The 55,821-nt window shown below is 64.5% G+C and carries 52 protein-coding genes (1 of these 52 only partly in view); 26 read left to right on the forward strand and 26 right to left on the reverse strand.

Translation table 11 applies throughout. From position 1 onward, the window contains the following. Nucleotides 1–153: 153 nt before the first annotated feature. Both AC0L2F_RS26025 and AC0L2F_RS26030 read right to left on the reverse strand, forming a co-directional pair. Entirely contained in the window at nucleotides 154–603 is a 450-nt protein-coding gene (locus tag AC0L2F_RS26025; protein ID WP_063996844.1) for a DsrE family protein, read from the reverse strand. A 31-nt stretch (nucleotides 604–634) separates the two neighbouring features. Continuing rightward, entirely contained in the window at nucleotides 635–1,255 is a 621-nt protein-coding gene (locus AC0L2F_RS26030) for a hypothetical protein (RefSeq protein WP_473250343.1), read from the reverse strand. Between the two features lie 304 nt (nucleotides 1,256–1,559). Between AC0L2F_RS26030 and AC0L2F_RS26035 the strand changes: the two genes are divergently transcribed. Both AC0L2F_RS26035 and AC0L2F_RS26040 read left to right on the forward strand, forming a co-directional pair. Beyond that, nucleotides 1,560–3,122: an SUMF1/EgtB/PvdO family nonheme iron enzyme gene (locus tag AC0L2F_RS26035; protein WP_473250344.1), complete on the forward strand. Its 1,563-nt coding sequence runs from the start codon at nucleotides 1,560–1,562 to the stop codon at nucleotides 3,120–3,122. A gap of 17 nt (nucleotides 3,123–3,139) precedes the next feature. Then, on the forward strand, nucleotides 3,140–3,583 hold the full coding sequence (locus AC0L2F_RS26040; protein WP_063995128.1) for a DUF4399 domain-containing protein: 444 nt from the start codon (nucleotides 3,140–3,142) through the stop codon (nucleotides 3,581–3,583). A gap of 4 nt (nucleotides 3,584–3,587) precedes the next feature. Here AC0L2F_RS26040 and AC0L2F_RS26045 read toward each other — a convergent pair whose 3' ends face one another. The 10 genes from AC0L2F_RS26045 to pqqA form a co-directional block, all read right to left on the reverse strand. After that, the gene (locus AC0L2F_RS26045) at nucleotides 3,588–4,643 is read right to left on the reverse strand and encodes a 2-oxoacid:ferredoxin oxidoreductase subunit beta (RefSeq protein WP_018454076.1); all 1,056 of its coding nucleotides are present in this window, start codon (nucleotides 4,641–4,643) and stop codon (nucleotides 3,588–3,590) included. A 130-nt stretch (nucleotides 4,644–4,773) separates the two neighbouring features. After that, nucleotides 4,774–6,621 carry a 2-oxoacid:acceptor oxidoreductase subunit alpha gene (locus AC0L2F_RS26050; protein WP_007613775.1) on the reverse strand — a complete coding sequence of 616 codons (1,848 nt, stop codon included), beginning with the start codon at nucleotides 6,619–6,621 and terminating at the stop codon, nucleotides 4,774–4,776. Beyond that, nucleotides 6,591–8,390 (reverse strand): FAD-dependent oxidoreductase, encoded by a 1,800-nt coding sequence (locus AC0L2F_RS26055; protein WP_473250345.1) that lies wholly within the window; start codon nucleotides 8,388–8,390, stop codon nucleotides 6,591–6,593. The genes AC0L2F_RS26050 and AC0L2F_RS26055 overlap by 31 nt, the downstream gene beginning before the upstream one ends. 234 nt (nucleotides 8,391–8,624) lie before the next feature. Beyond that, complete coding sequence (locus tag AC0L2F_RS26060; RefSeq protein WP_473250346.1) at nucleotides 8,625–9,302, reverse strand: hypothetical protein; 678 nt, start codon at nucleotides 9,300–9,302, stop codon at nucleotides 8,625–8,627. Between the two features lie 148 nt (nucleotides 9,303–9,450). Next, nucleotides 9,451–10,437, reverse strand: a complete 987-nt coding sequence (pip, locus tag AC0L2F_RS26065; protein ID WP_473250347.1) for a prolyl aminopeptidase — start codon at nucleotides 10,435–10,437, stop codon at nucleotides 9,451–9,453. After that, on the reverse strand, nucleotides 10,427–11,626 hold the full coding sequence (gene pqqE / locus AC0L2F_RS26070) for a pyrroloquinoline quinone biosynthesis protein PqqE (RefSeq protein WP_473250348.1): 1,200 nt from the start codon (nucleotides 11,624–11,626) through the stop codon (nucleotides 10,427–10,429). The genes pip and pqqE overlap by 11 nt, the downstream gene beginning before the upstream one ends. Further along, entirely contained in the window at nucleotides 11,623–11,934 is a 312-nt protein-coding gene (gene pqqD / locus AC0L2F_RS26075; protein WP_007613770.1) for a pyrroloquinoline quinone biosynthesis peptide chaperone PqqD, read from the reverse strand. Before pqqD ends, pqqE begins: the two co-directional genes overlap by 4 nt. 9 nt (nucleotides 11,935–11,943) lie before the next feature. Continuing rightward, complete coding sequence (gene pqqC, locus AC0L2F_RS26080) at nucleotides 11,944–12,711, reverse strand: pyrroloquinoline-quinone synthase PqqC (protein ID WP_371258333.1); 768 nt, start codon at nucleotides 12,709–12,711, stop codon at nucleotides 11,944–11,946. A 20-nt stretch (nucleotides 12,712–12,731) separates the two neighbouring features. Further along, a complete protein-coding gene (gene pqqB, locus AC0L2F_RS26085) occupies nucleotides 12,732–13,661 on the reverse strand; it encodes a pyrroloquinoline quinone biosynthesis protein PqqB (RefSeq protein ID WP_473250349.1) in 930 nt (309 codons plus the stop codon). Nucleotides 13,662–13,775: 114 nt separating this feature from the next. Continuing rightward, the gene (pqqA, locus tag AC0L2F_RS26090; protein ID WP_007595659.1) at nucleotides 13,776–13,856 is read right to left on the reverse strand and encodes a pyrroloquinoline quinone precursor peptide PqqA; all 81 of its coding nucleotides are present in this window, start codon (nucleotides 13,854–13,856) and stop codon (nucleotides 13,776–13,778) included. Between the two features lie 250 nt (nucleotides 13,857–14,106). Between pqqA and AC0L2F_RS26095 the strand changes: the two genes are divergently transcribed. From AC0L2F_RS26095 to tarD, 5 genes are all read left to right on the forward strand, one after another. Next, on the forward strand, nucleotides 14,107–14,364 hold the full coding sequence (locus AC0L2F_RS26095) for a DUF6894 family protein (protein WP_007613759.1): 258 nt from the start codon (nucleotides 14,107–14,109) through the stop codon (nucleotides 14,362–14,364). Between the two features lie 209 nt (nucleotides 14,365–14,573). After that, nucleotides 14,574–15,974 carry an amidase family protein gene (locus AC0L2F_RS26100; protein WP_473250350.1) on the forward strand — a complete coding sequence of 467 codons (1,401 nt, stop codon included), beginning with the start codon at nucleotides 14,574–14,576 and terminating at the stop codon, nucleotides 15,972–15,974. 2 nt (nucleotides 15,975–15,976) lie between these two features. Next, nucleotides 15,977–16,453 (forward strand): glutathione peroxidase, encoded by a 477-nt coding sequence (locus AC0L2F_RS26105; RefSeq protein WP_473250351.1) that lies wholly within the window; start codon nucleotides 15,977–15,979, stop codon nucleotides 16,451–16,453. After that, nucleotides 16,450–16,707 (forward strand): DUF3297 family protein, encoded by a 258-nt coding sequence (locus tag AC0L2F_RS26110; protein WP_007613756.1) that lies wholly within the window; start codon nucleotides 16,450–16,452, stop codon nucleotides 16,705–16,707. Before AC0L2F_RS26105 ends, AC0L2F_RS26110 begins: the two co-directional genes overlap by 4 nt. A gap of 123 nt (nucleotides 16,708–16,830) precedes the next feature. Beyond that, nucleotides 16,831–18,000: a D(-)-tartrate dehydratase gene (gene tarD, locus AC0L2F_RS26115; protein WP_473250352.1), complete on the forward strand. Its 1,170-nt coding sequence runs from the start codon at nucleotides 16,831–16,833 to the stop codon at nucleotides 17,998–18,000. A gap of 104 nt (nucleotides 18,001–18,104) precedes the next feature. Here tarD and AC0L2F_RS26120 read toward each other — a convergent pair whose 3' ends face one another. Next, nucleotides 18,105–19,457, reverse strand: coding sequence for a malonyl-CoA decarboxylase (locus tag AC0L2F_RS26120; RefSeq protein ID WP_473250353.1), 1,353 nt, complete (start codon nucleotides 19,455–19,457; stop codon nucleotides 18,105–18,107). A gap of 180 nt (nucleotides 19,458–19,637) precedes the next feature. Then, the gene (locus AC0L2F_RS26125; protein ID WP_473250354.1) at nucleotides 19,638–20,489 is read right to left on the reverse strand and encodes an AraC family transcriptional regulator; all 852 of its coding nucleotides are present in this window, start codon (nucleotides 20,487–20,489) and stop codon (nucleotides 19,638–19,640) included. A 60-nt stretch (nucleotides 20,490–20,549) separates the two neighbouring features. Between AC0L2F_RS26125 and AC0L2F_RS26130 the strand changes: the two genes are divergently transcribed. From AC0L2F_RS26130 to AC0L2F_RS26140, 3 genes are all read left to right on the forward strand, one after another. Beyond that, a complete protein-coding gene (locus AC0L2F_RS26130) occupies nucleotides 20,550–21,722 on the forward strand; it encodes an MFS transporter (RefSeq protein ID WP_473250355.1) in 1,173 nt (390 codons plus the stop codon). A gap of 257 nt (nucleotides 21,723–21,979) precedes the next feature. Continuing rightward, a complete protein-coding gene (locus AC0L2F_RS26135; RefSeq protein ID WP_473250356.1) occupies nucleotides 21,980–22,204 on the forward strand; it encodes a hypothetical protein in 225 nt (74 codons plus the stop codon). Nucleotides 22,205–22,221: 17 nt separating this feature from the next. Further along, nucleotides 22,222–24,489 carry a cation:proton antiporter domain-containing protein gene (locus AC0L2F_RS26140; protein WP_473250357.1) on the forward strand — a complete coding sequence of 756 codons (2,268 nt, stop codon included), beginning with the start codon at nucleotides 22,222–22,224 and terminating at the stop codon, nucleotides 24,487–24,489. A gap of 124 nt (nucleotides 24,490–24,613) precedes the next feature. Here AC0L2F_RS26140 and AC0L2F_RS26145 read toward each other — a convergent pair whose 3' ends face one another. Both AC0L2F_RS26145 and AC0L2F_RS26150 read right to left on the reverse strand, forming a co-directional pair. Continuing rightward, nucleotides 24,614–27,769 carry an efflux RND transporter permease subunit gene (locus tag AC0L2F_RS26145; protein ID WP_473250358.1) on the reverse strand — a complete coding sequence of 1,052 codons (3,156 nt, stop codon included), beginning with the start codon at nucleotides 27,767–27,769 and terminating at the stop codon, nucleotides 24,614–24,616. Between the two features lie 12 nt (nucleotides 27,770–27,781). Further along, nucleotides 27,782–28,975, reverse strand: a complete 1,194-nt coding sequence (locus AC0L2F_RS26150; protein ID WP_473250359.1) for an efflux RND transporter periplasmic adaptor subunit — start codon at nucleotides 28,973–28,975, stop codon at nucleotides 27,782–27,784. 73 nt (nucleotides 28,976–29,048) lie between these two features. Between AC0L2F_RS26150 and AC0L2F_RS26155 the strand changes: the two genes are divergently transcribed. Beyond that, entirely contained in the window at nucleotides 29,049–29,234 is a 186-nt protein-coding gene (locus AC0L2F_RS26155; protein ID WP_473250360.1) for a hypothetical protein, read from the forward strand. A 22-nt stretch (nucleotides 29,235–29,256) separates the two neighbouring features. On the opposite strand, the gene AC0L2F_RS26160 is transcribed toward AC0L2F_RS26155, so the two are convergent. From AC0L2F_RS26160 to AC0L2F_RS26175, 4 genes are all read right to left on the reverse strand, one after another. Then, nucleotides 29,257–30,330, reverse strand: coding sequence for a hypothetical protein (locus AC0L2F_RS26160; protein ID WP_473250361.1), 1,074 nt, complete (start codon nucleotides 30,328–30,330; stop codon nucleotides 29,257–29,259). Nucleotides 30,331–30,371: 41 nt separating this feature from the next. After that, complete coding sequence (locus AC0L2F_RS26165) at nucleotides 30,372–30,821, reverse strand: cupin domain-containing protein (protein WP_007595617.1); 450 nt, start codon at nucleotides 30,819–30,821, stop codon at nucleotides 30,372–30,374. Between the two features lie 77 nt (nucleotides 30,822–30,898). After that, nucleotides 30,899–32,740: an ATP-binding protein gene (locus AC0L2F_RS26170; protein WP_473250362.1), complete on the reverse strand. Its 1,842-nt coding sequence runs from the start codon at nucleotides 32,738–32,740 to the stop codon at nucleotides 30,899–30,901. A 140-nt stretch (nucleotides 32,741–32,880) separates the two neighbouring features. Next, nucleotides 32,881–33,513 (reverse strand): cupin domain-containing protein, encoded by a 633-nt coding sequence (locus AC0L2F_RS26175; RefSeq protein ID WP_473250363.1) that lies wholly within the window; start codon nucleotides 33,511–33,513, stop codon nucleotides 32,881–32,883. Nucleotides 33,514–33,732: 219 nt separating this feature from the next. Here AC0L2F_RS26175 and AC0L2F_RS26180 point away from each other — a divergent pair, with 219 nt between their 5' ends. From AC0L2F_RS26180 to AC0L2F_RS26205, 6 genes are all read left to right on the forward strand, one after another. Then, a complete protein-coding gene (locus AC0L2F_RS26180; RefSeq protein ID WP_473250364.1) occupies nucleotides 33,733–35,421 on the forward strand; it encodes a peptide ABC transporter substrate-binding protein in 1,689 nt (562 codons plus the stop codon). Nucleotides 35,422–35,448: 27 nt separating this feature from the next. Next, on the forward strand, nucleotides 35,449–36,399 hold the full coding sequence (locus tag AC0L2F_RS26185) for an ABC transporter permease (protein WP_063995150.1): 951 nt from the start codon (nucleotides 35,449–35,451) through the stop codon (nucleotides 36,397–36,399). Nucleotides 36,400–36,401: 2 nt separating this feature from the next. Continuing rightward, nucleotides 36,402–37,277, forward strand: coding sequence for an ABC transporter permease (locus AC0L2F_RS26190; RefSeq protein WP_473250365.1), 876 nt, complete (start codon nucleotides 36,402–36,404; stop codon nucleotides 37,275–37,277). A 58-nt stretch (nucleotides 37,278–37,335) separates the two neighbouring features. Further along, nucleotides 37,336–38,664, forward strand: coding sequence for an NAD(P)/FAD-dependent oxidoreductase (locus AC0L2F_RS26195; protein WP_473250366.1), 1,329 nt, complete (start codon nucleotides 37,336–37,338; stop codon nucleotides 38,662–38,664). Between the two features lie 12 nt (nucleotides 38,665–38,676). Next, entirely contained in the window at nucleotides 38,677–39,603 is a 927-nt protein-coding gene (locus tag AC0L2F_RS26200; protein WP_473250367.1) for a 2-hydroxyacid dehydrogenase, read from the forward strand. Nucleotides 39,604–39,804: 201 nt separating this feature from the next. Continuing rightward, on the forward strand, nucleotides 39,805–41,673 hold the full coding sequence (locus tag AC0L2F_RS26205) for an ABC transporter ATP-binding protein (protein ID WP_473250368.1): 1,869 nt from the start codon (nucleotides 39,805–39,807) through the stop codon (nucleotides 41,671–41,673). Between the two features lie 10 nt (nucleotides 41,674–41,683). Here AC0L2F_RS26205 and AC0L2F_RS26210 read toward each other — a convergent pair whose 3' ends face one another. After that, nucleotides 41,684–42,907, reverse strand: a complete 1,224-nt coding sequence (locus AC0L2F_RS26210; protein WP_473250369.1) for a polyhydroxyalkanoate depolymerase — start codon at nucleotides 42,905–42,907, stop codon at nucleotides 41,684–41,686. A gap of 169 nt (nucleotides 42,908–43,076) precedes the next feature. Here AC0L2F_RS26210 and AC0L2F_RS26215 point away from each other — a divergent pair, with 169 nt between their 5' ends. Continuing rightward, entirely contained in the window at nucleotides 43,077–43,733 is a 657-nt protein-coding gene (locus tag AC0L2F_RS26215) for a glutathione S-transferase family protein (protein ID WP_007613727.1), read from the forward strand. A 276-nt stretch (nucleotides 43,734–44,009) separates the two neighbouring features. Here AC0L2F_RS26215 and AC0L2F_RS26220 read toward each other — a convergent pair whose 3' ends face one another. Further along, nucleotides 44,010–44,234 (reverse strand): hypothetical protein, encoded by a 225-nt coding sequence (locus AC0L2F_RS26220; protein ID WP_007595594.1) that lies wholly within the window; start codon nucleotides 44,232–44,234, stop codon nucleotides 44,010–44,012. A 181-nt stretch (nucleotides 44,235–44,415) separates the two neighbouring features. On the opposite strand from AC0L2F_RS26220, the gene AC0L2F_RS26225 reads away from it, so the two are divergent. Further along, nucleotides 44,416–44,772 (forward strand): hypothetical protein, encoded by a 357-nt coding sequence (locus AC0L2F_RS26225; RefSeq protein WP_063995155.1) that lies wholly within the window; start codon nucleotides 44,416–44,418, stop codon nucleotides 44,770–44,772. A 9-nt stretch (nucleotides 44,773–44,781) separates the two neighbouring features. Here the strand turns inward: AC0L2F_RS26225 and AC0L2F_RS26230 are convergent, their stop codons facing one another. Then, a complete protein-coding gene (locus tag AC0L2F_RS26230; protein WP_473250370.1) occupies nucleotides 44,782–45,885 on the reverse strand; it encodes a mandelate racemase/muconate lactonizing enzyme family protein in 1,104 nt (367 codons plus the stop codon). Nucleotides 45,886–46,062: 177 nt separating this feature from the next. On the opposite strand from AC0L2F_RS26230, the gene AC0L2F_RS26235 reads away from it, so the two are divergent. The 4 genes from AC0L2F_RS26235 to AC0L2F_RS26250 all read left to right on the forward strand — a co-directional run bounded on the left by AC0L2F_RS26235 (nucleotide 46,063) and on the right by AC0L2F_RS26250 (nucleotide 50,428). Beyond that, nucleotides 46,063–46,896, forward strand: coding sequence for a GyrI-like domain-containing protein (locus AC0L2F_RS26235; protein ID WP_473250371.1), 834 nt, complete (start codon nucleotides 46,063–46,065; stop codon nucleotides 46,894–46,896). A gap of 146 nt (nucleotides 46,897–47,042) precedes the next feature. Further along, nucleotides 47,043–47,969: an SMP-30/gluconolactonase/LRE family protein gene (locus AC0L2F_RS26240; RefSeq protein WP_473250372.1), complete on the forward strand. Its 927-nt coding sequence runs from the start codon at nucleotides 47,043–47,045 to the stop codon at nucleotides 47,967–47,969. A gap of 202 nt (nucleotides 47,970–48,171) precedes the next feature. Next, entirely contained in the window at nucleotides 48,172–48,765 is a 594-nt protein-coding gene (locus AC0L2F_RS26245) for a GNAT family N-acetyltransferase (RefSeq protein WP_063995159.1), read from the forward strand. 16 nt (nucleotides 48,766–48,781) lie between these two features. Then, nucleotides 48,782–50,428 carry a GMC family oxidoreductase gene (locus AC0L2F_RS26250; RefSeq protein ID WP_473250373.1) on the forward strand — a complete coding sequence of 549 codons (1,647 nt, stop codon included), beginning with the start codon at nucleotides 48,782–48,784 and terminating at the stop codon, nucleotides 50,426–50,428. 941 nt (nucleotides 50,429–51,369) lie between these two features. Here the strand turns inward: AC0L2F_RS26250 and AC0L2F_RS26255 are convergent. Continuing rightward, nucleotides 51,370–52,212, reverse strand: coding sequence for an AAA family ATPase (locus AC0L2F_RS26255; protein ID WP_063995161.1), 843 nt, complete (start codon nucleotides 52,210–52,212; stop codon nucleotides 51,370–51,372). A 92-nt stretch (nucleotides 52,213–52,304) separates the two neighbouring features. Further along, nucleotides 52,305–52,550: a GlsB/YeaQ/YmgE family stress response membrane protein gene (locus AC0L2F_RS26260; protein WP_007613712.1), complete on the reverse strand. Its 246-nt coding sequence runs from the start codon at nucleotides 52,548–52,550 to the stop codon at nucleotides 52,305–52,307. Between the two features lie 123 nt (nucleotides 52,551–52,673). On the opposite strand from AC0L2F_RS26260, the gene AC0L2F_RS26265 reads away from it, so the two are divergent. The 3 genes from AC0L2F_RS26265 (at nucleotide 52,674) to sseA (ending at nucleotide 55,412) form a co-directional block, all read left to right on the forward strand. After that, complete coding sequence (locus AC0L2F_RS26265; RefSeq protein WP_063995163.1) at nucleotides 52,674–53,849, forward strand: vWA domain-containing protein; 1,176 nt, start codon at nucleotides 52,674–52,676, stop codon at nucleotides 53,847–53,849. 131 nt (nucleotides 53,850–53,980) lie between these two features. After that, nucleotides 53,981–54,394, forward strand: a complete 414-nt coding sequence (locus AC0L2F_RS26270; protein WP_473250374.1) for a rhodanese-like domain-containing protein — start codon at nucleotides 53,981–53,983, stop codon at nucleotides 54,392–54,394. A 163-nt stretch (nucleotides 54,395–54,557) separates the two neighbouring features. After that, a complete protein-coding gene (gene sseA, locus AC0L2F_RS26275) occupies nucleotides 54,558–55,412 on the forward strand; it encodes a 3-mercaptopyruvate sulfurtransferase (protein WP_473250375.1) in 855 nt (284 codons plus the stop codon). Nucleotides 55,413–55,414: 2 nt separating this feature from the next. Here the strand turns inward: sseA and AC0L2F_RS26280 are convergent, their stop codons facing one another. Further along, nucleotides 55,415–55,821, reverse strand: partial view of a hypothetical protein gene (locus AC0L2F_RS26280; RefSeq protein ID WP_473250452.1) — the final stretch only. It continues 436 nt past the right edge of the window; 407 of the gene's 843 nt are visible here — the last part of the coding sequence; its start codon lies off the right edge, out of view — the gene reads right to left on this strand; its stop codon occupies nucleotides 55,415–55,417.

Below are 55,821 nucleotides of genomic sequence, written 5' to 3' on the forward strand. Positions count from 1 at the left end.
GCCATCGGCTATATCAGCCCGGTCGAGATGGAGCTAAAATCGGCTTGATCCATGTCTACTTTTTTGGGGGAAGATCAGTCTGCCTCCGTGGAGGGACTGGATTGCTTCGCTGCGCTGGCAATGACGGACGATGTAGCGGCGCCTCCCGCGCCCCTACGGCCGCAGATAGAGATAGCCCTGCGACTGGAGCTCGGCCAAACGGACCACACCGCCCTTCTCCGCGCTGACGAAGCCCGGCAGGAGATCCGCGAGCGTGACGTTTTGCGCCTTCATCGTGTTGCCGCAGGCGGCGAGTTCGACGCCGTCCTTGGAGAAATCGCCGACGCGCTTGCTGATGTCAGGATTGGCCTGCGCCGAATGAAACGCCTTCAGCGCCGGCCCGTGGATCACCAGCGCGATCGTCACATGGTCGGGGCCGCCGACGCCCTCGATGTGGTTCTGGATGTTGCCGAGCACGAAGTTGACCTTCTCGGCATCGCTCAAATGATACACCACCTTCAGCTTGTTACCCGTGCCGGCGTCCGTCGCGGCCTTCGCGCTGGAGGCGCCAAGCGCCGCGCCCAGGCCCGAGACGGCGCTCCACAACATGTTCCGGCGGTTCATGACGATCTCCGTCGATTGCGCCGGACACATATCATTTGTGGCGGAGCGCGGCGAGTTCCTTGCGGTCGGTCACGAGCGAGGCGCATTCCTTATTGTCCGTTCGATCTAGGCGGAAAATCCCGTCATCGGCCCCGGCGACCAGTGACAGTTCGGCATCCTCATCCGGCTTGTTGTTCTGCCAGACCCTGACCCGCGCGAGCCGCACGATCGCCGATTTGTCGTCCTTTGAGAGCGCGACGCCGATGCCGCCGCCCTCGCAGTCGACGCCGCAACCGAGGCGGATTTCGGTGCCGTCCTTGGTGAACACGGCGTGATGACAGGAGCCGCTGGAGTCGAAATCGCCGGAACGGTGACGATATCTGAAGCCGAGGCGGAAGGAGTTGTGGAGCTGCTTGTCTTCGGTGTCCATCTCCGCCGAGATCAGCAGCTTCATCGCGGCGACCTTCTGCTTCGGATGACGTGCCAGGTGCTCGGCATCGTAGCGCCGCACGAAGCAGGCATAGGCCTTGTTGCCGGGTGCGCCGGCATACATGCGCGCGTTAAAGGTCTCGGCTTCGGCCTTGCTGGCTTCGCGGATATCGTCGGCCTCCTCGGCGTGAGCGGCGCCGCCAAGCGCGGCAAACAAGATGGCAGCAACGAGAGAAAGCTTCATGATGGCCTCGAATGCAGCAGCTGAGCTGTACGCTGTAGACGCGGCCCAGGTGCGACGCGTTCAACGTTCGCACATCTGACATGATCTTAGCTGGGTGGAGGGAGGATGAGGTTCCACGCCGGGCATTAGTCATCGGTGGGGTCATGAAGGTTCATTCGATGTGGCGCCTTCGACTACCGGAACTGGACGCCCTCCGTTCGCTCCGAGATTGCCCGATTTCATCGATGTGATAGCCTTCACAGACGATCGCCTTTGGCAGTCGTAGGCTGGGGTCTGCCTTCGTGAGTGTGTGGAGTCCCCCGCAATGGGCGAAATTCGCAACTTCAGATCCGGGAATGACGAGCCGCCTTCACACGGCCCTATGCCTCGTCGTCTCGCGGCCATCATTGTCGGTGACATCGCTTCCTACAGCCGCCTGATGCAGGCCGACGAGGAGGGCACGCACGTCCGCGTCAAGCGGATCGAGCGGGATCTCATCCAGCCCAGCATCGTCGAGCACCACGGAAGTCTGGTGAAGACGACGGGCGATGGCTTCATCGCGATTTTCGACAGCCCGGTCGAGGCCGTCCGCTGCAGCATCGTCATCCAGCAGAATCTCATCGGCCGCAACGCCTCGCTTCCGAAGGAGACCCGGATCGAGTACCGGATTGGCGTCAATCTCGGTGACGTCATCGTGGAGCCTGATGACGTCTACGGCGATGGTGTCAACATCGCGACGCGCATCGAGGGCATCGCCGAGCCAGGCCAGGTCTTTATCTCCGGCGCGATCTACGAGCAGATCAAGCACAAGGTCGTGTGCGGCTACGAGTCGCTCGGGGACCGCAAAGTCAAGAACATCACCGATCCCGTGCGCGTCTATAAAGTGCTGCCGGATGCAGACGCGGTCGGCAGGACGCGGGGGCGGCGCGAGAATGCCCTGATCTTTCTGCTGGGGATCACGCTGTCGGTGATGGCCGCCGGCGTGCTGTGGTATCTGCTGGCTCAGGCGCCGGGCAGGGTGGGCGAGCAGGCTGCCGTCACTACCGTTTCTCCTAACGCTTCTCCTGCCGCATCACCGAGCCCGCAGCCCTCGCCGCGCGAAGCGGCGCCGCAGACGCCGCAGCCATCTCCCACCTCGGCTTCGTCATCTCCGTCGCCCGCTCCCGCGCCAAGTCAGTCGACAAGTCAATCGACAAGTCAATCGGCCCCCCCCGTCCGCGAACCCGAGATGGTCGCCATTCGCGGCGGCAGCTTTGCGATGGGAAGCAATGACGACCCGACCGAGCGTCCTGTCCATCAGGTGACGGTCAAGCCGTTCTCGATCGGCAAATATCCGGTGACCGTGCAGGAATGGAACGAGTGCGCCGCTGCAAAGGCGTGCGGCTTCACGGCTATCGGCAAGGACGATGCGCCGGTCGGCAATGTGAGCTGGACCGACGCGCAGCAATATGCCGCTTATCTCGCCCAGGCGACCAAGAAGACTTATCGGCTTCCGAGCGAAGCCGAATGGGAATATGCCGCGCGGGGCGGAACGCAGACCAAATATTGGTGGGGCGACAAGCTGCAGCCGGGCATGGCAGGTTGCAAGGATTGCGGTGATCTCGCCGCCGAGCAGCCGGCGAAGGTCGGTAGCTTCAGGCCGAATCCGTTCGGGCTCCACGACATGGGCGGCGGTGTCGATCAGTGGGTCGAGGACTGCTGGCACAAGACCTATCAGGGCGCGCCCACCGACGGCTCGGCATGGAGCAGCGGGGACTGCAGCGCTCATGTCCTGCGCTCGGGCTCCTGGAAGAACGATTCGAGATATGTGCGGCCGTCCAACCGCGATGGCTACGACACCAACGTTCGCTATCCCACGCACGGGTTCCGCGTGGCGCTCAGCCCTTAAGTGGAGGAGTTGGTTTGATGCAGATCCTTCGTTGCGTCGCGCTGGCAGCGGCGCTCGCATTGCTCCCGGGGGCAGCCTTTTCGCAAGGCAAGACGGCGCCCAAGGACGCAAAGCTCTATTTCATCACCCCGCATGACGGGCAGAAGGTCCGCGGCGGATTCTGGGTCCGGTTCGGCTTGCGCAACATGGGAGTGACCCATGCCGGAGACGAGTACCAGAACGCCGGCCACCATCATCTGCTGATCGACGTCAACGACCCCATCGATCCCAAGGAGCCGATCCTGCAGGACAAGTCGCATCTGCATTTCGGGGCAGGGCAGACCGAAACGCTGCTCGAGCTTCCGCCCGGGACGCATACGCTTCAACTCGTGCTGGGCGATGCCAGGCACTATCCGTTCGAGCCGCCCATCGTGTCGGAGAAGATCACCATACGTGTCAGGCAGCCCGCCACGGCGCGGTAGGCGATCACCGCAGGCTGGCGTTGAACTTGTCCAGCGCCGCCGAGCCCGGGCAGAGCGTGTCCGCTTCCAGCGTGTTGAGCGGCGTCTCCACCGTGTTGAGATGCTCGTGCAGATCTTCCGCGTCGGGATCGACGTAGAGCAGGCCGGTGACGATCTGTCCCTTGGCGGCGTGCTTTTGCAGGAAGGTCTGGGCGCCGAGCCGGTCGTGCGGATCGTAGTCGGCGTCGATCTTGCGCAGCGCGATCCTGCTGCCGTCATGCTGCTCGACCATTTGCACCGTGCCCGGTGCGTAATCCACCGCAATCGGATCGCGGCCGACCAACACGTCGAGCCGGTTCACCGCATCATTGTGCTCGCGGACATAGTCGAAGCTCTTGGTAGAGCCGGCGTGGTTGTTGAAGGCGATGCAGGGGCTGATGACGTCGATGAACGACGCGCCCTTGTGGCGGATCGCGGCGGCGATCAGCGGCACGAGCTGGGTCTTGTCGCCGGAGAACGAGCGCGCGACGAAAGTCGCGCCCAACTGCAGCGCGATAGCGACGAGGTCGATGGCGTTGTCGGTGTTGGTGACGCCCTTCTTGGACTTCGAGCCGCGGTCGGCGGTCGCCGAGAACTGGCCCTTGGTCAGGCCGTAGACGCCGTTGTTCTCGACGATATAGGTCATGTTGACGCCGCGCCGGATCGAATGCGCGAACTGGCCGAAGCCGATCGAGGCGGAATCGCCGTCGCCGGAGACGCCGAGATAGATCAGGTCGCGATTGGCGAGATTGGCGCCGGTCAGGACTGACGGCATGCGGCCGTGCACGGAGTTGAAGCCGTGCGAATTGCCGAGGAAATAGTCCGGCGTCTTCGACGAGCAGCCGATGCCCGAGATCTTGGCGACCCGGTGCGGCTCGATCGAGAGCTCATAGCAGGCCTCGATGATCGAGGCCGTGATCGAGTCATGGCCGCAGCCGGCGCACAGCGTCGAGATCTTGCCCTCGTAGTCGCGATGGGTGTAGCCGAGCTCGTTCTTCTTCAGCCCGGGATGGTGGAATTTCGGCTTTGCAATGTAGGTCATGCGAGCACCTGCGATCCCAAGCCCGTCATGGCCGGGCTTGACCCGGCCATCCACGTCTTGGCCAGGAAGAAGAAAGGCGCGGATGCCCGGGTCAAGCCCGGGCATGACGACGGAGAGAATGACGCGTAAATCATGACACGGCCTTGCGGAGCGGGGTCACCTTGAGGTGATCCTGGTGGTCGCCAATGGCTTTAGCGATGAAGCGGGCGGTGATCGGCGAACCGTCGTAGTGCACGATCGGCACCAGCCGCACCGGGTCGATGCCGTTTTCGTTGACGATGAGCTGGCGCAGCTGGCTGTCGCGGTTCTGTTCGACAACGTAGACGAAATCGTGCTCCGCGAGGAAGCTCGCCACGCTGGAGTGGAACGGGAAGGCGCGGATGCGCAGGCGATCGAGCTGATGGCCTCGTGCCTCCAACAATCCGATCGCCTCGTCCATCGCCGGCGTGGTCGAGCCGAAATAGATCACGCCGTATTTGGTCGGCCGTTCCGCATTGGCCTGGAGCGGCCGCGGCACCAGATCCTGCGCGGTCTCGAACTTGCGCATGAGCCGCTGCATGTTGTCGGCGTAGACTGAGCCTTCTTCGGAGTAACGCGCATAGCGGTCACGCGACGTGCCGCGGGTAAAAAAGGAGCCCTTGGTCGGATGCGTGCCGGGATAGGTTCGGTACGGGATGCCGTCGCCGTCGACGTCGAGATAGCGGCCGAAGTCGCGGCCTTCGTCCAGCATCTCCGCGGTCATCACCTTGCCGCGGTCATATTGCCTGGAATCGTCCCATTTCAGGGGACGGCAGAGCCGGTGGTTCATGCCGATGTCGAGGTCGAGCATCAGGAAGATGGTGGTCTGGAGCCGCTCGGCGAGATCGAAAGCCGCGGCCGCGAACTCGAACGCCTCGGCGGGATCCTCAGGAAACAGCAGCACATGCTTGGTGTCGCCATGCGAGGCATAGGCGCAGGCGATGATGTCGCATTGCTGGGTGCGGGTCGGCATGCCGGTCGAGGGACCGGCGCGCTGGATGTTCATGATCACGGCCGGGATTTCGGCGAAGTATGACAGGCCGATGAACTCGGTCATCAACGAGATGCCGGGGCCGGAGGTCGCGGTGAAGGCGCGCGCGCCGTTCCAGGAGGCGCCGATCACGATGCCGATCGAAGCCAGCTCGTCCTCGCCCTGCACGATCGCGTATTTCGCCTTGCCGGTTTCCGGGTCGTGCCGGTACTTCTTGCAGTGCGCGGTGAAGGCCTCCGCCACCGACGAGGACGGCGTGATCGGATACCAGGCGCACACCGTGGCACCGCCATAGACGGCGCCGAGCGCGGCGGCGCTGTTGCCTTCGATGAAGATGCGGTCGCCGACCTTGTCGGACTTTTTCACCCGCAGCCCGGTCGGGCATTTCAGGTTTTGCAGCGCCCAGTCGCGGCCGAGATGCAGCGCGTGCACGTTGGACGAGAGCAGCTTCTCCTTGCCCTTGTACTGCTCGCCGATCAGCTGCTCGATCAGTTTCGGGTCCATGTCGAGCAGCGCCGAAAGCGCGCCGAGGTAGATGATGTTCTTGAACAGCTGGCGCTGGCGCGGATCGGTGTAGGTCGAGTTGGTGATCGCGGTCAGAGGGACGCCGATCACGGTGATGTCGTCGCGGAATTTGGTCGACGGCATCGGCTTGGTGGAATCGTAGAACAGATAGCCGCCGGGCTCGATGCCGGAGACGTCCTTGTCCCAGGTCTGCGGGTTCATCGCGACCATCATGTCGACGCCGCCGCGGGCGCCGAGATGGCCGTCTTCCGTCACCCGCACCTCGTACCAGGTCGGCAGGCCCTGGATGTTGGAGGGGAAGATGTTACGGGGGCTCACCGGAACGCCATGGCGCAGGATCGCGCGCGCAAACATCTCGTTGGCGCTGGCCGAGCCCGAGCCGTTGACGTTGGCGAAGCGGACGACGAAGTCGTTTACGCTGCTGATCGGCTTTTTGTCGGACATGTCGAACCCGCTTGAGTCATCTCGATCAAATATTTCTGCATGTCCCAGGCGCCGGTGGGACAACGCTCGGCGCACAGCCCGCAATGCAGGCAGACGTCCTCGTCCTTGACCATCACGCGCCCGGTCTTGAGATCGCTGGACACATAGAGATCCTGGTCCGGATGCAACGAGGGCGCTTTCAGCCGCTGACGGAGATCGCCTTCCTCGCCATTGTCCGTGAAGGTGATGCAATCCATCGGACAGATGTCGACGCAGGCATCGCACTCGATGCAGAGCGAGGTCGAGAACACGGTCTGGACGTCGCAGTTCAGGCACCGATGGGCCTCGCCCAGCGCCAGCTTGACGTCGTAGCCGAGTTCGACCTCGGTGCGGATGTCCTTTAGCGCGATCACCTTGTCGCGATGCGGCACCTTGTAGCGCTTGTCGTTGGAGATGTCGTTGTCATAGCTCCATTCGTGGATGCCCATCTTCTGCGAGGAGATGTGCACCTCGGGCAATGGACGCTCGGTGACGTCCTCGCCCGAGAGCATTTTGTGGATCGACAGCGCGGCGTCATGGCCCTGCGCCACCGCCCAGATGATATTCTTCGGCCCGAACGCGGCGTCGCCGCCGAAAAACACCTTCGGGTTGGTCGAGATGAAGGTTTGCGGATCGACCTTGGGCATGTGCCATTTGTCGAACTCGATGCCGCAGTCCTGCTCGATCCAGGGGAAGGCGTTCTCCTGGCCGACCGCGACCAGCACGTCGTCGCATTCGATGGTCTGGTCCGGCTCGCCCGAGGGCACGAGGTTGCGCCGGCCCTTGGCGTCGTATTCGGCCTTCACCTTCTGGAAGGTGATGCCGGTGAGCTTGCCGTTGTCGTGGACGAAAGCTGTGGGCACGAGGAAGTTGAGGATCGGAATGTCCTCGTGCAGCGCGTCTTCCTTCTCCCAGGGCGAGGCCTTCATTTCGTCGAAGCCGGAGCGCACGACGACCTTCACCTCTTCGCCGCCGAGGCGGCGCGCGGTGCGGCAGCAATCCATCGCGGTATTGCCGCCGCCGAGCACGATGACGCGCTTGCCGATCTTGTCGGTATGACCGAACGAGACCGAGGACAGCCAATCGATGCCGATATGGACGTTGGCGGCGGCTTCCTTGCGTCCGGGAATGTCGAGCTCGCGGCCGCGCGGTGCTCCGGAGCCGACGAAGATCGCGTCGTACTTCTCCGCGAGCAGCGCCTTCATGCTCTCGATGCGGTGGCCGCCCTTGAAGTCGACGCCGAGATTCAGGATGTAGCCGGTCTCCTCGTCGATGACCGAGTCGGGCAGGCGGAATTTCGGGATCTGCGAGCGCATCATGCCGCCGGCTTGGGCATCGGCGTCGAACACGGTGCAGTGATAGCCGAGCGGCGCGAGATCACGGGCCACCGTCAGCGAAGCGGGACCGCCGCCGACGAATGCAACGCGCTTGCCGTTCTTGGCCGAGGGGCGCGGCAGGCGTTGCGTGATGTCGTCCTTGAAGTCGGCGGCGACGCGCTTGAGGCGGCAGATCGCGACCGGGGTCTCCTCGACGCGTCCGCGGCGGCACGCCGGCTCGCATGGACGATCGCAGGTGCGGCCCAGAATTCCGGGAAACACGTTCGATTTCCAATTGATCATATAGGCGTCGCTGTAGCGGCCTTGGGCGATCAGTCGGATGTATTCGGGAACGGGAGTGTGCGCAGGACAGGCCCATTGGCAATCGACCACTTTGTGAAAGTAGTCGGGGGCCGCAATATCGGTCGGTTTCATTCCTACCCTGTCCGCGCAGGCTCAAAGACCCCGCGGCCTTTTCTTGAGCTTGCGAACGCTAACGCGCGGCGATCTGGTTTCTGAATGACGTCATTGGGTTAGCTTATTAGAACCGGTCCGAAGTACAACGGCAAATTTGGGGGATCACCGGCTTTCATAGGAGCCCAGCGCGCACATCATTAATGGCCGTGGGCAATATGTGGCGGTGCAGCATGTTGCGATGCGTCCGACGGCTTAGTTGCGCGCGATGTCGCTCTTCGCGAGATCCCACATCAGCGCATACGCGCCGACCGACACGGGAAGCGGGAATGGCGCGGCGGCAGGGCCGGTGAAGCGCGCGGCGATCACGGCCGAGACCGCGCCGACATGCGTGCCGTCGATCAGCGCGAACCAGTCGCGCGCCCCTTCGTTGCGGGCTGCCGGAATATCCGCCGTTGCGCCCGACAATTCCGGTTCGCTTTCGAGCAGATGCATCGAGATGATGCCGTCGTGCTTTTCCGGCGCCAGCCTCTCTTGCAGTGCATCACGCCAAGCGGGTGCATTGTCCGGCGTCGGCCGCAGCCGCACGAGCCCGAGCGCCGCGCCGCGGCCAGTGCCGTTGCTGATCGTGATGCGGGCGACCACGCGCAGCATGTCCTTGAAATGCGCCATGCTCCGCCGCGACCATTCGGTCTGATTGGCGAGCCGCGCCCGGTAGGCGGGACTGTCGAGCACGTCGAGCGTCGCGGTCGAATACAGCGAGAGATATTTGGGATTGGCGGCGTGCGCGACATAGCGCCGCGCCTCCAGAAAGCCCTCGATCGCAACGCGCTCTTCCAGATGCTCGCGATCGTACCAGCGATTGAAATCGGCTTCATCTGAAACGTCGATGTTCATCGACGTCAGCAGCATGCCTTTTCCAGCGAGTGGCATTTTCTTGTGTCCTTCCAACTATCCCCTCATGGTGAGGAGCCACGAAGTGGCGTCTCGAACCATGAAGGCCCGGCTCCCGCGTCTCGGCCTTTCATCCTTCGAGACGCGCTCCGTCGGAGCGCTCCTCAGGATGAGGAGATAGATCGATCTAGCGCGAGATCTTCGAAGCGATGTCCGCGATCGACTTCATGACCGCGTCCCGCACGCCGGTATCATAGAGCGAATGGCCGGCTTCTTCCACGATGCGAATCTCGGAACCCGGCCACGCTTTCGCGAGCGCTTGCGATGTCTCGGGAGGGCACAGCAGATCGTAGCGGCCCTGGACGATGATGCCGGGAATGCCGTCGAGCTTGCCGGCGTTCCGCATCAACTGGTTCTCCGACATGAAGCTGTCCTGGACGAAATAATGCGCCTCCATGAACGGTGTCGCCGGCAATGTGCGCCATACATTCAGCGACGCCAGGTCCAGCCGTGTCTTTGCCGCCTTGTGTTCCGACAAGGCGCGCTCGGTGTCGTGCCAGGCGCGCGAGGCCGGGCCATGCACGGCCGGATCGGCATCAAGGATGCGGCGATAGTAGGCTTCCACCGGCCGCGCGCGTTCCTCGACCGGCAGCACGCTGAGAAAATCCTCGTAGAGCGCGGGGTAGAATTGCGACAGGCGCGAGGTGAAGGCGATCTCGACTTCAGCACGTGTGCCGAGAAACGTCGCGCGGAGCGCAATCCCGGAGACGCGCGCGGGATGCGCCTGCGCATAAGCCAGCGCCAGCGTCGCGCCCCAGGAGCCGCCGACCACCATCCAGCGCTCGACGCCGAATTTCTCGCGGATCTTTTCCATGTCCGCGATCAGATGCTGCGTGGTGTTGTGCTGGCGCGATCCCTTCGGCCGGCTGCGACCGCAGCCGCGCTGGTCGAACAGCACGGCATGGAAACGGTCGGGATCAAACAGCCGGCGGTGGTCGGGCTGGCAGCCGCTGCCGGGGCCGCCATGCAGGTAGACCGCGGGGATTCCATCGGTGCGGCCGACGCTCTCGACATAGAGCTCGTGGCCGTCGCCAACGTCGAGCATTTCGGAGGTCAGCGGCGCAAAGGGATCGGCGCGCTTGACTGAGCTGGCCGCGTCGGCGTCAGGCATCATTCCCGGATTCCAGAGTGCCGCCGGCGAAATTGCGGTAGACGAAGCGGTTGGTTTCGCCCTCGGCCTCGCGCTCGGCCTGCTTGAAGATGGTCTCGTGCAGCGGCGACAGCGCACAGGCAGGATCGGTGTTGGCGGCGTCACCGGTCAGCGCAAACGCCTGGCAGCGGCAGCCGCCGAAATCGATCTCGCGGAATTCGCAACTCTTGCACGGCTCCTTCATCCAGCCGGTGCCGCGGTAGCGGTTGAAGGCCTCCGAGTTCTGCCAGATCCAGGCGATCGAATGGTTGGAGCGCACCGATTCGAAGTCGAGCCCGGTGATGCTCTCGGCGGCATGGCAAGGCAGCACCTTGCCGGCCGGCGAAATGTTGAAGAACTGCCGGCCCCAGCCGCCCATGCACTTCTTCGGCCGCAGCGCATAATAGTCGGGCACGACATAGTCGATCGTCAGCCGGCCCTTCAGCCGCTCGCGCGCCTCCTCGACGATGCGGGTGCACTCGTCGAGCTGCGTCACCGTCGGCATCAGCGCGGCGCGGTTCTTCAGCGCCCAGCCGTAATATTGCACGTTGGCAACCTCAAGCCGGTCGGCGTCGAGATCGATCGACATCTGGATGATATCGGGCAGCTGGTGCAGGTTCTGCCGGTGCATCACCGCATTCACGGTGAGCGGCAAATCGAGCTCGCGCGTCCATTTTGCCACTTCGAGCTTCTTGCGGTGCCCATTTTTGTAACCGCCAACGCGATCGGCGAGGGCTTCTTCAACGCCCTGGAAGCTGATCTGCACATGGCAGAGCCCGGCATCCGCAAGCTCGCTCAGTCGCTCGCGCGTCAGCAGCACGGCCGAGGTGATGAGGTTGGTGTAGAGGCCGACGTCGCTCGCATGCTTGACCAGCTCGACGAGGTCCTTGCGCGCGGTTGGCTCGCCGCCGGAGAAATGCACCTGGAGCACGCCGATCTCGGCGAGCTCGCTTAATACCTTCTTCCATTCCTCGGTGGTCAGCTCCTTGCCCGAGCGGTCGAGCTCGACCGGGTTGGAGCAATAGGGGCATTGCAGCGGGCAGCGATGGGTGATCTCGAGCAGCACGGCGAGCGGAATGCCGAACGTCTCCGCCATCGAGCGGCTCTTCTCCAGCACCGCGAGGCTGTCGCTGGCGTCGGGCGGGATGGTGGGATTGCCGAGCACATCGCTCATGACGTCTTCTCCCGGGCCTCCGTGAGAAAGCCCTTGTCGGCGAGATCCTGCAGCATGACGATGACGTCGGCCAGGATCGCCTCGCGCGGCGCGGCGTATTTTGCCGCGAGCTGGTCGGACATTTCGCCGACATTGCGCTCGCCATCGCAGAGCTGCAAGACCTCGACCGCGATCTCGTCAGGCGCCAGCACGCGTTCGGGCGCCAGGATCACCCAGACCTTTCGCGTCTCGTCATATTTCAGCTTGGCGTGCCGCGGCAGCACCGGCCGGCTGGTCTCGCTGACGCTGATGTGACGCGGCCCGGCCATCGGTGTTCCTCAGCTCGCCTTTGAGTGTTCTTGGGGCACGAACGCGCCCGGCGGAATGTGGCCCTCGACATAGGCGTGTTGGAGCGCGTCGAGCTGCACCCATAGCACGTTGGTCTTGAAGATCAGCGCGTTGCAGACGGACGCGCGTTGCTCGGGCGTGGTGGCATGCGCCTTGACATAGTCGAGCGCAAAGCCGGCATCGCGCGGTGCCTGGGTCAGGCGCCGCTTGAAGTAGCTCATGATATCGGGATTGACGAAGTCATAGTGCTCCAGCATCCCGGCAATGCGCTCTTCGTGCAGGTTCGGCGCGAACAATTCGGTGAGCGAGGAGGCGATCGCCTCCAGGGGCGACTTCTCACGGCAATAATGCACATAGGCTTCCACGGCAAAGCGCGTCGCCGGGAGGATGCCTTCGGTCGATTCCACGTAAGCCGTGTCCAGCCCGAGGCCGTCGGTCAGCTTCAGCCAGCGTTCGATGCCGCCTTCGGAGCCAATGTCGCCGTCATGGTCCTCGATGCGGTGGCGCCATTCCACGCGCGTGGCACGATCGCGGAAGCGCGAGATCACCACCGCGTCCTTGATCGGGATGGTGCTCTGGTAATAGTAACGGTTCAGCGCCCAGGCCTGGACCTGGCCCTTGTTGAGCTTGCCGCCGTGCAGCAGCTTGTGGAACGGATGCAGGCTGTGATAGCGCGTCGCGCCGATATGGCGCAGCGTCGCCTCCAGCTCCTCGGCCGAGTTGAGCCTGATGTCCTTGCCGATTGAGAGCGCGGTCATTCCAGTCAGTGACGCGGCATTCACAGTTCGATCTCCGTTCCGTCAGCGGGTATCTGCCAGCCCGCCGCTTCAGCGGCCTTGCGCTCGGGGGACGCGGGCAGCAGCGCGGGGTTCGAGTTATTGATATGCAGAAATATCTTCCTGTCGAGTGCGAGGCCGGCGAGCCGCGCGATGGCGCCGTGGTCGCCGGACATCGCGACATGGCCCATGCTCTTGCCGGTCTTGTGGCCGAGCCCGGCCTTGATCATCTCGTCGTCCTGCCACACCGTGCCGTCGAAGAACACCAGCGAAGCGCCGTCGATCTCGGCCTTGAGCGCGTCGGTGACCTCGGCGCAGGCGGCAATGAAGTAGAAGCATTTGCCGGTCGCTTTGTCGGTGATCTTCAGCCCCAGCGTATCGCCCTCGCCGGTGTCGCCGCCGGGATGCGCCTTGCCTTCCAGGTACCAGGCCGATTTGCCCGAGACCGCGAAGGGCAGCACCTCAAGCCCTGAGCGCGCCCCGTCCGGCAGCCGCGGCTCGAACGGCTCATTGATGCCGATCGGCAGGCGCTGCACGTTCTTCTCGTTCAGCACGTTGAAGATGCTGTTGGCCTTCAGGATCGCCAGCACCTTCTCATGCGCATAGACCGTGAAGGGCGAGCCCTCGCGCATCGACAGCAGGCCTGCCACTGCGTCAACTTCGCTGTTGGTCAGGATCACGCCTGCGATCGGTGTATGGCGCAGCGCGCCTGTCTTCGGATGCAGCTGCGGCGTGGCATTCAATTGCTGGCGGAGGTCGGGGGAGGCGTTGATCAGAAACCAGTGCTCGCCGTCGCCAGTGAAGGCGACCGAGGCTTGGGTCCGTTGCAGCTCTTGGCCGTTTTCACGGGCCGTCCGGCAGCCCTCGCAGCCGCAATTCCATTGCGGCACTCCGCCGCCGGCTGCGGCGCCCAGGACGACGACGCGAAGCATGATCCGTCTCCTGGAGACAATGTCGCGAGGTGGACCTCACGCCAACACAAATCCTGTCTTCCGGACATGCATCGTGACCGAAAGATCCACCTGCGCAGAACGCGAACCAACCGCTTACTTGCGGGTGGCGCTCACATACATGTTGATTTCCATGCCACAGGGCACTTCGACGATCTTCGGGGCTTTCCAGGCCATTTCGGCTCTCCATTTTCGAGATTTCGGACGTATCCGCCCGGAGCTAAGTTACTGCGAGCACAAAAGTTCGCCAGTGAAATTTTCCCGAGCAAGGGCATATTGCGCCGCGAAAAAAGCGTCGGGAACAGTACTTTCTGGTGATGCGGCTCTGCGCTTGGGCGTATTCGGTCGCGAACCCTGTCCTGATAAAGCAGTTGTGAGTGCAGTGCAGCTTTCAATCCGGTACAGGCGACCCAACTGGAACTTCGTGATGCCCAGATATTTCTTCAACACCCGTATCGGCGACGAACTGATCGTGGATCCTGAGGGAGAGGATTTGCGCAATCCCGACCGTGCCTGGGAGGTTGCCCGCCAGATGATTCTGGAGGTGCTGCGATCGGAAGGCACCCAGCCGGCCCTGCTCGAGGCCGTCATCGAGGTCACCGACCGCGAAGGCGAGATCGTGCTCGAATTCCCCTTCACCGAGGCACTGCTGGACATCCCGGACCAGTCCGCGACGCGGCATTGAGGCCCCGACTTTCTCCTCGTCATTGTGAGCGTAGCGAAGCAATCCAGTCTGCCTCCGCGGAGGCAGACTGGATTGCTTCGTCGCAAGCGCTCCTCGCAATGACGGAGAATGAGCCTCACCCGGCATCCCCCCGCCCTTCGCCCCTGCGAAATCCGCATGGCTTTACCGCGTTCCCGGGGCTAAAAGACGCCGGTTAAACGGAGCAAGCCATGCAAGATCTCTGGCGCCTGTCGGCGGCCGACCTCGCCAACCTCATCAAAACCAAAAAGGTCTCCGCCAGGGAGGCCGCGCAGGCCGGCCTGGCCCGGCTCGACGCCGTCAATCCCAGCCTCAACGCCGTGATCGACCACCGCCCGGAGGACGTGCTCAAGCAGGCCGACGCCGTCGATGCCGCCCTCGCCAGGGGCGAGGACCCCGGCGTGCTGGCCGGCGTGCCCGTCACCATCAAGGCCAATGTCGACCAGGAGGGCTTTGCCACCACCAACGGCCTCAAGCTCCAGCGCGACCTGATCGCGCGCGAGGACAATCCGGTGGTCGCCAATTTCCGCAAGGCTGGCGCCGTTCTGCTTGGGCGCACCAATTGTCCGGCCTTCTCCTATCGCTGGTTCACCACCAATTTGGTCCACGGCGACACCAAGAACCCCCGCGACGCCTCGCTGACGCCGGGCGGATCGTCCGGCGGCGCGGGTTCGGCGGTCGCGGCCGGCATCGGCCATGTCGCCCATGGCACCGACATCGCCGGCTCGATCCGCTATCCCGCCTATGCCTGTGGCGTGCATGGCTTGCGCCCGACGCTCGGCCGCATCCCGGCCTTCAATCCGGCCCTGCCGGAGCGTCCGATCGGGCCGCAGATCATGGCGGTGTCGGGACCGCTGGCGCGCACCGTCAACGACATCAGGATTTCGCTCGCGGCGATGTCGGCCCGCGACATCCGCGATCCCTGGTTCGTGCCCGTGCCGCTGGAAGGCCCCGCGCGGCCCAAGCGCGCCGCGCTCTGCCTCAACCCGGATGGCCTTGCGACCGCGCCCGAGGTGAAGGCCGCGGTCATCGATGCCGGCAAACGGCTCGAGCGTGCCGGCTGGACCGTCGAGACAATCGAGAACACCCCGCCGATGCGCGAAGCCGTCGAGTGGCAGATCAAGCTCTGGCTCGGCGACGGCTACGAGGCGCAGCTCGAGATGGCCGAGCGTGAAGGCGATCCCGGCGCGCTGGCGTGCCTGCACGGCAACCGCGGCAGGGTCACGCCAATGGACCAGGCCAATTACGCCAAGGCATTGACCCGCCGCGCCACGCTGACCCGTGACTGGATGCTGTTCTTCGAGACATATGCGGTGCTGCTGACGCCGGTGTCCGGCGAGCTGCCGTTCCCGGATCATCTCGACCGCAAGGACGACGAATCGTTCAAGCGGGTCTGGGAAGCGCAACTGCCGCAGATCGCGATTCCCTTCATGGGGCTGCCGGGCCTGGTGGTCTCCACCGGTCTCGTCGGCAAGGCGCCGGTCGGCGTGCACATCGTGTCCGGCCGCTATCGCGAGGATCTCTGCCTGCTCGCAGGCGAGGCGATCGAGGCGGGCGGCGTGCCGCCGTCGCCGATCGACCCCGTGGGTTAGCGATGTCGGTGATCTACGACTTCAAGGCCAACTCGCTTCTCGGTGAAGAAGTCGCCCTGCGCAGCTTCGAGGGACAGGTGCTGCTGATCGTCAACACCGCGAGCAAATGCGGCTTCACGCCGCAATATCGCGGGCTGGAGGATCTGCATCGCGACCTGTCCCCGCGCGGCTTCTCGGTGCTCGGCTTTCCCTGCAACCAGTTCGGTGCGCAGGAGCCGGGACCGGCGAGCGAAATCCAGGCGTTCTGCTCGACCAATTACGACGTCACCTTTCCCCTGTTCGAGAAGATCGACGTCAACGGCAGCAATGCGCATCCGTTGTATGAGTACCTGAAACGCCAGCAATCCGGGCTGCTGGGTGCCTCCATCAAATGGAATTTCACGAAATTCCTGGTGGACCGTACCGGCAAGGTGGTCGCGCGCCACGCGCCGACCGCCCGGCCCGAAGGATTGCGGCAGCAAATCGAGACCCTGTTATGAGCGAGACAATCATGAGCGACGAATTTCCGGACCGCCTCTCGGTCGATCCGAACAGCCCCTTTTACAATGCGGACATCCTGGCGCGCGACGTCGGCATCCGCTTCAAGGGTGTCGAGAAGACCAATGTCGAGGAATACTGCATCAGCGAAGGCTGGGTCCGCGTCACCGCCGGCAACGCCAAGGACCGCCACGGCAACCCGCTGACCATCAAGGTGCACGGCCCGGTCGAGCCGTATTTCAGGGATAAGAAGTGACGGCGAAGCCGTCATTCCGGGGCGCGCGATAGCGCGAACTATGGTGCGCAGTTGCGCACCTGAGAATCTCGAGATTCCGGGTTCGATGCTGCGCATCGCCCCGGAATGACAGGAGCCAACACCATGTCCGTCCGCATCGTCGACGTCCGCGAGATCACGAAACAGATCTCTTCGCCGATCCGCAACGCCTATATCGATTTCACCAAGATGACGACGAGCCTGGTGGCCGTCGTCACCGATTTCGTGCGCGACGGCAAGCGCGTCGTCGGCTACGGCTTCAACTCCAATGGCCGCTACGGCCAAGGCGGCTTGATCCGCGAGCGTTTTGCCTCGCGCATCCTGGAGGCCGATTCGAAATCGCTGCTGAACGCGGCCGGCGACAATCTCGACCCCGACAAGGTCTGGGGCGCGATGATGACCAACGAGAAGCCGGGCGGCCACGGCGAGCGTTCGGTCGCGGTCGGCACCATCGACATGGCGGTGTGGGATGCGGTGGCGAAGATCGCAGGCCAACCGCTGTTTCGGCTGCTCGCTGAGCGTCATGGCGTCAAAGCCAATCCGCGCGTGTTCGTCTACGCCGCCGGCGGCTATTATTATCCGGGCAAGGACCTCTCGATGCTGCGCGGCGAGATGCGCGGCTATCTCGATCGCGGCTACAACGTCGTGAAGATGAAGATCGGCGGCGCCGCTATCGAGGACGACCGCACCCGTATCGAGGCGGTGCTGAAGGAGATCGGCAACGACGCGCAGCTCGCCGTCGACGCCAACGGCCGCTTCGACCTCGAGACCGGCATCGCCTATGCCAAGATGCTGCGGGATTATCCCTTGTTCTGGTACGAGGAAGTCGGCGATCCCCTCGACTACGCGCTGCAGGCAGCCCTGGCCGAATTCTATCCGGGACCGATGGCGACAGGCGAAAACCTGTTCAGCCACCAGGACGCCCGCAATTTGATCCGCTACGGCGGCATGCGGCCCGACCGCGACTGGCTGCAATTCGATTGCGCGCTGTCCTACGGCCTGTGCGAATACCAGCGCACGCTGGAGGTGCTGAAGACCCACGGCTGGTCGCCGAGCCGCTGCATCCCGCACGGCGGCCACCAGATGTCGCTCAACATCGCAGCCGGCTTAGGCCTTGGCGGCAATGAGAGCTACCCCGACTTGTTCCAGCCCTATGGCGGCTTCCCCGACGGTATCCGCGTCGAGAATGGCCACATCACCATGCCGGAGCTGTCAGGCATCGGCTTCGAAGGCAAGTCGGATCTCTACAAGGAGATGAAGGCGCTGGCGGAGTAATTCACGCGGCTGCGGCGGCATGCGCCGTTGCGATAGTCGCGCGCCCCCTCAACGTCGTCCTGGCTTTCGCCAGGACGACGATGGAATACGAAGCGAGTGCGTCTCTACGACAGCCGCATATCCAGCAGTCGCCGTCCTTCGCCCTTCAGCAGCTTCTTCACCGCGCTCGAGGCCACGACCTCGCCGTCGTTGGCGTAGGCTTCGTGGTTCCTCTCGATGTCGTCGAGGCGGTAGAGGTAGTTGACCATCACGCCGGCGGACTCGCGCACGCCCTTCGGCGAGAGATCGCCTAACCAATTGATGCGCTCGAGGCGCGCGCCGTTGCCGAGATGGAAGCGCGCGACCGAATCGATCAGCTTGCCCTTCGGCGTGCGCGCCTTGAGGAAGTAGTGCGCCGCGAGCGGTTCGATCACGCCGCGTAGCAGCGTCGTCGTCTCGGGGTTCTCGAACCATTTGGGATCGTCGAGCCGCTTCAGCACCTCGCGGTCCTCGTCCGACAGCGGCAAATCCTTGTCCTGCTTCACCCATTGCATGAAGCCCGGCACCGGCGACAGCGTCACGAAATTGTCGAGCTTGGGCAATTCGCGGCGCAGCTCCTCGACCACCTGCTTGATCAGGAAGCTGCCGAAGGAGATGCCGCCGAGACCGCGCTGGGTGTTGGAGATCGAGTAGAACACGGCGGTGCGGGCGCGCTCGATCGGGACGGAGGGGCGATCGACCGCGAGCAGCGGCGCGATCGCGCCGGGGATCGTCTCGGTCAGTGCCACCTCGACGAAGATCAGGGGCTCGTCGACCATTGCGGGATGGAAGAAGGCGTAGCAGCGGCGGTCGACCGGATCGATGCGGCGGCGCAGATCGTCCCAGTCGCTGATCTCGTGTACGGCTTCGTAACGGATGATCTTTTCGAGGATGTTGGCCGGGGTCGACCAGTCGATCCTGCGCAGCACGAGAAACCCCCTGTTGAACCATGACGAGAGAAGATGCGAGACGTCGCGATCGAGTGCGGCGAGATCGGCGTGCCCGTTCATCAGGTCGAGCAGGTCGGCGCGCATCTTGACGAGATCGCCGGTGCCGCCGGGCGCGCGGTTGAGGCGACGGATCAGCTCCTGCCGGCGCGGCTCGGAGGCGAAATGCAGGGCGCTGGCATCCTCGTCGGCCGGCTTGGCGCGCCATGTCTCGATCGCCTTGGACAGGCGTTCCCGATCCGGGCCGAAATCGCGCACCAGGGCTTCGAAAAAGGCGCGACGTCCCGCCGCATCCAGGTCCTGGTATATGTCGAGCACCTCACGCGCCATGGCGGTGCCCGAAGCTTCGCCCCGGCCCGACAGCAGCGCGCCGCAGAGCTCGATCAGCCCATCGGCGTCCGGCTTGGTGTCGGCAGAATCCCCGCGGCGAAGCAGCGTGCGGCCGCGCTCGGAGATGGTGGTGAGCAGGTCGGAGAAGAAGGCGTTGGCCATCGGGGCTTTCGTCTCAGGTTTGTGCGGTGCGGGAATCTTACACGGGATTTGGGCGGAAGCCGATCACAATCAAGCGGGGGAATTTGGCAAGTTTAGCGGCGGCGTGCGTTTCCAAAACCCAAAGAAAGCTGTCATGCCCCGGCTTGACCGGGGCATCCAGTACGCCGCAGCTTTTCGGTTCTAGCCGCGCCGTCCCGGAGTACTGGATCGCCCGGTCAAGCCGGGCGATGACACCGAGTGTGTGGCAAACTCCGTCGGCGTCCGCCCCGTCACCTGGCGGAACGCCGCCGAAAACGCCGGCACGCTGGCATAGCCGAGCTGGGTCGCGAGCTGCTTCACCGAGACATTGGCATCCGTCGACAGTCGCTGGATCGCCGCCGCAATTCTCGCGCGCTGGCACCAGCTCTTGAAGCTCAGCTGCGTCTCTGTCGAAAACAGCCGCGACAACGTGCGCGCGGAGGTTCCGACCTCGCGCGCCAGCGCATCGATCTCGTGCAGGCCGGTGGGATCGTCGAGCACGATCATGGCCGCGCGCCGGCAGCGCGGCTCGTGTGGCAGCGGCACGAAGGTCGCGGAATCCTCGGCCTGGACCAGTTCCAGCATCACCAGGCGAACCAGCAGATCGGTCCGCTCCTCGGTATTGCGCGCGTCGAACAGCGCGAGGATCGCCTGGTTCAGCAGCGGCGACACCCGCACCACGAATTCCTTGGTCAGTCCCTCATGGCGCTGCTCGCGCTTCAGCCAGGCAAGGTCGAAATACAGCGTGCGCATCTCGATATCGGCGAGCAGATCGATGGCGTGCTGGAGCCCGGCGGGGACCCAGACCGCGCGGTCCGGCGGCACCAGCCAGCGTCCCCCGGGCGTCGTCACCTGCATGGTGCCCCTGGCGGCATAGATCAGCTGAGCCTCGCGGTGCATGTGCGGATCGATCCGCATGCCCTTCGGGTAGTCGCGCGCGACCAGATGCACGCCCGCGGGCGAGCGATGGTTGCTCCGGACCTCCCGAAGGATTGGCGTTTCCAAGACAGTCATTGGCGGCATCCCGTCATGCCCAAGACATATAACTCATTTCGGAGCAGGAGAGGATTCGGAATGAACAGCCCCAGCCGGGTGATCAGTTTCGTCAATGCGGGCCATTTCATCGACCATTACGCGATGCTGATTTTCGCCGCCGCGGTGATCATCATGGGACCGGCGCTCGGCATGGCCTATTCGGAACTCCTGCCTTATGCGACGCCGGGCTTCGTCGCCTTCGGGGCGGGCTCGCTGCTCACCGGCTGGCTCGGCGACCGCTGGAGCCGCCGCCACATGATGCTGATCTTCTTCGTCGGCATCGGCGCCTCCATGATCTCCGTCGGCTTCGTGCAGACGCAGGCGCAGCTCGGCGCGGCGCTGTTCGCGATCGGCATTTTTGCCTCGATCTATCATCCCGTCGGCACTGCGATGATCGTCTCCTACGCCGACAGGCTCGGCCGCGAGATGGGCATCAACGGCGTCTGGGGCAATCTCGGCGTCGCATCGTCGGCGCTGGTCACCGGCGTGATCGGCCAGTATCTCGGCTGGCGGTTCGCCTTCATCGTCCCGGGCATCGTCACGATCCTGATCGGCATCGCGTTTGCGATGATGATCGTGCACGAGGACCGCAAGGGCTCGAAGCAGGCGGCAGCGCAGGCGCGGGTCGCCAAGCAGGACATGTGGCGCGTGATCCTGTCGCTGCTGATCGTGGTGATCGCGATTTCCACCACGTTCAACGCCGTCACCGTGGCGCTGCCAAAGCTGTTCGCCGAGCGGCTCGCCGATCTCACCAAAAGCCCGGCGCTGCTCGGCGTCATCGCCGCCTGCGTCTACGTGTTCGGCGCGATGACGCAGTACACGATCGGCCGGCTGCTCGACCGCTATTCGCTGAAGACGGTGGCGCTGCCGCTGTCCTTCATGCTGGCGCCGTTTTTGTACCTGGCCGCGAGCCTGTCCAATCTGCCGCTGATCCTCGTCTCGATCGGCATCGTCATGGGCGCGTTCGGACAGGTCACGGTCAACGACGCCATGGTCGGCAAATACACCAGCGAGGAATGGCGCTCGCGCGCCTATGCGGTGCGCTATTTCATCGGCTTCACCGCCGCCGGCGCGTCCGTCGGCCTGGTCGCCTGGCTCTACGAGCAGGGCGGCTTCGTCACCATGCTGCATGCCTTCGCCGCACTCTGCCTGCTCGCGATCGCAGCCGCGATCATTCTCCCGCGCGAGATCAGGACACCGCGGGCAGTGTGAGGGGAGTGCTCTCGTGTCCCGGACGCGCTGCAGCGTGCAACGCTGCTGCGCAGAGCCGGGACCCAGACGCTGCGAATTCCGGTGCCGCATGGGCCCCGGCTCTGCAGCGCACCGCCGAAGAGGCGCTGCGCTGCGTCCGGGGCACGAGCGGGGCATAAGGCCGGCACTCTCTCCACGCGTCATTGCGAGGAGCGTAGCGACGAAGCAATGACGGGGGGATGTGGCGGCGGCTTGCTTAGTCTGCCGATGATGCCATCATGCCAGTGTTTTGCCCGACGGAGCAAGCATTTTCGGCAAAGACGAAACTTGATTTCGGCAAAGACAAAATTTTATCCAGCCTTTTCAACCTCATCCCTACTGTGCATGGGGTTGTTTTCGCGTTTTTTGGTGTTGCCCCCTTAACCGGCCGCGAACTCAAGGAACTCCGGTTGCCTGCCGCGGGTTCTATCCCCGTCATCCCGGCACCTCGCCGGGCCAGATGAAGGGGGAACATTCCTGCATGCAGTGGAGCCTGCTCCGACCGGTCGGCCTTGTCCCCGCGGCGCTTGTCCTCACCACCATTGCAGCCAGTGCCGAGGGCGGCAAATCGGCCGGTCCCTCGGAATTCCTGCTGGTGGCGCAGATCGTGCTGTTGATCGCGGTCGGCCGCGGTCTCGGCGAGATCATGCAGCGCCTCGGCCAGCCCTCGGTGATCGGCGAATTGCTTGCCGGCATCCTGCTCGGGCCGTCGCTGTTCGGTTGGGTCTGGCCCGACGCGCAGCACGCGATCTTCCCAAGCACGCCCGAGCAGAAGGCGATGATCGACGGCATCGCGCAGTTCGGCATCCTGCTTCTGCTGCTTCTGACCGGCATGGAGACCGACCTGAAGCTGGTCAGGAAGGTCGGCAAGGCCGCGATCGCGATCTCGATCGCCGGCATTCTCGTGCCCTTCGCCTGCGGTTTTGCGCTCGGCGAGTTCCTGCCGGACGCGCTGTTGCCGAATCCGCAAGCCCGCCTGGTGGCGTCGCTGTTCATGGGCACGGCGCTGTCGATCTCCTCGGTAAAGATCGTCGCGGTGGTCGTCCGTGAGATGAACTTCATGCGCCGCAATGTCGGCCAGATCATCGTCGCGACCGCCGTCATCGACGACACCATCGGCTGGATCATCATCGCCGTCATCTTCAGCCTGGCCTCGCACGGCACGCTGGATATCGCCTCGGTGGCAAAAGCCGTGCTTGGCACGCTGGCCTTTCTCGCCATCAGCTTCACCATCGGCCGCCGCCTCGCATTTCAGTTGATCCGCTGGGCCAACGACAATCTCGTCAGCACCGCGCCCGTCATCACGGTGATCTTGCTGCTGATGAGCGTGATGGCGCTGATCACGCATCTGATCGGCGTCCACACCGTGCTCGGCGCCTTCGTCGCCGGCATTCTGGTCGGCGAGTCCCCGATCCTGACGCGGCAGATCGACGAGCGCCTGCGCGGGCTGATCTCGAGCTTCTTCATGCCGGTGTTCTTCGGTCTCGCCGGCTTGAGCGCCGACCTCACGGTGCTGCGCGATCCCCATCTGTTGATGCTCACCGGCCTGCTGGTCGTGATCGCCAGCGTCGGCAAGTTCGGTGGCGCTTTCGTCGGCGGAACCGTGGGCGGGCTGAACACACGGGAGTCGCTGGCGCTCGCAAGCGGGATGAACGCGCGCGGCTCGACCGAGGTGATTATCGCGAGCATCGGTCTTTCGATCGGCGTGCTCAGCCAGAACCTGTTCACGATGATCGTGACCATGGCGATCGTGACCACGATGGCAATGCCGCCGATGCTGCGCGCGGCGCTGGCGAAGCTGCCGATGAACAAGGACGAGAAGGAGCGCCTGGAGCGTGAAGAGTTCGAGAAGCGCGGCTTCGTCGCCAATCTCGAACGTCCCTTGCTCGCGATCGACGAGAGCGTCAACGCCAGCTTCGCCGCCCACATCGCCGGCCTGATCGCCGGCATGCGCGGCCTGCCGATCACGGTGCTGCACATCGGCAAGCGCGCCAAGGAGCAGGAGAAGGGCCGCGACGAAGAGGAAAGCCCGGAAGCGGTGGTGAAGAAGGCGGCTGAAGCGGTATCAGCGAGCGGTGACCAGGATGTCCGCAACGTCGATGTCACGACGCGGGTCCGCAAATCCGGGCTCGGTGAGGCGATAGGAGACGAAGCGAAGAAGGGCTTCGATCTCCTTGTCGTCGGCATCGACAAGGTCGCGGCTACCAAGGATCGATTCGACCGCAAGATCGAGGACATCGCAGCGAAGTTCGAAGGACCGCTCGCGATCGTGGCGGCCAAGGGCAAGCACCTGAAGCAGCCGATACCCGAGGCGCTCAACATCCTCGTTCCAGTCTCCGGCAGCGGCGTCTCCAAGCGCGGCGCCGAGGTCGCGGTCGCGCTGGCGCAGGCGGGATCAGGCTCGCTCCGGGTGATCTATGTCGCGACGACCCGCGACAAGGGCGCTCAGCGCGGCGCCTCGCGTGGTCTGAACCAGGAGGCCGGCATCCTGAAGGACGCCAGCGATCTCGCCGCCCGCTACGAGGTCGACATCACCACGACCTTGCGCGCGAACCGGGCGCCTGAAGCGGCGATCCTGCGCGAGATCGAGACCACCGACGTCGATCTCGTGGTGATGGGCGTCGATCGCATCCAGGCCGATCACCTCTCCTTCGGCGGCGTCGCCGACGCCGTGCTCAGGCAGGCAAAGGTCTCGGTGCTCCTGGTCTCGAGCGGCGAGGCGCGGCAGGTGGCGGCGGATAAGGCGTGACGGGGTCTCCTTGCCGTCATTGCGAGGAGCCCTTGCGACGAAGCAATCCAGAGTTTCTCCGTGGAAAGAGTCTGGATTGCTTCGCTGCGCTCGCAATGACGGCTGTGGTAGATAGCCGTGTCGTTTACTTCACCCCGGCCACAGCCACCGCCTTCGGCGTCTTCTTCGACGCACGCCAGTTCTCGAAGCGCTGCACCACCACGAAGAACGCCGGCACGAACAGCACCGCGAGGCAGGTCGAGGCCAGCATGCCCGAGAACACCGTGATGCCGATCGACTTGCGCGCGCTGGCGCCGGCGCCGGTCGCGATCACCAGCGGCACCACGCCGAGGATGAAGGCGAACGACGTCATCAGGATCGGGCGGAAGCGGGCGCGCGCAGCTTCAATCGCGGATTCCAGCACCGGCTTGCCGTCGCGGCCGTGCAGCTCGAGCCCGACCTCGACGATCAGGATGGCGTTCTTGGCCGACAGCGCGATCAGGAGGATCAGGCCGATCTGGCAATAGAGGTTGTTGTCGATCTTCAGGCCGTTGAGGATCAGCATGGGGCCGAGCAACGACAGCGGCACCGCCAGGATCACCGAGATCGGTGCGTACCAGCTCTCGTACTGGCCGGCGAGCACCAGATAGACCAGCAGCATGGCAAGCCCGAACACCCAGTAGATCTGGTTGGAGACGGCCTTCTCCTGATAGGACATCGCAGTCCATTCGTAGCCGGTGCCCGGCGGCAGCGTCTTGTCGGCGATCTCCTCCATCAGCTTGAGCGACTGGCCGGAGGAGTAGCCCTGTGCGGGCAGGCCGATGACGGTCGAGGACGGATAGAGATTGTAGAGGCTGATCAGCGAGGGGCCGGTGGCCGGCGTGATCGTGGCGACGGTGCCGATCGGGATCATGTCGCCGTTCGAGTTTCGCACCATCATGTTGGCGATATCGCGCTCGGTGACGCGGAAGGCGGGATCGGCTTGGGTGTAGACCTGGAACACGCGGCCGAACTTGTTGAACTGGTTGACATACGACGAGCCGAGATAGGTCGACAGCGCCGCGAACACCTGGTCCGTCGTGACGTGCAGCGTCTGGGTCTTGATGCGGTCGATCTCGACGTTGAACTGCGGCACCGAGGAGCGGAACGAGGACTGGACGCGCTGCAGCGCGCTCTGGCTCTGGCCGTTGGAGACCATCGCGCCCGTGATGGCCTGGAGCTTGGCGAAATCGCTGTTACCGTCGCGCAGCTCGACCTGCATCGAGAATCCGGCCGCGTTGCCGATGCCCTGGATCGGCGGCGGCGGCAGCACCAGCGTACGCGCCTCCATGATCACCGCAAGCTTGTCGTTCAGCCCGTAGACCAGCGAGCGCAGATCCTCGCCCGGTCCTTTGCGCGCGTCCCAGTCCTTCAGGATGATGTAGGCGACGCCGGCATTGGCAAGGCTGGCGCTATTGTCGAGCGCGGAGATGCCGGCGATGGTGATGACCTGTTGGACTCCAGGCGTGTCCTTGATGAGCTCGCTCGCTCTATCGAGCACCTTCTGGGTCCGTTCCAGCGCGGCGCCGTCGGGCAATTGCACGGCGGCGATCAGATAGCCCTGGTCCTCGATCGGCAGGAAGCCGGTCGGCACCCGCGACAGTCCATAGCCGCCGATCCCGATCAGCACCAGCGCGAATGCGACCGAGATCGTGGCATGCCTGCACAGGAAGCCGATCAGCCTCGTGTAGCCGCGCTCGACGCGGTCATAGACGGCGTTGAAACCCCTGTAGAAGAAATTGCGCTGCGCGGGCGGCACGGTCGGCCGCAGCCAGAGCGCACATTGCGTCGGCTTCAGCGTCGCCGCGTTGATGGCGGACAAGAGCGCGGTTGCCGCGATCACCAGTGCGAATTGCGAATAGATCCGGCCCGTGAGGCCCGCGAGGAACGAGGCCGGCAGGAACACCGAGATCAGCACCAGCGTGATGCCGACGATCGGCGCGAACAGCTGGTCCATCGCCTTGATCGCGGCGTCGTGGCCGTTCATCCCCTGCTCGATGTTGTGGGCAGCGCCTTCCACCACGACGATGGCGTCGTCGACGACGATGCCGATCGCGAGCACGATCGCGAACAGGGTCGACATGTTGATGGTGAAGCCGAGCGCGGCCATGGCGGCGAAAGCGCCGATGATGGTGACGGGTACCGTGGTCGCCGGCACCAGCATCGCGCGCCAGTCCTGCAGGAACACCAGGATGACGACCAGCACCAGAAGGCCTGCCTCGATCAGCGTCATGTAGACTTCGTGGACCGAGGCCTGCACGAATTTGGTTGTGTCGAACGGTGTGTCGTACTTCATGCCCTGCGGGAAGGCCTTCGCAAGCTCCGCCATCTTCTTTTCGACGGCCTGCTCGACCTGCAGTGCATTGGCGCCCGGCGACTGGAACACGCCGATGCCGGTGGCCGGCTGCTTGTTCAGGGAGAAGATCTGGCTGTAGGTCTGCGCGCCGAGCTCGACCCAGCCGACGTCGCGCACCCGCGTGACGTCGCCGCTGGTGCCCGATTTGACGATGATGTTCTCGAACTCGGTGGTATCGTCGAGCCTGCCGTTGACGTTGAGGGTGTACTGGAACGCCTGTCCCGACGGTGTCGGCGGCGCGCCGACCTGCCCGGCGGAGACCTGCTGGCTCTGCTGCTGGATCGCCTGGATGACGTCTTGCGGCACCAGGCCACGGACCTGCAGCTTGTTCGGATCGAGCCACACCCGCATCGAATACTGACCGGCGCCGAACACGGTGACGTTGCCGACGCCGGGCAGGCGCGAGAGTTCGTCGCGCAGGTTGATGGTGGCGTAGTTGCTCAGATAAAGGCTGTCGAACGTCTTGTCGGGCGAGGTCAGCGTCACGAACAGCAGGATCGACGTCGATCGCTTCTGCACGGTGACGCCCTGGTTCTGCACCGACTGCGGCAATTGCGACAGCGCGCTGGAGACGCGGTTCTGCACCAGCACCTGCGCGAAGTTGAGGTCGGTGCCGATCTTGAAGGTCACGGTCAGCGTATAGGTGCCGTCCGAACCGCTGTAGGACTGCATGTAGAGCATGTCCTCGACGCCGTTGACCTGTTGTTCGATCGGCAAGGCAACGGTGTCGATCACGGTCTTGGCGCTGGCGCCGGGATAGCGCGTCGTGACCTGCACCGTCGGCGGCACCACGTCGGGATATTGCGCGATCGCGAGGTTGAACAGCGCGACGCCGCCGATCAGGATCATCAGCAGCGCGATGACGTTCGAGAGGACCGGCCGCTCGATGAAGAACTTTGAGATCATGGCAGGCGCTCCTTACTTGGCAGACGCCTGCGGCTGCTCGATCTTCGTCACCTGCGGATCGATCTTCTGGCCCGGAATCACCCGCAGCAGACCCGCGGTCACCACGCGGTCCTCCGGCTTCAACCCGCTTTCGATCACGCGCAGGCCGTTGTCGACGGGACCGATCTGCACCTTGCGCTGCTCGACGACGTTGTCGCCGTTGACGACAAGGAGATAGCGGCCGCCCTGATCGCTGCCGAGCGCGGTGTCGGGCACGAGCAGGGCGTCCTTCTCCTGGGTGAAGGGCACGCGTACGCGGACGAAATAGCCGGGCAGCAGGACGCGCTTGTCGTTGGGGACGAGGCCGCGCACCGCGAGCGTGCCGGTCGACTGGGTGAGGGTCGGGGCGACATAGTCGAGCTTGCCCTCATGCGGATAGCCGGCCTCGGTCTGCAGGCCGACTTGAATAGGAAATTGCTTCATGTCGGCGGCGGTCAGCCCCCGGCGGGCGGCCTCGGCGCGGATGCGCAGCACGTCCTGCTCGTTGACGGTGAAGTTCACATAGATCGGGTCCATCGCAACGATGGAGGCGAGTTGAGTCGGCGAGGAGACCCCGACGAGTTCGCCGATCGAGACCATATGCGCGCTGACGACGCCGTCGAATGGTGCGCTCACCTTGGTGTAGCCGTAGTTGACTTCGGCGAGACGGGTGTTGGCCTGGGCCTGCTGGAGGTTCGCCTGTGCGTTGTCGCGATTCGATGTCGAACTATCGAGCGTGGCCTGCGAGACGGCCTGGCGCTGCACGAGATCGCTCTGCCGCTTGTAGTCGGCTTCCGCCTGCCGGACCGAGGCCTGCGCGCCGGCCTCGGCCGCCTGCGCCTGATCGAGCTTGAGCTTGTAGGTCTCGGGCTCGATCGTGAACAGCTGGGTGCCTTGTTTGACGAACGCGCCGTCCTGGTAGTCGATCGATTGCAGGAATCCCTGCACGCGCGCGACGAGATCGACATTCTTGACCGGCGCGGTGTTGCCGGTGGCCTCGACATACCGCGTCACCGGGCGCTGCACGGGCGCGGCGACGTCCACCTTGGGCGGCGGCGGGGCGACGAACGTGTTCTTGTCCTCGCAGCCGGTGAGCGCGGCCACGGCCATCGCGGCGGCCAGTGCTCGCCCGACATGTCTCCACGCTCCGTTGCGCCGTGCGGGAGAGGCGGGATTCGCGCAGGTCATTCGGTGGCCCCCGGTTGCTGTCTGTCGGGGCGGGAGGCTACCAACAAATGCCCGAACGTGGAACACCATAGCCATGGCAGTCATCGGCCTTGCACGACAGCCTGCGCTGTGGCCTTTGGCAGTTTTGCCAGTCGCTGTGCCGCTCGGTCATCCCCAAGCGCTCACGTTCGTCGCCAAATTCATGAACGAGGCGGTGACGAACGGCACCTTGCGCAACGCCTATATCAACAACGGCGGGCTCCTCACCATGAGGGTTTGATGTCCCGCCGCAACCCGCGACCTCAGCGCGGCTTGATCTCCGCATATTTCGCCATCGCCTTCTCGAATTTCCGCTTGAACAGCCACATTGCGCCAAGGATTTCCCGGAAGCTCGCCGAGGTGCGCGCCCGGTCGGCCTGTCCGAATGCGAAGATGCTGTTGTTGCGCAGGTGTTTCATGATCGTCGGACTGGACACCCTGTAGTTCAGGAGATCGCCCGACTTGAGCGCCGACCGTGTTGGCGTGGGAACGATCTGGATCAGCTCGAACAGCTTCATCTGGTCGATCGGGTCGGGCAGCGTCTTCACGATTCCCGGGATCTCCCGGAAAATATCTGCATGTGCGTTCATCAGGCCATCGCGTACGTTGGTCCAGTGATTGAAGCGATGATCGGTGCCGCGGGCCCGCGCCTCCTCCTTGTCGTCCCGCGCGCTCAACCCGGGATCCGTGGCCGCGATCTCGCCCTTGATGGCGTCCCATTTCCTGCGGCCGTTGCGGTCCTCGGACGGGCCGGTCTGGAAGCTGCCCATATAGGTGTTCGAGCGCCCGTTGCGGACGTTCTGCTTGCCGTTGGTCTCGGCGAAGAACAGCCCGAGGCTGATCCGGCCCGCGGCTTCGGCGTGGTCAGGCGCAAGCCCCTTGGCGCGCGCGATCGCGACCGCGAGATCGACCACGTCCTTGAACGGCGTCGCCGAGTCCTGCGCGCCGGCCGGCGGCGCTTCCATGATCTCGAACAGCTTTGAGTATTCGTCGACCAGCGGCTCGATGTCGGCATCGAAATAGGCCGGTGGTATCTCGAACTTGTTGGGCCTGCCGATCCGCGACGGCATAGCGTCGGTGAGATCCTTGTAGGCACTGATCACGGCGACGCGTGCGAGATACAGCGCCTGGCCCGGCAGGTTCGGCAGCGGCTGCTTGGCTTCGATCTGGCGGCGCCGCTCGGCCAGAATCGCCTTGAAATCGCCGAGCGCACGCTCGTAGGTCGCAACCGCCTCCGATTGCCTGCTCGTAAGCGTTTGCGCCCGGCTCGGGACGAACGTCGTGAGGAGCAGCCCAAGCGCGGCGATGATGGCGAGGAATTGACGTCGTGCAGGCATGGCCGGTTCCCCCAACGATTCGTCGGTTGGGGGATCGTAGCCTAGTCGTTGGCTTCGGGCGGCAGGAAGTCGACCTCGTGCAGCGCCGAGATGCGCACGACCTCGGCCGGGTCAGTCAGGTCATGGAGCTGGTTGAACAGCGCCTCCAGCTTCTGCATCGGCGAGACCCAGAACAGCGCGCGGGCGGGTTTGTCGGATTTGTTGAAATAGCCGTGCGGGATGCCGCGCGGTAGGCGCACGAGGTCGCCGGCATGGGCCTTGACCCATTTTCCGTCGAGCTTGAGGTCGAGCGTGCCTTCCTGCACCAGGATGAATTCGTCCTGGGTCGGATGGATGTGCACCGGCACGAACTGGCCTGGATCGCTGTTGGTCTCGAACGCGAAGGTGGACTCGGTGACGGCCTTCGGGAAATAGACCTGTCCGAGGATGTTCCAGGTCTTGCCGCCATAGCCCGTACCGTTCGCGGTGATGCCCTTTTCGAGTGCAGTCATGGCTCGCCTCCAATGGGATTGTAACTGAGACGGAGTGTTGCGCAGCAGCCATGCGCTGTCCATGCGCAAGACTCGTACTAATGCCTGTCGCGTTCAGCCGCCTGCCTGCGCAGAAAGCCTTCGAGATCGGCCTGCACGGAATAGGGCGTCGGGATCGGATCGCCCGCGTCGTCGACGGCGGTGTCGAGAGAGCGGCGCAGCATGCGCGCGAGCTCGGCCTTGCGGTAGGGCTTTGCCAGAAGCGGCGCGCCCTTTGTGGCGCGTCCCTGCGCATGCGGGGCGTCGTAGGCATAGCCCGACGTGAATAGCACCCGCAGCGAGGGGCGCGCTGCGACCATCTCGTCGGCGAGCTCTCGTCCATTCAAGCTGCCGGCCATCACGATGTCGGTGAAAAGCAGGTCGAAGGGTGTGCCTTCGGCGGCGATGGCGAGCGCCTCGGCCGCATTGGCGGCCGGGATGACCTTGTAGCCGAGGCTTTCGAGCTGGACCGTGACGTACTGGCGGACGTCGCGGTCGTCCTCGACACAAAGGATGGTTTCCGTCCCGCCCACGACCTTGCGCTCGTCATATCCGGTCGGGCGAAGCGTGCTCGCCTCCGCCTTCGGCAGGTAGATCGTGAAAATCGTGCCGCGTCCTTCTTCGGAAGCGACCTTGATGCCGCCGCCGGACTGCTTGATGAATCCGAACACCATGCTGAGCCCTAGCCCCGTGCCCTTGCCGACGTCCTTGGTCGAGAAGAAGGGATCGAAGATCCGCTCCAGAATGGCCGGCGGAATGCCGGTGCCGGTGTCGGCGATCTCGATCTCGACATAGTCGCCGGCATAACCGGCCCCGACCGCCACGGCCTCGCGGACGCCGAACACGACGTTGCGCGTCGTCAGCGTCAGTCTGCCGCCGTCCAGCATCGCGTCGCGAGCGTTGATCGCGAGGTTGAGAAGCGCCGAGCTCAATTGGCCGCGATCGACCAGGGCGAGCCAGATGTTGCCGTCGAGCCGGGTCACGATCTCGATCTTCTTGTCGAAGGTTGCCCGAAGCAGCTTTGCGAGTTCTTCGAGCAGTTCGTTGACGTCGCTCTCGGACGGCTTGAGCGCCTGCTTGCGGGCAAAGGACAACAGGCTCGACGTCAGCGCGGCGCCGCGATCGGCCGCGTCGCTGATCAGCTTGGTGATGGTCGCGAGCGGCGGATTATCCTTCACGGCATCGGCGAGGATCTCGATCGTGCCCGTGATCACGGTGAGCATGTTGTTGAATTCGTGGGCGATGCCGCCGGTGAGCTGGCCGACCGCCTCCATCTTCTGGGCCTGGATCAGTTGCTCCTCGGCGGCGCGCTTCCGGGTGACGTCCTTGACGAAATTGTTGATGAGGGTGCGCCCCCCAATGTGGAGCGCCGTGCTGGACGCCTCGATCAGGATCTCGTCGCCGTCCCGGTGCAGCAAGGTCGCTTCGAACCGGATGCCGATCGGCGTATCCGACAGTTCGGGCAGCAGCCGCATCATGCGTTGCCTGAAGCCGTCGCGCAGCGGCTCGGCGATCAGGAGGTTGACGACGTCGGTGCCGAGCGCCTCCTTGCGCGTCCATCCGGTCAGGGCCTCGGCCTGAAGGCTCCATTCCAGCACGATGCCGTTCTGGTCGGTCTGAACGAAGGCATCGAGCGCGGTCTTGATGACGGCTTGCGTCATCTGTGCGCTGGCCCGCGCCTGCTCGGCCAGTTGCGCGGCGGCACGTTTTTCCTGCGCGGTTTCGATCGCCCGCGTGCACAGACGAGCGAGCAGGACGGCAATGGCGCCGCTTGCGAGCAGGGCGACAATCTGGGCAATGCCAAACCCGATGCCGGTCGCGGCATAGGAGACGAGGAGAGCCGCCGCGGTCACGATGACCTGCGCGGCCATCGCGAGTGTCAGAAGCCCCCTGAGTTTCATGGTCTCACACCAACGCGTCAGTCGCGGACCCCGGTGTCCACCCTGTCAATGTCCGGCTCCACGTGAGCTACAGATGTGAGCTACAGATTCCCCGCGACGGCGTCGAGGGACAATTTGCGACAGGGCCGGATGGTGGCGCTTCAACCTGCCGGCGAATCGGTCTGGCGTAGCGTCGTCACCCAGATCACGCGGGCCGTCTGCTGGGTCGGGTTGTCGAACATGTGCGGTACGATGCTCGGAAAGCGAAAGCTGTCGCCGGCCTCGAGCAGATGGGCCTGGTTGTCGAGCCACAGTCGCAGGCTGCCCGAGAGGATGTAGCCCGCCTTCTCGCCGGTGTGCTGCAGGAAGTCGGTGCCGGACGAGGCGCCGGGATTGAGCGTGAGCTCGTAGAATTCGAGCTGGCCTTTGTCTGCCGGCGTCAGCGCTTCCTTGACGACGCCGCTGGCGGTGAGCCGGAGCAGGCGCCGGCTGTTCTTGCGCACGATATAGCGCTGCACGTCGGCGGGATCGGTGGTCTCGAAGAAATAGGAGATGGGAACGTCGAGCGCGATGCTGAGCAGGCGCAGCGTGCGTATCGACGGCATGGCGCGCGCGCGTTCGAGCTGGCTGATCATGCCGTTGGAGAGGCCGGTCTTGTTGGCGACGTCCTGGATCGACAGGCCCGCACGCTGCCGCAATAGCCGCACGGTCTCGCCGAGGCGCTGGTCGACGGCATCGTCGGCCTCGATCGCCGGGGCATCCTTCGGATCGTTGATCTCGCGGCGACCATCCATGTCGCTCTCCCATGCATCATCTCAGCCCGGACAACGACGGTCCGGAGCTTCAGTCGAAGTGAAAAGGTCGCGCATCCTAGCAATACGATTGACAGCTGTATTTAGTCGTGATGAACTTTTGATAGAAAAATTTAGAAGCACTAAAGCCCACTCCTGTCCCTTTGCCGGGGATCTCGGGGGCGCGGGAGACGGTGCCACGTGCGACAACGGAGAGTGGTCATGGCGGACGACACCGGGAAGTTCGGCGTTGGGGCACTGCATCTCGGCAGTCCGAATCGCCGTCAGATCTTTCAGCTCGGCGCGGGCGCGGTGGGATGGACGCTTTCAGGCAACGCATTCGCGCAGACCGAACGCCCGACCCATCCGCCTGAAAAGCCGCGCGGGCAGGTGATCGCGGCGCTGTCGCAGGAGCCGACGGTCTTTCATCCCCTGATGCCGGGCATCGAAGTTGATCAGGGCATCTGGTGGCAGGTGTTCTCGCCGCTCTGGTTCATCGACCCCGATGGCAAATTCGTTCCCGACCTGGCCCGCGAGGTCCCGACGATCGAGAATGGCGGCCTCTCGGCCGACGGCCTGACCTGGAAGATCAAGCTCCGCAGCGACGTGAAATGGCACGACGGCACGTCGTTCACGGCCGACGACGTCAAGTTCTCGCTGGAGCTGATCAACAATCCCGATTTCCGCGCGCGCAGCCGCGTCGGCCATAGCCTCGTGAAGGACATCAAGGTCGTCGCGCCGGACGAGATTCACTGGCGCATGGAAGCTCCCTATTCGCCCTACATGTCGATCCTGGGATCGCTGACCTTCATCGTGCCCAAGCACATTTTGGAGAAGGTGACCGATCCGAACGCCTCGCCGTTCCACAATGCGCCTGTCGGCACCGGACCGTTCCGCTGGGGCGAGCGCGTGCCGGGCGACCACATTCAGCTGAATGCCCACACCGGCTATCACGGCAAGGGGCCGTATGTGGAACGCGTGGTGTTCAAATACATTCCAGATCTCACCGTGCTCTACACCCAGTTCCGCACCGGCCAGGTCGATTACACTGGCCTGCAAGGCATTCTGCCGAACTTCGTGCAGGAAGCGAAGACGCTGAAGGGCCGCAAGATCTTCGTCTCCTCGACGTCCTCGGTCGAGCACATCGCACCGAATCTGGAGTTCGGCGCGTTGGCGGACCGCACGGTGCGCGAGGCGCTTTATCTCGCGATCAACAAGCAAGCGATCATCGACGCCCTGAACTACGGCTTGCCGACGCAGACCGAAAGCTTCGTGCCGCAACAGGCCTGGTCGTTCCAGCAGGGATTGCCGCAGCACAAATACGATCCGGCCAAGGCCAACACGCTGCTCGATGCGGCCGGTTGGGTCCGCGGCGCCGGCGGCGTGCGCGAGAAGGGCGGGGTCAAGCTCGAATTCGCCAATTCCACGACGTCGGGCAACGCGGTACGCGAGCAGACTCAGCAGTTGCTGATCCAGGACTGGCGCGCGATCGGTGCCGCGATGCGCGTCAACAACATGCCGGCCGCCGTGATCTGGGGCGACTTCTGGCAGCAATCGAAATTCAACTCGGTGATCGTGGGGGTGAATTTCATGCTCGGCAGCGACCCCGATGTGACGCCCCGCTTCGGCTCCGGCGCCATTCCTGCCAAGGGTGGCCGCGGCTACAACACCTATCAGTATCGCAACCCGGAGGCGGATCGGCTTCTCGCCGAAGGTGCCAAGCAGTTCGATCTGGCGCAGCGCAAGACGACCTATGGCAATCTGCAGAAGCTCATACGCGACGACCTCGCGATCCTGCCGCTGTTCCAGGGCTTCATCGCCGAAGGCGTGAAGGAAGGGCTCCAGGGTTTCCGCCCCAACATCAACATGTCGATCAACTGCTGGAACATCCGCGAATGGTATTGGGCCTGATGGTTCAGGTGCGCGAGATCGCCTGAGATGGCCCGTTACGTCGCCAATCGCCTGGCGCAGGCGATCATGTTGCTGGTGATCGTGTCCGCGATCGGCTTCGCCATCCTGCATCTGGCGCCCGGCGGTCCGCTCTCGCAATTCGCGGCGTCCGCGCAGATGACGCAGGAGGATCTCGATCGCGTCACCCGGCAGCTTGGCCTCGATCGTTCGCTGCCGATCCAGTATCTCGACTGGTTCGGCCGGATGCTGAGGGGCGATTGGGGCCGCTCGTATCGCGACGGCGAGGCGGTGCTGGCGGTGATCTCGTCGCATCTCGGCGCTACACTTGAGCTAATGGCGACGGCGACCATCATCGCGGTGCTGCTCGGCTGCTGGATCGGCGTGCTCGGTGCGCTGCGCCGTTATTCGCTGTTCGATTCGCTCGCAACCGTCGGCGCCATGATCGCGCTGTCGATCCCGACCTTCTGGTTCGGCCTCGTCACCATCTATGTCTTCTCGGTGAAGCTCGGCTGGCTGCCGGCCGGCAACCGGCAGACCGTCGGCGACGGCTCGCCGCTCGATCTGCTCCATCATCTCATCGCGCCGGCGCTCGTTCTGGCGCTGGTCGAGACCGCGATGTGGGGCCGCTTCATGCGCTCCTCGATGCTCGAAGTCATTAACCAGGACTACATTCGCACCGCGCGCGCCAAGGGCATGCCGGAATGGCGAATCCTTACGGTTCACGCCCTGCGCAACGCGCTGCTGCCGATGATCACGGTGGGCGGCCTTCAGTTTCCGACGCTGCTCGGTGGTGCGCTGGTCGCTGAGACCGTGTTCACCTGGCCCGGCATGGGCCGGCTGTTCCTCGATTCGATCGGCTATCGCGACTATCCCGTGGTGATGGGCATCCTGATGTTCTCGGCGATCATGGTTCTGATCGGGTCGCTGCTCGCCGACATCCTCTATGCCGTCGTCGATCCGCGCATCCGGGTGGGCTAGGCATGGCGACTGCGGCCCTCTCCACCAATCAACTTGCACCGGGCCAGGCGGCGTGGCGGCGCTTCCGCCGGCATCGCCTTGCGCTCGCGGGCGCGTTGATCATTCTGCTTCTCATCCTTGGTTCGGCATTCGGCCCGTACCTCCTGCCGTTCGACGACACCTATATCGACATCATGAAGCGGTTCGCACCGCCGCTGTCGGGCGCGCACATCCTCGGCACCGACGAGCTCGGCCGCGACGTGCTGGCGCGGCTGATGATGGGCGCGCGTGTCTCGCTGTCGATCGGCTTCGTCGCGATGGTGATCGCGATGGCGGTGGGCATCGTCGTCGGCGCCTTCGCCGGGTTCTATGGCGGCGTGGTCGGCGCGGTGCTGATGCGGCTCGTCGATGCCATGCTGTGCTTTCCGACCATCTTCCTGCTGCTTGCGCTCGCGGCGCTCATCGAGCCCGGCTTCGTCACCACTACCGTGCTGATCGCGGCAACCGCCTGGATGTGGGTGGCCCGCGTCGTCGAGGCCCAGGTGCGCTCGCTGCGGGAACGCGAGTTTGCGGTTGCTGCACTCGCGTTCGGCTCGTCGAACCTGCGGATCATGTTCCGCGAACTCGTGCCCAACGCTATTGCGCCGATTGTGGTGGCGGCGACGCTGAACGTCGCCAAGGCAATTCTGCTGGAATCCTATCTCAGCTATCTCGGTTACGGCATCCAGCCGCCGGCCGCGAGCCTCGGCAACATGCTCAACAATGCGCAGATCTATCTCACCAGCGCGCCCTGGCTCGCGATTGCGCCGGGCCTCGCCATCACGCTGGCGGTGACGAGCTTCAACTTCCTCGGCGACGGCTTGCGCGACGCGCTCGACCCGCGGATGAACATCCCATGATCTGCAAACCAGCGACGAGCCGAGCTGTCGCGATCGAATTGAATATCTGGAGTGTCCCATGTCCCCGCCGCTCACCCGCATAAACAGTGACGAACGCCTGCCGGCGCAGGTGGATGTCGTCGTCATCGGCGGCGGCGTGATCGGCGTCTCCGCGGCCTATCATCTCGCGAAAAAGGGCCTCTCCGTCGCCCTTGTCGAGAAGGGCCATGTCGGCGGCGAGCAGTCGAGCCGCAATTGGGGCTGGTGCCGCCAGCAGGGGCGTGCGCGTGAGGAGATACCGCTGGCCCGCGAGGCGCTGCGCCTGTGGGAAGACATGCAGAACGATGCCGGCGTCGATGCCGGCTTCCGTCGTACCGGCGTGCTGTTCCTGACCAAGAGCAAGGACGAGCTCGCCAGCTGGGAGCGATGGGCCGCAACGGCGCGCGAGATGCAGGTCCACTCCACGGTGCTGACGCCGGCGGAGGTCGCCGAGCGCCTGCCCGGCAACGCCGAGACATGGGTCGGCGGCCTGCACACGCCGAGCGACGGGCGCGCCGAGCCGTCGATGGCGGTGCCGGCGCTTGCGACCGCCGCGCGAAAGCACGGCGTCACCATTCATCAGGGCTGCGCCGCGCGTGGGTTGGAGACGCAAGGCGGACGGGTGAGCGCCGTCGTCACGGAGAAGGGCACCATTCGCACGCAATCGGTGCTGCTGTCCGGCGGCGCCTGGTCGTCGCTGTTCTGCCGCCGCCACGGCATCGAGCTGCCGATCGGCCTCGTCAACGCCACCGCGTGCCGGACCACGCCGGGGCCGGAGATCACCTCCGGCGCGCTCGGCACCGACTTCTATTGCATCCGCCGCCGCCTCGACGGCGGCTTTACGCTGGCGCTACGCAACCGCGGCACGGTCGAACTGTCGCCCGATCTGTTCCGCTACGCGCGGACCTTCTGGCCGACCTATCTGCATCGCAAGAACGGGTTGAAACTGTCGTTCGGCAAATCCTTCTTCGACCAGCTCATGCGCGGCACGAGCTGGAGCCTGGACAAGCCGTCGCCGTTCGAGACCGAGCGCGTTCGCGATCCCGCGCCTGACATGTCGCTGGTCAATGCCGCGCTGGCTTCGCTGATCAGGTCGAATCCTGAATTGAAGGACATCGAGATCGCGGAAGCGTGGGGCGGCACGATCGACTGCACGCCGGATACCATTCCGGTCATCTCGCCGGTCGACGCCTTGCCCGGCTTCTTCCTCGCCACCGGCTTCTCCGGCCACGGCTTCGGCATTGGTCCTGCGGCCGGCAAGCTCGCCGCCGACATCGTGACGGGCGCGACGCCGCTGGTCGATCCCGCGGCCTACAGCCACAAGCGCCTGATCGACGGCCGCCGGCTCGCGCCGGTCAGCCCGTTCTGAGGGTTTGGCGGCATGACGGTTCTGTACAAGGCCAACATGGTTCGGGGCGCTGAGTGGGCGGGCTTCTTCGCCGAGCGCGCGCCCGATCTGCCATTCCGGCTCTGGCCCGACATCGGCGATCCCGTCGACGTCCACTATCTCGTGGCGTGGGTGCCGCCGGACGACATCGCGACGACTTTTCCAAATCTCGAGCTCGTCTTCTCGGTCGGTGCGGGCGTGGACCAGTTCGACGCGTCAAAAGTTCCGCCGCACATTCCGCTGGTGCGCATGCTGGAGCCGGGCATTGCCGAGACGATGGTCGAATACGTCACCATGGCGGTGCTCGCGCTGCATCGCGACCTCCTGTACTTCATCGGCCAGCAGAAGGCGCAGGTCTGGCGCGAGATCCGGATCACGCCGGCGAAGCGGCGGCGCGTCGGTGTGATGGGCCTCGGCCAGCTCGGCCAGGCCGTGGTCGAACGGCTCAGAGCTTTCGACTTTCCACTTCTCGGCTGGAATCGCTCGCCGCGCGAGATCGAGGGCGTCGCCTGTTACGCGGGCATGGAGACGTTGCCGGATTTCCTTGCGCAGACCGACATTCTCGTCTGCCTGTTGCCGCTGACCGACGAGACCCGCGGCATCCTGGATGCGGATCTGTTCGCGCGCCTGCCGCGCGGCGCGTCGCTCGTCAATGTCGGGCGTGGCCCGCATCTGGTCGAAGCCGATTTTCTCGCGGCGCTCGACAGCGGCGCGTTGTCGGGTGCCGTCCTCGATGTCGCCGAGCCGGAGCCGCTGCCCGCGGGTCACCCTTTCTGGAGCCACCCGCGCATCCTGATCACGCCGCACAACGCCAGCATGACGACGCCGGATACGGCTGTCGATTTCGTGCTGGACGTGATCGCGCGCCACCGCCGCGGCGAGGATTTGCCGGGGCGTGTCGACCGTACGCGCGGCTACTGAGGATGCGATGATGATGGTGACATCAGTGCAGCCACGAACCCGGTTCACCTCTCCCGCTTGCGGGAGAGGTCGGCGCGTAGCGCCGGGTGAGGGCTCTCTCCTCTTCGGGGTCCTCGCTGGTGGAAGCACCCTCTCCCCAACCCTCCCCCGCAAGCGGGGGAGGGCGCGCACCTCGGCTGGGGCATGCGCGGGATTTTTCACATGAGCATCGGCGCAAATGCATCCGAGCAGGTCGCTGCCAACGCGCAGTCGCCGGTGCTGTCGGTTTCCGGCCTGACGACGTCCTTCATGCGCGAACGGCAATGGAGTCCCGTCGTCCGCGACGTGTCGTTCGATATTGCCTCGCGGGAAACCGTGGCGATCGTCGGCGAGTCCGGTTCGGGCAAGAGCGTCACCGCGCTCTCGATCATGCGGCTCATTCCGAAGGAGAACGGCCGGGTCGAAGGCAGCGTCCGGCTTGCCGGTCGCGACCTGCTGACGCTGCCCGAAGCGAGCATGAAGGATGTTCGTGGCAACGAAATCGCCATGATCTTCCAGGAGCCGATGACGAGCCTCAATCCGGTGCTGACCATCGGCTTCCAGATTGCGGAAGCACTGATCCAGCACCGCGGTCTGTCGCGCGCGGCGGCGGAGGCCGAGACCATCCGCTTGCTCGATCGTGTTCGCATCCCCGCTGCAAAATCGCGCTTCCACGAGCATCCGCATCGTTTCTCCGGCGGCATGCGCCAGCGCGTGATGATCGCGATGGCGCTGGCCTGCAAGCCGAGGCTGCTGATCGCGGACGAGCCGACCACAGCGCTCGACGTCACGATCCAGGCCCAGATCCTGGAGCTTCTGAAGGAGCTTCAACAGGAAGAGGAGATGTCGATCCTCTTCATCACCCACGACATGGGCGTGGTTGCCGAGATCGCGGACCGCACCGTGGTGATGTATGGCGGCCGGGCGGTGGAAACCGACGATACCTCGCGCATCTTCGCAGCTCCTTCGCATCCCTATACAAGGGCGCTGCTCGCGGCCGTGCCGCGCCTCGGCTCGATGGACGGGCGGACGCGGCCGATGCGTTTCCCGATCGTCGACAAGGCGACGGGGACCTCGGACGAGCCGGCGGAGACGCCCGATACGGTTTCGATTGCCGAGCGACCGCTGCTCGAAGTCTCCAACCTCACGACGCGCTTTCCAATCCGCTCGGGGCTGTTCGGCAAGGTCTCGGGCCGCGTCCATGCGGTCGAGAACATCTCCTTCTCCTTGCGCGCCGGGGAGACGCTGGCGCTGGTTGGCGAATCCGGCTGCGGCAAGTCGACGACGGGCCGCTCCATTCTCAAGCTGACGGAGCCGGACAGCGGCACCGTTCTGATCGACGGGCAGGATGTGCTGGCGATGAATGCCCGCACCCTGCGCGACTTTCGCAAGCAGATGCAGATCGTGTTTCAGGATCCGTTCGCGAGCCTCAACCCGCGCATGTCGGTGGGAACGGCGATTGCGGCCCCATTGCTCGCCAACGGGCTCGCCTCGGCGTCGCAGGCGCGGGAGAGGGTCGCCGATCTGCTCGATCGCGTGGGTCTCACCGCCGACATGGCCGCGCGCTTTCCGCACGAATTCTCCGGTGGCCAACGCCAGCGCATCTGCATTGCCCGCGCGCTCGCGCTCGGACCGAAGCTGATCGTCGCGGACGAAGCGGTCTCGGCGCTCGACGTTTCGGTCAAGGCGCAGGTCGTTAATCTGATGCTGGACCTTCAGGCCAGCATGGGGCTTGCCTATCTCTTCATTTCCCACGACATCGCGGTGGTCGAGCGCATGAGCCATCGCGTTGCGGTGATGTATCTCGGCGAGATCGTCGAGACCGGTCCGCGCGCGGCCTTGTTCGGCAATCCGCAGCATCCCTATACGAAGAAACTGATGGCGGCCGTGCCGGTGCCCGATCCAGCGCGCCGCGGCACCAGGCGCGAGGTAGCGAACGACGAGATCAGAAGCCCGGTGCGCGCGCCCGACTATCAGCCGCCCGTTCGGCAATATCGCGAGGTGTCGCCGGGCCACGTCGTCCAGGTCTGGGGCGAGGAATGGTCGGTCTGAGGCAAGCGCTTCAGGAGTTCACGTGCACGAAATCCCGCAGCAGTGGGTAGATTTCGTTGTTCCAGCGCTTGCCCGAGAACACGCCGTAATGGCCGACGCCGGCCTGCATGTGGTGGACGCGGCGATAGGCGCGCACGCCGGTGCAGAGGTCTTGCGCGGCCAGCGTCTGGCCGATCGAGCAGATGTCGTCCTTCTCGCCCTCCACCGTCATCAGCCCCATGCGGCTGACCGCCTTGGTGTTCACCGGACGTCCCCGATGCATCAGCTTGCCCTGGGGCAGAAGATGCTCCTGGAACACGTCGCGCACGGTTTCGATGTAGAATTCCGCCGGCAGGTCCATCACGGCGAAATATTCGTCGTAGAAGGTCTTGATGCTGGCCGCCTTCTCCTTCTCGCCCTTGGCGATGTGATCGGCGAGATCGATGTGCTGCTTGATGTGGCGCTGGAGATTCATCGAGACGAAGGCGGTGAGTTGCACGAAGCCGGGATAGACTTTCCGCAAGGCACCGCGGCACTGCATCGGCACGTAGTTGATCAGGTTCTGCTCGAACCAGTCGATCGGCCTGCTCTTGGCGAATTCGTTGACCCTGGTCGGCTGGATGCGCGTGTCGATCGGGCCGGCCATCAGCGTCAGCGTCGCCGGTCGCGAAGGATGGTTGCCCTCGCACATGATCGCGGCGGCCGCGAGTGCAGAGACCGAGGGCTGGCAGATCGCGACCATATGCGGGCGCGGGCCCAGTTGGCCGAGGAAGTCGATGAGATGCTCGGTGTAGTCGTCGAGCCCGAAACGGCCCTCGCTGCGGGGAATGTCGCGCGGATTGTGCCAGTCGGTGATGTAGACGTCGTGGTCCTGGAGCAGCGTCTTCACGGTACCGCGCAGCAGCGTCGCGAAATGGCCGGACATCGGCGCCACCAGCAGCATGCGCGGCTGCTCGCCCACGCCCTCCTTCTTGAAGCGCAGCAGCGAGCCGAACGGGGTCGCGTAAGCGATCTCCTCGGTCACGGCGACCTCGCGATTGCCGACCATGACGCTGTCGATGCCGTAGGCGGGGCGGTGATAGGTGAGGGTGGACCGGGAGATCAGCTCCAGCGCGGCCGACAGCCGGCCGACGACCTGATCCGATAAGCCCTGCGGCACCAGATTGAGGAATTTGAGCGCGGACGAAGCTCCCGACCGCCACGGCGCCGTCAGGTCCATATGGTTCTGAAAGGCCTGATAATACATCGACATCATACTGAAACGCCCACCTGTCCCGTGCTGCTATGCAATATCGAAGCCAAACCCGGGATGGGCTGCCCTCGAGATTGGCACGTCGCTTGCTGCTGTCTTCGCGGGAAGCACAGGCGGTGCGCACCCCTGCAGTCCGGGCGGGGTGCGAGTCACAGGCGTGAGGGAAGGCCACATGGCGAAGGCGACACTGACCATCAGCAGCAAGAACTATTCGTCCTGGTCGCTGCGTGGCTGGCTGCTGACGAAATTTTCCGGGCTCGATTTCGAGGAGATCGTCACCGCCCCGGACGACGCGTCGGCGCGCGCCGAAATCCTGCTGTTGTCGTCGTCGATTCTGGTGCCATGCCTGCGGCACGACGGTGCGATCGTGTGGGACACGCTGGCGATCGCCGAATATCTCAACGAGGCGATGCCGGATGCCGGGCTGTTGCCTAGGGATCGCGTTCAGCGCGCGCATTGCCGCTCGATCTGCGGCGAAATCCATTCAGGCTTCACCACCTTGCGCGCCTCGCTGCCGGTCAATTTGAAGGGGCACTTCCCCGGCTTCAAGATCTGGTCGCGCGCGCAGGCGGACATCGATCGCGTCTGGGCGATCTGGCGCGACTGCCTGGACAAATCGGGCGGGCCCTTCCTGTTCGGCGAGACCCGCACCATGGCTGACGCGATGTACGCCCCCGTGGTGACGCGCTTCGTGACCTATAACGTCAAGCTTGAGCCGCAGCTGCAGGCCTATGCCGATACCATCATGGCCATGCCGGAGATGAAGGAATGGATCGCGGCGGCAAGGGACGAGCCGGCCGAGATCGAGGAGCTTGAGGTCGAATATTAGGCAGGCCGGGTGCCATCTGCCTGTTTTGGGAGCGAGCATCCAACCGTCGCACCCAGCGGTCATGTCATTGAAGCCGTTAACTTTTGACGCCGGTGGCCGGCTGGCCCTGCTCAGGCGCTGCGCAGATATTGTGTGCGCCTGGTGGCCAGTTGCGACATCTAGCCGTGAACAGGCGCGTACGGGCCCCTGCGACTGATTCGGACGTGATTCGTTCGGGCCGCGTTCCGAAGGTTAAGGCGGGACGCGGCCCCGTTGCATTTTGAGACAAATCAGTGCTCAGGCCACGCCTGAATGCTTCATGCGCGGGACGCGCCAGCCGATGACGGTAGCTTCGACTGCGACACCGGCCGTGTGGTTCTGCCATCGTCCCTCGACATAGCGGCAGGCGAACGGCAGCTGATAGGTCCCGCTGTGGTCCTCGCACAGCACTTCGACTGCAAGGCCAGGCGGCGGTTCTCCGGCGCCGTCGAATTCCGCCAGTCGTCTGTCGCGCGTTGCCATCAAAAACTCCCCTAAACAAAGCCGCGGAAGGAGCGCCCAATTCCTCCGCGTGCAGATCATCGCTCCCCGTCCGAGGGAACAGCTGCAAGCTCAACGCGAGAATGCGGTGCGAGTGTGGTAGCCTCGACAGGCCGCGTGCAAAAAGCGCACATTGCCGTGATTGATTTGACGAGGAACCTGCATGTTGCTTCGAAGCGCCGGCGTCTGTTTCGCGATGCCACTGCTCGCCACGCTGGCGATTGCGCCGGTCCGCGCGCAGGACGTGCCCGGCATCGAGATCTGCACCGTCGAGAAGACCATGGAGCGCCGCACCAGCTGCCTCCAGAGCAACGTCGACTTCCTCCAGAAGACGATCACCAAGCTGAACCTCGATCACCAGCAAAAGCTGGACGCCGCGGCTCGCCAGATCGATGCGTTGAAGACGACCGTGGCCGGATTGCAGAAGACGCTCGGCGATCTCCAGGCCGCGCAGGCGAAGACCGCGGAGGATGTGAAGAAGAAGCAGGATGCGCCACCGGCGAAGGATGCGGCGAAATAGGCGCCGCGCTCAGGCGACGCGATATCGCTCCATCACGCTGCGCTCGGGCTCATAGCCAAGTCCGGGTCCGGTCGGCACCGGGACATGGCCGGTGGCATCGACGTCGGCGCGGCCGCCCCACAGGCAGGCCTCGCGTTTCAGGTAAAACATCTCGACCAATCCGTCGTCGCGTCCCGCCAGGAGATGCAAGGTCGCCAGCAGGCCGGGGCCGAAATACGGGGAGTGCGGAACGATCTTGACGCCGAGCCGATCTGCGAGCACCGCAACCTTCAGAAATTCCGTGATGCCGCCGACCTTGATCACCGACGGCTGGGCGTGGCTGACCGCGCCCGCCTCCATCATCTGGCGGAATTGATATTCCGTGCAGGCGTTCTCGCCGGCGGCGACGTCGAGTTCGCCCTTGCTGCGGACCTCGGCGAGCGCCGCAAAATCCTCCGGCGGCCAGACCGGCTCCTCCAGGAACATCGGCTGCGCGTCCCGGCATGTCCTGGCGAATGCGACTGCCTGCTCCCCTGACAGCGGGCAGTTCATGTCCACCATCAGCGGAATGCCGGGCCCGATCGCCGCGCGCGCGGCAAACACCGCCGGCGCCGTGGTCTCGTGCAGCTTGATGGCGCCATAGCCGAGCGCCAGCGCCTTCTTGCATTCGGCGGCGATGCTGTCGGGCGAACCGATCCGCAACAGGCTCGCATAGGCCGGAATGGCCGGGCGCCTGGTGCCGCCGAGCAGGCGGTGCAGCGGCACGCCCTTGACCTTGGCGGCGAGGTCCCACAGCGCAATGTCGAGCCCGGAGATCGCGAACATGGTGATGCCGTAACGCCCGAACAGATGCAGATTGCGCTGGATCTGCTCCATCAACGCGGGGATGCCGGCGGCATCGGGAACCTCCAGCCCGCGGGCCTGCGGTGCGATCATTTCCTCGACGGCACTGCGCGTGGTGCGGGGGCAGACATAGGCGAAGGCATCGCCCCAGCCGGTCAACCCGGCGTCTGTGCTGACCTCGACCATCACCATGTCGAGCGCGGTGATGGCGGAGGCGCCCTGACGGAAGCTCGCGACACCGGCGTCATAGGGGATGCGGATATGGTGCGCCCGCACATCGGTGATCTTCATGTCGCCGTTCCTCCTGCTTTCTCGTGAGCGGTTTCAAGGACGCCCCGAGTGTAGCCATGAACGCCCAGACGTTGCCAGTGGCTGGTCCGGCGTTATCCTCTTGCGGGACCGCAATGCCGATCAAGCGAAACCCGCGGACTTCGGTGCATCATGGTCGCGCTTCGAACGAGAAACGCCATGAACCCAGCCCAACGCGCGCTCTGGTATGTCGAGAGCCATCTCGCCGAGCCGATGACGCTCGACGAAATCGCTGCGATATCGGGCGTGTCGCGGTTCCACATCGTGCGCGCGTTTGCCGCAGCCGCCGGCCTGCCGGTGATGCGGTACGTGCGCGCGCGGCGGCTGAGCGAAGCGGCGCGCAGTCTTGCGAACGGCGCGCCGGACATCCTGTCGCTGGCGCTCGAGGCGGATTACGGCTCGCACGAAGCATTCACCCGCGCGTTCCGCGACCAGTTCGGCACCACGCCCGAGGCGGTGCGGGCCGCGCAATGCACCGGCCATCTCAGGCTCCAGGAGCCGATCCTCATGGACTCAACCATCTCCGACAAGCTCGCCACCCCGCGCTTCGAAACCACAAAGGCCTTTCTCGTCGCAGGTATCAACGAGCGCATCTCCTGCGACAACGGCGCGGCCATTCCTGGACTGTGGCAGCGCTTCCACCAGGAGGTCGCCGACATTCCCGCGCGCGTTGGACCGGTCGCCTATGGCGTCTGCTGCAACGGCGACGATGCCGGCAATTTCGACTACATCGCCGGCGTCGAGGTCGCCGATTTCTCCGAGCTGCCGCGCCGCTTCGGCCGTATCCGGATCCCCGAGCAGCGCTATGCGGTGTTCACCCACGCCGACCACGTCGCCTCGATCAGGCGCACCGTCAACGCGATCTGGAATCAGTGGCTGCCGGCCTCCGGCCTGAAGGCGGCCGATGCGCCGAACTTCGAGCGCTACGACGAGCAATTTGATCTCGCCACCGGCAATGGCGGCCTGGAAATTTGGATACCCGTGCGAGATTAGCGCGCAACGCTGGCATACCATCCCGCTTGCTTGGCAAGCCCCGGCGACTTTGTCATAACCGCAGGCAATCTTGCGTGTGGGGCCGTGCCGGACATCCCGTGCAAGTCAAAACAACAAGTCATAACAAGCAGCCGGGAGGGTCCCACATGTCCAACGTCCGCGTTCTCGCCACCGACCTCGAATTTCCCGAAGGGCCGGTCGTGATGCCGGACGGCTCGGTGGTGCTGGTGGAAATCCGCGGCCAGCGCCTGACCCGAATCCATCCCGACGGGCGCAAGGAGATCGTCGCGAAGATTCCGGGCGGCCCGAACGGCGCGGCCCTCGGCCCCGACGGCAAGATCTACATCTGCAACAATGGCGGTTTCTCCTGGATCCCGACCCGCAACATGATTATGCCGGGCCCGCAGCCCGACGATTATCTCGGCGGCTCGATCCAGCGCGTCGATCTGCAATCCGGCCAGATCGAAACCGTCGTGACGCGTTGCGGCGAGCACGATCTGCGCGGGCCGAACGATCTGGTGTTCGACAAGCAGGGCGGCCTCTGGTTCTCCGATCTCGGTAAGCGCCGCGCACGCGAGATGGACGTCGGCGGCATGTACTATCTCAAGCCCGGCATGAAGGAGATCGTCGAAGTCGTGCACGGCATACTGCCGGCGAACGGCATCGGTCTGTCGCCCGACGAGACCACCGTCTACATCGCGGAGACGCCGACGGGCCGGCTCTGGGCCTACGAGCTCTCCGCGCCCGGCACGCTCAAGCCGCGCGACGTGATCTATCGCGGCGAGCGGGGCAAACCGATCTGCGGCCTCGGCGGCTACCAGATGTTCGACTCGCTCGCGGTCGAAGCGAACGGCAATGTCTGCGTCGCCACCCTCGTCTCCGGCTGCATCTCGGTGATCGCGCCTGATGGTACCTTGGTCGAGCAGGTCCCGACCGGCGACCGCGTCACCACCAACATCGCCTTCGGCGGCCCCGAGCTGAAGACCGCCTACATCACGCTCTCAGGCAAGGGCGAGCTGATCGCCATGGACTGGCCGCGCAGCGGTTTGCCGTTGAACTTTTTGAACAAGTGAGCCAAGCCGTCATTGCGAGGAGCGAAGCAATCCGGCAGACCCTCACCCTGAGGAGCGCGTCCTTTGCGCGCGTCTCGAAGGGCGAGGCCACCAGCGCGGGGCCTTCATCCTTCGAGACGCGCGTGCCGCGCTCCTCAGGATGAGGAGCTGACAGCCTGGATTGCTTCGCTCCGCTAGCAATGACCACAGAGAGAGACCCGCAATGCCCTGGCCTGATCCCATCACCCTGCGCGGACAGCATGCCGGTCTGGAGCCGCTGTCGCATCAGCACCGCGAGGGGCTGGTCGAGGCCGTGAAGGACGGCGAGCTCTCCACCATCTGGTACACCGCGATTCCGACGCCGGACAACATGAGCAAGGAAATCGACCGCCGGCTCGGTCTTCAGGCCGCGGGCTCGATGCTCCCCTTCACCGTGTTCGATGGCAGCGGCAAGATCGTGGGCATGACGACCTACATGAACATCGATGCCGCCAACCGCCGCGTCGAGATCGGCTCGACCTGGTATGGCAAGGGCGCGCAGCGCGGCCCGCTCAACACGCAGTGCAAGCTGCTGCTGCTCACCCATGCCTTCGAGACCCTGGACTGCATCGCGGTGGAATTCCGCACGCATTTTTTCAATCACCAGAGCCGCCGCGCCATCGAGCGCCTGGGCGCCAAGCAGGACGGCATCCTGCGCAGCCACCAGGTCGCGCCCAACGGCACGCTGCGCGACACGGTGGTCTACAGCATCATTGCGGCCGAATGGCCGACCGTGCGAACGCATTTGAATTATCAACTCAACGACAAGCCGCGCTAGAGGCGGCCGAGGCACCATGGACAGATTTGATTATGTGATCGTCGGCGCGGGCTCCGCCGGTTGCGTGCTCACCAGCCGGCTGAGCGAAGACCCTGCGACCAGCGTCTGCGTGCTCGAGGCGGGCCCGAGCGATTGGCATCCCTACATCCATCTGCCGGCGGGCTTCATCAAGACCTTCCACATGAAGAGCATCAACTGGGCCTACCAGCAGGAGGTCGGGCCCTGGACCGGCGGGCGCAGCATCTACGCGCCCCGCGGCAAGACGCTCGGCGGCTCGTCCTCGATCAACGGCCATATCTACAATCGCGGCCAGCGCATGGATTTCGACACCTGGGCGCAGATGGGCAATCGCGGCTGGGGCTATGCCGACGTGCTGCCCTACTTCCGGCGGCTGGAGAAACGGGTCGGCGAGGGCGAGGACGTTTACCGCGGCCGCGACGGCAATCTCACCGTCACCACCATGAACTGGCGCGATCCGCTTTGCGAAGCCTTCATGGAAGGCGCGGTCTCGCTCGGCATTCCCCGCAACCCCGACTACAACGGCAAGACCCAGGAAGGCGTCTCCTACTGCCAGCGCACCATCGACAAGGGCCTGCGCGTCTCCGGCGCCACCGCGTTCCTCAAGCCCGCGATGAAGCGGCCGAACGTGCATGTCCACACCCACGCGCACGCGACCGAGATCATCTTCGAGGGCAAGCGCGCCGTCGGCGTGCGCTACATGAAGGGCGGCTCTGGCGGCACGCCGGTCGAGGTCCGCGCCAACAAGGAGGTGATCCTGTCCGGCGGCACCTATAATTCGCCGCAGCTCTTGCAGCTCTCCGGCATCGGCTCGCCTGATTTGCTCAGCGCCCACGGCATCGCCGTGCGTCACGCGCTTCCGGTCGGCGAGGGCCTGCAGGATCATTACGCCCCGCGCACGGTGGCGCGCGTCAAGGACATCAGGACCATCAACGAGCTTCGCCGCGGCTGGCGTCTCTGGGTTGAGGCGATGAAATGGGCCACCGCGCGCAAAGGCCTGCTGTCGCTGTCGCCGACCATGGTCTATTGCTTCTGGCATTCCGGCGAGAGCGCCGACAGCTCCGACTTGCAGCTCACCTTCACGCCGGCGAGCTACAAGGAAGGCGTACAGGGCCAGCTCGAGGACGAGCCCGGCATGACGGTGGCCTCCTGGCAGCAGCGCCCCGAGAGCCGCGGCTATGTCCGGATCCGCTCGTCCGATCCATTCGCGCCGCCGATCATCCAGACCAACTATCTCGACGCCGAGCTCGACCGCCGGGTCATCGTCGGTGGCATGAAGCTCGCGCGCAGGCTTTTGAAGAGCGCGCCGCTGTCGCCCTATTACGCCTACGAGGATTTTCCCGGTCCCAACATCAACACCGACGACGAGTTCTTGGCCGCCGCCACCGAACGCGGCACCACCACCTTCCACCCCGGCTGCACCTGTCGCATGGGCCCGGCGGATTCCACCTGGGCGGTGGTCGACGACCAGCTCCGCGTCCACGGGTTGCAAGGCCTGCGCGTCATTGATGCGTCCGTCATGCCGCGCATGATCTCGGCGAACCTCAATGCCTCCACCATGATGATCGCGGACCGCGCCTCGGACCTGATCCGCGGCAAGCAGCCGATGGAAGCCGCGCGCGTGCCGGATGCGGCGGTAGCGTGAGTGTGGCGTAGGATAGGTAGAGCGAAAGCGAAACCCATCGTCTTGCGGCGTTCGCGGGAAGAGTTTGATGGGTTTCGCTGCGCTCTACCCATCCTACGGCTGCCCGTCGGGCAAAACACCCCGCCACCCCGTCAATCCCTCCTCGCAAAAATATTCCACTTTACCGAAATTCGGAATTGCGGCATAAGTCGAAACAGCCCGGCCCGACGAAGAGGGGCGGTTCGCGAGTCGTTCGAAACGCGGGCCGGGTTGCGGTGGACGCAGCAGCGTCGTGCGCGAGAGGCGCGGGCAGGGCGGGTAGTCCCTGTGAGCCCGAGGCTTCGTGCGGACGAGCGGCGCCGAAGTCCGGCGAAGCCTCTTGGCGAAGCCGGATGAGCTGCGTACGGCAAAACCGTGTGGTCCTGACCGTCGTTGCTACGGTCAAGCCTTTGCGGAGATGTGCGCGAGCCCAACCGGGCGGACGGCATCGTCAATTCGCGGGGCGAGGGAGGCCAGAAGGAAAGTTCGGCTCCCGGGAGAGCACGGCATAAGCCGTCCGACCACTGCGCAGGGAAGGCCGTGTGTTGGGCTTCACCTGTATGCCGCTGTGCAGTCCTTTTGCGCTACATGCGCACAGCGGACCGTGGGTGCCAGCCGGCACCCGGCCTTCCCTGCGCCCTCTTTGTTTACGGGCGCAATGGAGAGAGCATAGCTCGGGCGAATGCGCCGCGAGGATGCGAAGGCGTGTCTGCGATTTAGGATGCGGGTGTGTTGAAGCGTGATGCTTCACCACCGTCGTCCTGGCGAAAGCCAGGACCCATTACCCCAGGGAGGGGTTTGGTGGGCGGTACTGGCGCCGGAGTTTTATCGATAGATCACGCGGTATGGGTCCTGGCCTTCGCCAGGACGACACCGGTTGATTTGGCCGATTGCCTCGCCCGCAACGCGGAGTGCGCTCGAACCTACACTTCCCTCCGGCTCAAGAACGCGAGTCGCTCGAACAGATGCACATCTTGCTCGTTTTTGAGCAGCGCGCCGTGCAGCGGCGGGATCAGCTTGCGCGGGTCGCGTTCGCGCAGCTGCTCGACGCTCATGTCTTCGTTGAGCAGCAGCTTGAGCCAGTCGAGCAGCTCGGAGGTGGACGGCTTCTTCTTCAGACCGGGCACCTCGCGGACCTCGAAGAAGATGCGCAAGGCTTCCTCGACCAGCCGCTTCTTGATGCCGGGAAAATGGACGTCGACGATCCGGGTCATGGTGTCAGCATCGGGGAACTTGATGTAGTGGAAAAAGCAGCGGCGCAGGAACGCGTCGGGCAGCTCCTTCTCGTTGTTGGAGGTGATCATCATGATCGGGCGCTGCTTGGCCTTGATCGTCTCGCCGGTCTCGTAGACATGGAATTCCATGCGGTCGAGCTCGAGCAAAAGATCGTTCGGGAATTCGATGTCGGCCTTGTCGATCTCGTCGATCAGCAGCACCGGGCGTTGCTCGGCGGTGAAGGCATCCCACAGCTTGCCGCGCTTGATGTAGTTCCTGATGTCGGACACGCGGGCATCACCGAGCTGGCTGTCGCGCAGGCGCGACACCGCGTCGTATTCGTAGAGGCCTTGCTGTGCCTTGGTCGTGGACTTGATGTGCCAGGTCAGAAGCGGGGCGTTCAGCGCCTTCGCCACTTCCTCCGCCAGCACCGTCTTGCCGGTGCCGGGCTCGCCCTTGATGAGCAGCGGGCGCTCCAGCACGATCGAGGCGTTGACCGCGACCTTGAGATCGTCGGTCGCAACATAGTCCTTGGTGCCGGTAAATTTCATCGCGCGTCCTTGTTGGTCGTCGTCCCGGCGGTGCCCCGGTCGCGACATGGGAACGGCCGCGCATGGCGGCCGTTCCTGGTTCGGTCAGGCTTTCAGACCCGTTTTATCAGCGAAAGGATGACGAGCACAATCACCGCGCCGATCGTGGCATCCACGATGGCCCCGACCGTGCCCGTTGCGAGCTGGATATGCAGCTGAGGCAGAATCCAGCTGGCCACAAGTGCACCGATGATGCCGACGACGATGTTGCCGATCAGCCCAAATCCCGCCCCATGGACAATCTTGCCGGCAAGCCAGCCTGCGATCGCGCCAATGATGAGCGCTGCGAGAATTCCCATTGCAAACGTCCCCAAAACAACCCCGTGAGACCGCCAATTCTAAAGCAAAAACCCTCCCGGTCCAGCGCAGAGCCGTGCCCTCCGCCCCTTGACGTTCGCCCCCCGACGGGCAATCTGTCACCCATGTTCCTGCAATTCTTCACTTCTCTGCGCGATGCGCAGGTCCCCGTGACGCTGCGCGAATACCTCACGCTGATGGAGGCGCTCGACGCTGACCTCGCGGACTATTCGGTCGAGAATTTCTACTATCTCTCGCGCACCTCGCTGGTGAAAGACGAGCGCAACCTCGACAAGTTCGACCGCGTCTTCGGCACCGTCTTCAAGGGGCTGGAAAGCCTGCTCGACGCCATGGAAGGGGCCGAGATCCCCGAAGAGTGGCTGAAGAAGCTCGCCGAAAAGTACCTGACGGACGACGAGAAGAAGCAGATCGAGGCCATGGGCTGGGACAAGCTCATGGAGACCCTGAAGAAACGCCTCGAGGAGCAGAAGGGCCGCCATCAGGGCGGAAGCAAGTGGATCGGCACGGCGGGCACCTCGCCGTTCGGCGCCCATGGCTACAATCCCGAAGGCGTTCGCATCGGCCAGGAGAAAAACCGCAACAACCGCGCCGTGAAGGTGTGGGACAAGCGCGAGTTCAAGGATCTCGACGGCAATGTCGAGCTCGGCATCCGCAACATCAAGGTGGCGCTGCGGCGCCTGCGCAAATTCGCGCGCACTGGCGCGCCGGACGAGCTCGATCTCGATACCACCATCCGCGAGACCGCCAATCACGGCTATCTCGACGTGCACATGCGGCCCGAGCGGCGCAACGCGGTGAAGCTGCTGGTGTTCTTCGACATCGGCGGCTCGATGGACGCGCATATCGAGCAGGTCGAGGAGCTGTTCTCGGCGGCGAAGAGCGAGTTCAAGCACATGGAGTATTTCTACTTCCACAACTGCCTCTATGAAGGCGTGTGGAAGCAGAACAAGCGCCGCTTCACCGACCGCACGCCGACCTGGGACGTGCTTCACAAATACCCGCACGACTACAAGATCGTGTTCGTCGGCGACGCCTCGATGTCGCCTTACGAGATCATGGTGCCCGGCGGCTCGGTCGAGCACGTCAACGAAGAGCCCGGCTCGGTCTGGCTCGACCGCATCATCCGCACCTATCCGCATTCGGTGTGGCTGAACCCGGTGCAACAGAAGCACTGGGACTATTCGGAATCCACCACGATCATCAAGCGCATCTTCGCCAACCGCATGTATCCAATCACGATCGAGGGGCTGGAAGGTGCGATGAAGGAATTGACGCACTAGCCACACACGCCGTCATTCCGGGGCGCGCGCAGCGCGAACCCGGAATCTCGCAGTTGTTGATGCCGATCGAGGTTCCGGGTTCGCTCGCTTCGCGATCGCCCCGGAACGACGGAAGAGAAGAAGGGAAGACCATGCCCCAGACCATCACCCGCGGCATCAAGGCGCTGATCGACGAGGCCAATGCCGAGATCGAGACGCTCACCGCCAAGGACGCCATCGAGATCTCGAAGAATGGCGATGTCGTTATCGTCGATATCCGCGATCCCCGCGAGATCGAGCGCGACGGTCGCATTCCCGGCGCGTTCGCCTGCACCCGCGGCATGCTCGAATTCTGGATCGATCCGCAGAGCCCTTATGCGAAGCCGGTGTTCCAGGAGGACAAGAAGTTCGTGTTCCATTGCGCCGGCGGCTTGCGCTCCGCGCTCGCCGCCAAGACCGCGCAGGACATGGGCCTCAGGCCCGTCGCCCACATCGCGGGCGGCTACGCCGCCTGGCGCGACGCCGGCGGGCCGGTCGAGCAGTGGGGGCCGAAGAAGAAGGGGTGAGATGAATACCTCTCTCACCACACACTCCGTCATGCCCGGGCAAAAGCGCGAAGCGCGTCTTAGCGCTAGATGACCCGGGCATCCACGTCTTTGTCGCGAAGAAGAACGTGGATGGCCGGGACAAGCCCGGCCATGACGACTGAGACAACTGCCGGAGCATGCAATGACCGCCACCGATCCCCTCGTTTCCACCGAATGGCTCGCCGCCCACATCAACGATGCCAACGTCAAGGTGCTCGACGCCAGCTTCAAGCTGCCGGGCGTGCTGCCGCTGCCAAAGGACGACTATCTCGCCGCGCATCTGCCGGGCGCGGTGTTCTTCGACGTCGATGCGGTGTCCGACCATTCCAACCCGCTGCCGCACATGTATCCGAGCGCCGAGCAGTTCGGTCGCGACGTGGGTCATCTCGGCATCTCCAATGCCGACACCGTCGTGATCTATGATGCCGGCGGCTGGGTCGCTGCTCCCCGCGCGTGGTGGATGTTCCTGGCTTTCGGCCACGGCAATGTGCGCATCCTCAATGGCGGCCTGAAGAAGTGGCGCGCCGAGGGGCGTCCGGTCGAGAGCGGCGAGACAAAGCCGAAGCCGGCGACATTCAAGGCGAGCTACGATTCCAAACGCGTGCGCAGCATGCAGCAATTGATCGCGAACGTCGAAAGCCGTGCCGAGCAGGTGATCGATGCGCGCGCCGCCGACCGGTTCGAGGGCCGGGCGCCGGAGCCACGCGCAGGCATCCGCTCCGGCCATATCCCGGGCGCGCGCAACGTGCCCTACAATCTCCTGTTCGACGCCGCGACCGGCACGATGAAGCCGCTCGATGATCTCCGCGCTGCCTTCACCAACGCCGGCGTCAAGCTCGATGCGCCGATCGTGACGAGCTGCGGCTCCGGGGTCTCTGCCGGCGTGCTGACGCTGGCGCTTTATCGCCTCGGCATCACCGACACCGCGCTCTACGACGGCTCATGGTCGGAATGGGGGCAGGAAAAGGGACCGCCGATCGCAACGGGGCCGGCGTAACCCTACTGACGTGCGCGCGCGGTCGTCATTGCGGCGAGCGTGGGTTGCGGTTGTCCGAACGCATCGAGTTGCTGAACCGGCGGCGGCGGACGCCGAACAATGCGGCGGCGCTTCTTCACCCGATGCGCCCGCGGCTTGGTCGCCTTGCTCTCCGGCGAACTGCTGTCGGCCTTAGAGTCGGCCTTGACCTTCGCCGGCGGACCCTTCCAGGCCGTGGTCGCCGGGTCGTTCAATGCGGCGAACTTCGCGCTCGCCATGTCGAACCTGGACGAAGCCGAGGCTGCGCTGGGGACGGCAGGTGTTGGTTTGCTCGTGAGAGCGATCGAAACGGGCTTGGCCTCGGCGATGGATGCGCTGGCGTCGGCCGGAGTAAGCGTGTTGCTTGAGGCTGGCGCCGCGGCGTCCGTCG

The organism is Bradyrhizobium sp. Ken64, assembly GCF_055807555.1.

Bases quoted from the DNA above. Each gene is read 5' to 3' on its own strand.
- sseA (WP_473250375.1), top strand. From the start codon at position 54,558: ATGACCGCCACCGATCCCCTCGTTTCCACCGAATGGCTCGCCGCCCAC.
- AC0L2F_RS26185 (WP_063995150.1), top strand. From the start codon at position 35,449: ATGGCCCGTTACGTCGCCAATCGCCTGGCGCAGGCGATCATGTTGCTG.
- AC0L2F_RS26265 (WP_063995163.1), top strand. From the start codon at position 52,674: ATGTTCCTGCAATTCTTCACTTCTCTGCGCGATGCGCAGGTCCCCGTG.
- pqqD (WP_007613770.1), bottom strand. From the start codon at position 11,934: ATGGCCGGGCCGCGTCACATCAGCGTCAGCGAGACCAGCCGGCCGGTG.
- AC0L2F_RS26205 (WP_473250368.1), top strand. From the start codon at position 39,805: ATGAGCATCGGCGCAAATGCATCCGAGCAGGTCGCTGCCAACGCGCAG.
- AC0L2F_RS26155 (WP_473250360.1), top strand. From the start codon at position 29,049: ATGGCAGTCATCGGCCTTGCACGACAGCCTGCGCTGTGGCCTTTGGCA.
- pqqB (WP_473250349.1), bottom strand. From the start codon at position 13,661: ATGCTTCGCGTCGTCGTCCTGGGCGCCGCAGCCGGCGGCGGAGTGCCG.
- AC0L2F_RS26240 (WP_473250372.1), top strand. From the start codon at position 47,043: ATGTCCAACGTCCGCGTTCTCGCCACCGACCTCGAATTTCCCGAAGGG.
- AC0L2F_RS26190 (WP_473250365.1), top strand. From the start codon at position 36,402: ATGGCGACTGCGGCCCTCTCCACCAATCAACTTGCACCGGGCCAGGCG.
- pqqA (WP_007595659.1), bottom strand. From the start codon at position 13,856: ATGGCCTGGAAAGCCCCGAAGATCGTCGAAGTGCCCTGTGGCATGGAA.
- AC0L2F_RS26210 (WP_473250369.1), bottom strand. From the start codon at position 42,907: ATGATGTCGATGTATTATCAGGCCTTTCAGAACCATATGGACCTGACG.
- AC0L2F_RS26045 (WP_018454076.1), bottom strand. From the start codon at position 4,643: ATGACCTACATTGCAAAGCCGAAATTCCACCATCCCGGGCTGAAGAAG.
- AC0L2F_RS26170 (WP_473250362.1), bottom strand. From the start codon at position 32,740: ATGAAACTCAGGGGGCTTCTGACACTCGCGATGGCCGCGCAGGTCATC.
- AC0L2F_RS26260 (WP_007613712.1), bottom strand. From the start codon at position 52,550: ATGGGAATTCTCGCAGCGCTCATCATTGGCGCGATCGCAGGCTGGCTT.
- AC0L2F_RS26215 (WP_007613727.1), top strand. From the start codon at position 43,077: ATGGCGAAGGCGACACTGACCATCAGCAGCAAGAACTATTCGTCCTGG.
- AC0L2F_RS26195 (WP_473250366.1), top strand. From the start codon at position 37,336: ATGTCCCCGCCGCTCACCCGCATAAACAGTGACGAACGCCTGCCGGCG.
- AC0L2F_RS26165 (WP_007595617.1), bottom strand. From the start codon at position 30,821: ATGACTGCACTCGAAAAGGGCATCACCGCGAACGGTACGGGCTATGGC.
- AC0L2F_RS26130 (WP_473250355.1), top strand. From the start codon at position 20,550: ATGAACAGCCCCAGCCGGGTGATCAGTTTCGTCAATGCGGGCCATTTC.
- AC0L2F_RS26160 (WP_473250361.1), bottom strand. From the start codon at position 30,330: ATGCCTGCACGACGTCAATTCCTCGCCATCATCGCCGCGCTTGGGCTG.
- AC0L2F_RS26220 (WP_007595594.1), bottom strand. From the start codon at position 44,234: ATGGCAACGCGCGACAGACGACTGGCGGAATTCGACGGCGCCGGAGAA.
- pqqE (WP_473250348.1), bottom strand. From the start codon at position 11,626: ATGAGCGATGTGCTCGGCAATCCCACCATCCCGCCCGACGCCAGCGAC.
- AC0L2F_RS26235 (WP_473250371.1), top strand. From the start codon at position 46,063: ATGAACCCAGCCCAACGCGCGCTCTGGTATGTCGAGAGCCATCTCGCC.
- AC0L2F_RS26175 (WP_473250363.1), bottom strand. From the start codon at position 33,513: ATGGATGGTCGCCGCGAGATCAACGATCCGAAGGATGCCCCGGCGATC.
- AC0L2F_RS26060 (WP_473250346.1), bottom strand. From the start codon at position 9,302: ATGCCACTCGCTGGAAAAGGCATGCTGCTGACGTCGATGAACATCGAC.
- AC0L2F_RS26100 (WP_473250350.1), top strand. From the start codon at position 14,574: ATGCAAGATCTCTGGCGCCTGTCGGCGGCCGACCTCGCCAACCTCATC.
- AC0L2F_RS26135 (WP_473250356.1), top strand. From the start codon at position 21,980: ATGCCAGTGTTTTGCCCGACGGAGCAAGCATTTTCGGCAAAGACGAAA.
- AC0L2F_RS26250 (WP_473250373.1), top strand. From the start codon at position 48,782: ATGGACAGATTTGATTATGTGATCGTCGGCGCGGGCTCCGCCGGTTGC.
- AC0L2F_RS26230 (WP_473250370.1), bottom strand. From the start codon at position 45,885: ATGAAGATCACCGATGTGCGGGCGCACCATATCCGCATCCCCTATGAC.
- AC0L2F_RS26105 (WP_473250351.1), top strand. From the start codon at position 15,977: ATGTCGGTGATCTACGACTTCAAGGCCAACTCGCTTCTCGGTGAAGAA.
- AC0L2F_RS26025 (WP_063996844.1), bottom strand. From the start codon at position 603: ATGAACCGCCGGAACATGTTGTGGAGCGCCGTCTCGGGCCTGGGCGCG.
- pqqC (WP_371258333.1), bottom strand. From the start codon at position 12,711: ATGACCGCGCTCTCAATCGGCAAGGACATCAGGCTCAACTCGGCCGAG.
- AC0L2F_RS26200 (WP_473250367.1), top strand. From the start codon at position 38,677: ATGACGGTTCTGTACAAGGCCAACATGGTTCGGGGCGCTGAGTGGGCG.
- AC0L2F_RS26050 (WP_007613775.1), bottom strand. From the start codon at position 6,621: ATGTCCGACAAAAAGCCGATCAGCAGCGTAAACGACTTCGTCGTCCGC.
- AC0L2F_RS26140 (WP_473250357.1), top strand. From the start codon at position 22,222: ATGCAGTGGAGCCTGCTCCGACCGGTCGGCCTTGTCCCCGCGGCGCTT.
- AC0L2F_RS26120 (WP_473250353.1), bottom strand. From the start codon at position 19,457: ATGGCCAACGCCTTCTTCTCCGACCTGCTCACCACCATCTCCGAGCGC.
- AC0L2F_RS26125 (WP_473250354.1), bottom strand. From the start codon at position 20,489: ATGACTGTCTTGGAAACGCCAATCCTTCGGGAGGTCCGGAGCAACCAT.
- AC0L2F_RS26180 (WP_473250364.1), top strand. From the start codon at position 33,733: ATGGCGGACGACACCGGGAAGTTCGGCGTTGGGGCACTGCATCTCGGC.
- AC0L2F_RS26030 (WP_473250343.1), bottom strand. From the start codon at position 1,255: ATGAAGCTTTCTCTCGTTGCTGCCATCTTGTTTGCCGCGCTTGGCGGC.
- AC0L2F_RS26255 (WP_063995161.1), bottom strand. From the start codon at position 52,212: ATGAAATTTACCGGCACCAAGGACTATGTTGCGACCGACGATCTCAAG.
- AC0L2F_RS26145 (WP_473250358.1), bottom strand. From the start codon at position 27,769: ATGATCTCAAAGTTCTTCATCGAGCGGCCGGTCCTCTCGAACGTCATC.
- AC0L2F_RS26225 (WP_063995155.1), top strand. From the start codon at position 44,416: ATGTTGCTTCGAAGCGCCGGCGTCTGTTTCGCGATGCCACTGCTCGCC.
- AC0L2F_RS26055 (WP_473250345.1), bottom strand. From the start codon at position 8,390: ATGAAACCGACCGATATTGCGGCCCCCGACTACTTTCACAAAGTGGTC.
- AC0L2F_RS26245 (WP_063995159.1), top strand. From the start codon at position 48,172: ATGCCCTGGCCTGATCCCATCACCCTGCGCGGACAGCATGCCGGTCTG.
- tarD (WP_473250352.1), top strand. From the start codon at position 16,831: ATGTCCGTCCGCATCGTCGACGTCCGCGAGATCACGAAACAGATCTCT.
- pip (WP_473250347.1), bottom strand. From the start codon at position 10,437: ATGATGCCTGACGCCGACGCGGCCAGCTCAGTCAAGCGCGCCGATCCC.
- AC0L2F_RS26110 (WP_007613756.1), top strand. From the start codon at position 16,450: ATGAGCGAGACAATCATGAGCGACGAATTTCCGGACCGCCTCTCGGTC.
- AC0L2F_RS26035 (WP_473250344.1), top strand. From the start codon at position 1,560: ATGGGCGAAATTCGCAACTTCAGATCCGGGAATGACGAGCCGCCTTCA.
- AC0L2F_RS26040 (WP_063995128.1), top strand. From the start codon at position 3,140: ATGCAGATCCTTCGTTGCGTCGCGCTGGCAGCGGCGCTCGCATTGCTC.
- AC0L2F_RS26095 (WP_007613759.1), top strand. From the start codon at position 14,107: ATGCCCAGATATTTCTTCAACACCCGTATCGGCGACGAACTGATCGTG.
- AC0L2F_RS26270 (WP_473250374.1), top strand. From the start codon at position 53,981: ATGCCCCAGACCATCACCCGCGGCATCAAGGCGCTGATCGACGAGGCC.
- AC0L2F_RS26150 (WP_473250359.1), bottom strand. From the start codon at position 28,975: ATGACCTGCGCGAATCCCGCCTCTCCCGCACGGCGCAACGGAGCGTGG.